This is a genomic window from Methylobacterium sp. Leaf113 (genome assembly GCF_001423325.1).
Classification (GTDB): Bacteria; Pseudomonadota; Alphaproteobacteria; order Rhizobiales; family Beijerinckiaceae; genus Methylobacterium.
Genome location: NZ_LMNJ01000051.1, coordinates 228440 through 272795, shown reverse-complemented (window position 1 = coordinate 272795; position 44356 = coordinate 228440). Strand labels below are relative to the sequence as shown.

General features: G+C 65.7%; 36 protein-coding genes and 1 pseudogene (1 of these 37 only partly in view). 24 read left to right on the top strand and 13 right to left on the bottom strand.

Features of this window, described 5'->3' with window-relative positions; all coding sequences use genetic code 11:
- The 5 genes and pseudogenes from ASF60_RS24825 to dxr form a co-directional block, all read left to right on the top strand.
- Positions 1 to 98, top strand: a pseudogene (locus ASF60_RS24825) (IS5/IS1182 family transposase); the annotation flags it as partial.
- A 554-nt stretch (positions 99 to 652) separates the two neighbouring features.
- Complete coding sequence (gene frr / locus ASF60_RS20775) at positions 653 to 1219, top strand: ribosome recycling factor (RefSeq protein WP_056189640.1); 567 nt, start codon at positions 653 to 655, stop codon at positions 1217 to 1219.
- 65 nt (positions 1220 to 1284) lie between these two features.
- Positions 1285 to 2127, top strand: coding sequence for an isoprenyl transferase (locus tag ASF60_RS20770; RefSeq protein ID WP_082508110.1), 843 nt, complete (start codon positions 1285 to 1287; stop codon positions 2125 to 2127).
- Between the two features lie 5 nt (positions 2128 to 2132).
- On the top strand, positions 2133 to 2993 hold the full coding sequence (locus ASF60_RS20765) for a phosphatidate cytidylyltransferase (protein WP_443136785.1): 861 nt from the start codon (positions 2133 to 2135) through the stop codon (positions 2991 to 2993).
- Positions 2994 to 3005: 12 nt separating this feature from the next.
- Positions 3006 to 4169, top strand: a complete 1164-nt coding sequence (gene dxr, locus ASF60_RS20760; protein WP_056189631.1) for a 1-deoxy-D-xylulose-5-phosphate reductoisomerase — start codon at positions 3006 to 3008, stop codon at positions 4167 to 4169.
- A gap of 9 nt (positions 4170 to 4178) precedes the next feature.
- Here dxr and ASF60_RS20755 read toward each other — a convergent pair whose 3' ends face one another.
- Entirely contained in the window at positions 4179 to 4823 is a 645-nt protein-coding gene (locus ASF60_RS20755) for a TetR/AcrR family transcriptional regulator (RefSeq protein WP_056189628.1), read from the bottom strand.
- 146 nt (positions 4824 to 4969) lie between these two features.
- On the opposite strand from ASF60_RS20755, the gene ASF60_RS20750 reads away from it, so the two are divergent.
- The 9 genes from ASF60_RS20750 to lpxB all read left to right on the top strand — a co-directional run bounded on the left by ASF60_RS20750 (position 4970) and on the right by lpxB (position 16879).
- Positions 4970 to 6190 carry an HlyD family secretion protein gene (locus tag ASF60_RS20750; protein ID WP_056189625.1) on the top strand — a complete coding sequence of 407 codons (1221 nt, stop codon included), beginning with the start codon at positions 4970 to 4972 and terminating at the stop codon, positions 6188 to 6190.
- An 8-nt stretch (positions 6191 to 6198) separates the two neighbouring features.
- Positions 6199 to 7779: a DHA2 family efflux MFS transporter permease subunit gene (locus tag ASF60_RS20745; protein WP_056189622.1), complete on the top strand. Its 1581-nt coding sequence runs from the start codon at positions 6199 to 6201 to the stop codon at positions 7777 to 7779.
- Between the two features lie 161 nt (positions 7780 to 7940).
- On the top strand, positions 7941 to 9101 hold the full coding sequence (gene rseP / locus ASF60_RS20740) for an RIP metalloprotease RseP (RefSeq protein ID WP_056189620.1): 1161 nt from the start codon (positions 7941 to 7943) through the stop codon (positions 9099 to 9101).
- Between the two features lie 342 nt (positions 9102 to 9443).
- On the top strand, positions 9444 to 12032 hold the full coding sequence (bamA, locus tag ASF60_RS20735) for an outer membrane protein assembly factor BamA (protein ID WP_056189616.1): 2589 nt from the start codon (positions 9444 to 9446) through the stop codon (positions 12030 to 12032).
- Between the two features lie 45 nt (positions 12033 to 12077).
- Entirely contained in the window at positions 12078 to 13136 is a 1059-nt protein-coding gene (gene lpxD, locus ASF60_RS24085; RefSeq protein WP_082508108.1) for a UDP-3-O-(3-hydroxymyristoyl)glucosamine N-acyltransferase, read from the top strand.
- 416 nt (positions 13137 to 13552) lie between these two features.
- Positions 13553 to 14008 carry a 3-hydroxyacyl-ACP dehydratase FabZ gene (gene fabZ / locus ASF60_RS20725; RefSeq protein ID WP_443136787.1) on the top strand — a complete coding sequence of 152 codons (456 nt, stop codon included), beginning with the start codon at positions 13553 to 13555 and terminating at the stop codon, positions 14006 to 14008.
- Positions 14005 to 14817 carry an acyl-ACP--UDP-N-acetylglucosamine O-acyltransferase gene (gene lpxA / locus ASF60_RS20720; RefSeq protein ID WP_056189606.1) on the top strand — a complete coding sequence of 271 codons (813 nt, stop codon included), beginning with the start codon at positions 14005 to 14007 and terminating at the stop codon, positions 14815 to 14817. Before fabZ ends, lpxA begins: the two co-directional genes overlap by 4 nt.
- Positions 14814 to 15710 (top strand): LpxI family protein, encoded by an 897-nt coding sequence (locus ASF60_RS20715; RefSeq protein ID WP_244478526.1) that lies wholly within the window; start codon positions 14814 to 14816, stop codon positions 15708 to 15710. Before lpxA ends, ASF60_RS20715 begins: the two co-directional genes overlap by 4 nt.
- Positions 15707 to 16879: a lipid-A-disaccharide synthase gene (lpxB, locus tag ASF60_RS20710; protein WP_056189603.1), complete on the top strand. Its 1173-nt coding sequence runs from the start codon at positions 15707 to 15709 to the stop codon at positions 16877 to 16879. The genes ASF60_RS20715 and lpxB overlap by 4 nt, the downstream gene beginning before the upstream one ends.
- On the opposite strand, the gene ASF60_RS20705 is transcribed toward lpxB, so the two are convergent.
- Positions 16857 to 17327, bottom strand: coding sequence for a DUF805 domain-containing protein (locus tag ASF60_RS20705; RefSeq protein ID WP_056189600.1), 471 nt, complete (start codon positions 17325 to 17327; stop codon positions 16857 to 16859). The genes lpxB and ASF60_RS20705 overlap by 23 nt on opposite strands.
- Positions 17324 to 19828: an ATP-dependent helicase HrpB gene (gene hrpB / locus ASF60_RS20700; RefSeq protein ID WP_056189713.1), complete on the bottom strand. Its 2505-nt coding sequence runs from the start codon at positions 19826 to 19828 to the stop codon at positions 17324 to 17326. The genes ASF60_RS20705 and hrpB overlap by 4 nt, the downstream gene beginning before the upstream one ends.
- Before the next feature lie 190 nt (positions 19829 to 20018).
- Between hrpB and ASF60_RS20695 the strand changes: the two genes are divergently transcribed.
- The 7 genes from ASF60_RS20695 to ASF60_RS20665 all read left to right on the top strand — a co-directional run bounded on the left by ASF60_RS20695 (position 20019) and on the right by ASF60_RS20665 (position 28103).
- Positions 20019 to 20312 (top strand): hypothetical protein, encoded by a 294-nt coding sequence (locus tag ASF60_RS20695; RefSeq protein WP_082503657.1) that lies wholly within the window; start codon positions 20019 to 20021, stop codon positions 20310 to 20312.
- A 181-nt stretch (positions 20313 to 20493) separates the two neighbouring features.
- On the top strand, positions 20494 to 23247 hold the full coding sequence (gene mutS / locus ASF60_RS20690; RefSeq protein WP_056189592.1) for a DNA mismatch repair protein MutS: 2754 nt from the start codon (positions 20494 to 20496) through the stop codon (positions 23245 to 23247).
- A gap of 493 nt (positions 23248 to 23740) precedes the next feature.
- The gene (locus ASF60_RS20685) at positions 23741 to 23968 is read left to right on the top strand and encodes a hypothetical protein (protein ID WP_056189589.1); all 228 of its coding nucleotides are present in this window, start codon (positions 23741 to 23743) and stop codon (positions 23966 to 23968) included.
- Positions 23969 to 24395: 427 nt separating this feature from the next.
- Positions 24396 to 25082 carry a 50S ribosomal protein L25/general stress protein Ctc gene (locus ASF60_RS20680; RefSeq protein ID WP_056189586.1) on the top strand — a complete coding sequence of 229 codons (687 nt, stop codon included), beginning with the start codon at positions 24396 to 24398 and terminating at the stop codon, positions 25080 to 25082.
- Positions 25083 to 25229: 147 nt separating this feature from the next.
- Positions 25230 to 25838: an aminoacyl-tRNA hydrolase gene (gene pth, locus ASF60_RS20675; RefSeq protein ID WP_056189582.1), complete on the top strand. Its 609-nt coding sequence runs from the start codon at positions 25230 to 25232 to the stop codon at positions 25836 to 25838.
- Between the two features lie 67 nt (positions 25839 to 25905).
- A complete protein-coding gene (ychF, locus tag ASF60_RS20670; RefSeq protein ID WP_056189579.1) occupies positions 25906 to 27003 on the top strand; it encodes a redox-regulated ATPase YchF in 1098 nt (365 codons plus the stop codon).
- A gap of 104 nt (positions 27004 to 27107) precedes the next feature.
- Positions 27108 to 28103, top strand: a complete 996-nt coding sequence (locus ASF60_RS20665) for a MaoC family dehydratase (protein ID WP_056189576.1) — start codon at positions 27108 to 27110, stop codon at positions 28101 to 28103.
- A 4-nt stretch (positions 28104 to 28107) separates the two neighbouring features.
- On the opposite strand, the gene mtnA is transcribed toward ASF60_RS20665, so the two are convergent.
- The 4 genes from mtnA to ASF60_RS24820 form a co-directional block, all read right to left on the bottom strand.
- Entirely contained in the window at positions 28108 to 29205 is a 1098-nt protein-coding gene (gene mtnA / locus ASF60_RS20660; protein WP_056189574.1) for an S-methyl-5-thioribose-1-phosphate isomerase, read from the bottom strand.
- Between the two features lie 145 nt (positions 29206 to 29350).
- The gene (locus ASF60_RS20655) at positions 29351 to 30532 is read right to left on the bottom strand and encodes a phosphoserine transaminase (protein ID WP_056189571.1); all 1182 of its coding nucleotides are present in this window, start codon (positions 30530 to 30532) and stop codon (positions 29351 to 29353) included.
- A gap of 192 nt (positions 30533 to 30724) precedes the next feature.
- Entirely contained in the window at positions 30725 to 32098 is a 1374-nt protein-coding gene (locus tag ASF60_RS20650) for an MFS transporter (RefSeq protein WP_056189568.1), read from the bottom strand.
- Between the two features lie 380 nt (positions 32099 to 32478).
- Entirely contained in the window at positions 32479 to 32733 is a 255-nt protein-coding gene (locus ASF60_RS24820; protein ID WP_156634334.1) for a hypothetical protein, read from the bottom strand.
- 417 nt (positions 32734 to 33150) lie between these two features.
- On the opposite strand from ASF60_RS24820, the gene ASF60_RS20645 reads away from it, so the two are divergent.
- Entirely contained in the window at positions 33151 to 36186 is a 3036-nt protein-coding gene (locus ASF60_RS20645; RefSeq protein WP_244478525.1) for an autotransporter domain-containing protein, read from the top strand.
- A 67-nt stretch (positions 36187 to 36253) separates the two neighbouring features.
- Here ASF60_RS20645 and trmD read toward each other — a convergent pair whose 3' ends face one another.
- On the bottom strand, positions 36254 to 36979 hold the full coding sequence (trmD, locus tag ASF60_RS20640) for a tRNA (guanosine(37)-N1)-methyltransferase TrmD (protein WP_056189562.1): 726 nt from the start codon (positions 36977 to 36979) through the stop codon (positions 36254 to 36256).
- Between the two features lie 71 nt (positions 36980 to 37050).
- Between trmD and ASF60_RS20635 the strand changes: the two genes are divergently transcribed.
- Together ASF60_RS20635 and ASF60_RS20630 are read left to right on the top strand one after the other, a co-directional pair.
- A complete protein-coding gene (locus ASF60_RS20635; protein ID WP_082508106.1) occupies positions 37051 to 37842 on the top strand; it encodes a class I SAM-dependent methyltransferase in 792 nt (263 codons plus the stop codon).
- A gap of 192 nt (positions 37843 to 38034) precedes the next feature.
- The gene (locus ASF60_RS20630) at positions 38035 to 39726 is read left to right on the top strand and encodes a sensor domain-containing diguanylate cyclase (RefSeq protein WP_156634332.1); all 1692 of its coding nucleotides are present in this window, start codon (positions 38035 to 38037) and stop codon (positions 39724 to 39726) included.
- 264 nt (positions 39727 to 39990) lie between these two features.
- Here ASF60_RS20630 and rimM read toward each other — a convergent pair whose 3' ends face one another.
- From rimM to ASF60_RS20605, 5 genes are all read right to left on the bottom strand, one after another.
- Positions 39991 to 40677 (bottom strand): ribosome maturation factor RimM, encoded by a 687-nt coding sequence (gene rimM / locus ASF60_RS20625; RefSeq protein WP_056189560.1) that lies wholly within the window; start codon positions 40675 to 40677, stop codon positions 39991 to 39993.
- Positions 40678 to 40687: 10 nt separating this feature from the next.
- Entirely contained in the window at positions 40688 to 41050 is a 363-nt protein-coding gene (gene rpsP, locus ASF60_RS20620; RefSeq protein ID WP_055957770.1) for a 30S ribosomal protein S16, read from the bottom strand.
- Positions 41051 to 41164: 114 nt separating this feature from the next.
- Complete coding sequence (gene ffh, locus ASF60_RS20615; protein ID WP_056189557.1) at positions 41165 to 42718, bottom strand: signal recognition particle protein; 1554 nt, start codon at positions 42716 to 42718, stop codon at positions 41165 to 41167.
- Positions 42719 to 42762: 44 nt separating this feature from the next.
- Positions 42763 to 42987 carry a hypothetical protein gene (locus ASF60_RS20610; RefSeq protein ID WP_056189555.1) on the bottom strand — a complete coding sequence of 75 codons (225 nt, stop codon included), beginning with the start codon at positions 42985 to 42987 and terminating at the stop codon, positions 42763 to 42765.
- 399 nt (positions 42988 to 43386) lie between these two features.
- Positions 43387 to 44356 carry the 3' portion of a class I SAM-dependent methyltransferase gene (locus ASF60_RS20605; protein ID WP_056189552.1) on the bottom strand. 113 nt of this gene lie beyond the right edge of the window, so only the last 970 of its 1083 coding nucleotides appear in the window; its start codon lies off the right edge, out of view; its stop codon occupies positions 43387 to 43389.

Genomic DNA, 44356 nt, shown 5'->3' with positions numbered 1-44356 from the left:
TGAAAGACCTCCGTCGCATCGCCACCCGCTACGACAAGCTGGCCCGAAACTACGCCTCGGCCGTCGCACTCGCTGCCGTCATCGCCTTCTGGTGCTGATCGAGTTCAGACCCTAGACCACGACTGACATGGCGCGAGGGTAGACACGCAGCGACGGCAATCAGAAATCTTGTCGATCATTTCAGCGCTGATGCCTCGCAGCACTCTTTTCGATCAATGCCATCAAGGTCGCTGATTTTATCGAACAATTTTTCCTCAAATGACGGGGTGCGTTTGCTTGGTTGACGGCGCTATCTGCATGAGTCCGACGGAATGACATGTTCAAAATTCGACGCTCTTGCCTGGAGCTGGAAGGGTATCTCTAGCCGAGAAGCCGCTGAATTCATGAGCTGAGTGCCTATGATGAATGTCGCAAGCTGTTCCGGATCACGACAGCTTTCGCGACCGCAATTCTTGCAGTCGCCGCGGATTGATCGGTCTGGGTCTTATGACGAGGTGGGACGGCTCCGATGGATTCTGCTTCGGGCTGACCCCGACGCATAAGCGCCGTAGCCCCATTTGCGGCCTCTCTGATTTTGGTTCATTGAGGCGCACGAACGAGCCTTCGCGGCTCGGCCCCCAATTTCCCCTAGTTCGCGTCGGGATAGTCCAGCATGGCAGCCATTCCAGAATTCGACCTGAATGACATCAAGCGCCGTATGCAGGGTGCCGTAGCCTCGCTGAAGGGCGATCTCGGGTCGCTCCGTACCGGCCGCGCCACGCCGAGCATCCTCGATCCGATCCAGGTCGATGCCTACGGTGCCATGATGCCGATGGCCCAGGTCGCAACCGTGAGCGTTCCCGAGCCCCGCCTTCTCAGCATCTCGGTCTGGGATCGCGGCATGATCGGTGCTGTCGAGAAGGCCATACGGGAATCTGACTTGGGCATGAATCCGCAAACCGAAGGTCAGACCATCCGCCTGCGTGTTCCTGAGATGAACGAGCAGCGCCGCAAGGAAATGGTCAAGGTCGCGCACAAGTACACGGAGGAGGCTCGCGTTGCGGTCCGCCATGTCCGGCGTGATGGGCTCGACCATCTGAAGAAGCTGGAGAAGGACGGCGCCATCAGCGAGGATGATGAGAAGCGTCAGGCCGGCGAAGTCCAGAAGGCCACCGATCAGTTCATTGCTGAGATCGACGGTGTGCTCGCCGCCAAGGAGAAGGAGATCATGCAGGTCTAGGATTCGCTGGGCCGGGTTCGAGATCACGTGTGATCGACACGAAAGACGGTTGGGGGAGAAGCGCGTTGGGTCGCTCAGAAGGCGCGCGTCAGATCGAGGCGGCAAGGGTGCACGGCGTTGAATCGTCTAGTCGTGATCCCGCGGATGGTGCCGCGACGGTCTATGCAGGCTCTCATCAATCCAAGACGGGTCTGCAAACCGCGCCGGCTCATGTCGCCATCATCATGGACGGGAATGGTCGCTGGGCGGCAAGTCGTGGCCTACCGCGCGTCGAAGGTCATCGCCGTGGTGTCGACGCGGTCCGGCGCGCGGTGCGTTCGGCCATCGAACTCGGCGTGCACTACCTGACCATCTACAGCTTCTCATCCGAGAACTGGCGCCGGCCGCCGGCCGAGGTCGCCGACCTCATGGGCTTACTGAAGCTTTTCGTCCGCCGCGATCTCGCCGACCTGCACGGGAACAACGTTCGGGTCCGCATCATCGGCGAGCGTGAGGGACTCAGTTCCGACATTGCTGGGCTCCTGGACGAAGCGGAGTGCCGCACGCAGGCTAATACCGGGCTCACGTTGATCGTGGCCTTCAACTATGGCGGTCGTCAGGAAATCCTTCGGGCGGTTCGAAATCTTGCACGGTCCGTGGCCGAAGGCGCCCTTGCGCCGGACGCCATCGATCTGGATGTCCTGACCGGCGCCCTCGACACCACCGGGATACCGGATCCGGATCTCGTCATCCGCACCTCGGGGGAGCAGCGGTTGTCGAATTTCTTGACCTGGCAGACAGCTTATGCGGAATACGTGATCGTCCCTGAATTCTGGCCAGACTTCGATCATGCGGCGTTCCAAGCTGCAATCGAGGAATATCATCGCCGTGACCGCCGCTTCGGCGGCCTGAGCGGCAAGGTCGGGTAATCGTGGTGCCTGAAGAGGCGGCTCCCGCCTCCCGGCGTGGACTTTTTGCCAGCCGAGAGTTCCGCGCTCGTCTCGTCTCGGCAATTCTGCTCGGCGCTATCGTCGTATCGGCGCTGATCCTTGGCGGCTGGCCCTTCGCAATGATCTGGCTCGCCGCAGGCATCGTGTTTGCCGCCGAGTGGATCGGCATGAGCGCGATCGCGCCGCGGCGCTTCGTTCTCTCGGTGACGGCCGCAACCCTATTCGGCCTCGTTCTCTGTCTTCACGGCGACGTTGCTCCGCTGCCAATGACCTTGGTGGGACTCGTTGGGGCCAGTCTCCTGACGGCCATCGCGAAGGAACCTGCCGGACGCCTTCGTGCCTTGGGCGGTCTCGCCAGCGCCGCTGTGATCGCTCTGGTGCCGACAGCTCTGCGCGATGATCCCGGGATCGGGATTCTGGGTCCCGCCTGGATGTTCGCCGTGGTCTGGTCCACCGATATCATCGCCTACTTCACGGGGCGGACATTCGGCGGCCCGAAGCTGATGCCGCGGGTCAGCCCGAAGAAGACGTGGTCCGGTGCCATCGGTGGGCTGGCCGCAGGAACGCTCGCTGGAGTAGCGCTCGTGCTGATCGCCCGAGACCATGGCTGGAGCAGTCTTTCGACGACATCGCTTGCCGTCGTCGCCCTCCTAAGCGCCACAGCCTCGGTTCTCAGCCAAGGCGGTGACCTCGTTGAGTCCGCCCTCAAACGCCGGTACGGCGTGAAGGATTCGGGCCGTGCGATTCCCGGACACGGTGGTGTCATGGACCGTCTCGACGGGTTCTTCGCCGTCGCCATCCTCGCTGGTTTCTATCTTATCGTACGCCGCTTTGTCGCGCCCTGAAGGACCCTCCCGTTGCTGACCGTCACCATTCTCGGCGCCACAGGCTCCATCGGCCAATCGACCATCGACTTGTTGCTTCAGCATCCGGACCGCTTTCGCATCGGCAGCCTTGTAGCCGGGCGCGATATCGACGCCATTGTTCGGCTCGCAGGTAACCTGCAGCCGGATTTTGTGGCACTCGCCGATGAAGCCGCCGGTCCGGCCCTACGCGACGCGCTCGGTCACACTGGGATCCGCAACGGAGCCGGGGAGGGTGCCGTGCTAGAGGCGGTGGCACGGGATGCCGATATCGTCGTGGCAGCGGTAAGCGGAGCTGCGGGCCTGCGGCCCACGCATGAGGCGCTGAAGCTCGGCCGTACGGTGGCACTTGCCAACAAGGAAAGCCTCGTCTGCGCCGGCGACGCCTTCATGCGGGACGCCAAGCGCTACGGAGCTACTCTGCTGCCAGTGGATTCCGAGCACAACGCTTTGGCTCAAGCTCTCGGTGACGGCCGCCTCGACGATGTGGCTAAGATGACGATCACGGCCTCCGGCGGCCCGTTCCGAACCTGGACCCGTGAGCGTATTGCGAATGCTTCCCCAACGGAGGCGGCTGCCCATCCGACGTGGTCGATGGGCATGAAGATCAACATCGATTCCGCCTCCCTGATGAACAAGGGGCTGGAGTTGATCGAGGCGCACCATCTCTTCGCCCTCGAGCCCGATCGTCTGGACGTGATCGTTCACCCGCAATCCATCGTGCACGGTCTCGTCTACTGGCGGGACGGCGCGGTGACGGCGGGCTTGGCCATGCCAGACATGCGCGTGCCGATCGCCCATTGCCTCGGGCTCGGCGAGCGCTTGTCGATCGCACGCGGACGTCATCTCGACCTCGCGGCCGCCGGCAGCCTGACCTTCGAAGCAGCCGATGAGGTGCGCTTCCCCTGCCTGCGCATTGCCCGTGCGGCCCTTGCCGCCGGCGGCGCGGCGCCGACCGTGATGAACGCTGCCAACGAAATTGCGGTGTCGGCGTTCATCCAGGGTGCCATCGGTTTCTACGGCATCGCCGATCTTGTTGAACGCGCCTGTGAACACTTCGCCGGCCAATACAGGACCGCACCCGAGAATGTCGACGCGGCCCTGGCCATCGACGCCGAGGTTCGGCGTTGGAGCAGCCAGGCCCTCGCGGCGGCCTGAGCGAGGCTGTCAGCTTTCTGGGCCGTAGCCCTCCAGAAACACGCGCACCGCCTCTCGAACATTGTGTTCGATCTCTGCTGGGACGACCCTGTCGCCGGCGTTGAACAGGAGCCGGGTCAGCAAACCGGCCTGACAGATCTGAAGGAATTGGCGCGCGGCGAGGTTGGTGTCCGCTGGGCGGAGGCGCGTTGCCGCCACCTGCGCATCAAGGTAAGCGGCGAGCCGGGTCGTACCCTGCACAGGGCCAGCCTCGAAGAAAGCTTGGCCAAGGCGCGGGAATTTCTCGCAGGCACCGATGACCATCCGAATTACGGTGATGTGCTCCGGCCTGACCATTTCGGTGAGATAACTCAGTCCCAGCCGCGTGAGCACGCCTCGTACATCGGGATCGTCGGCATCGAGGCGAAACAGCACCTCGGCAAGCCCGCGCTTTTCGGCCAGCGCCAGCGCCTCGAATAGAGCTTCCTTGCTGTCGAAGTAGACGTAGAGCGTTCCCTTTGAGACGCCAGCCGCTTTGGCGATCTCGCCCATGCTTGCTCCGTCGAAGCCGGAGGCCATGAAGACCGCACGGGCGCCGTCGAGGATCTGCCGACGCTTGTCGGTTTCCGGCAAGGCGCGCTCACGCCCATCCATGGGGGCTTCTACGGTCGTCATGAAGCTGATCCTGATTGACCGAACGGTTCAGTCAGAATATCTAAATTTCTTGGAAAGCGCCAGCATGTGCAGTCTCAGCTCAGCATGCGCAGTCTCAGAAATGACCGAACGGTTCGGTCATTTCCGCGGAGGTCAGGATTTTCGCCATGAGCTTGCGCGAAGACGACGCATATTCGCCCAAGCCGCCTGAGCTCGATGCCGGCGGGATGACTGGGAAGTTCTCAGCGGCCGTCCCGCTTGTGCCAAAGACGCCAGCACTGATCGCGACGGAGCCGACAGACAGGCTGCGGCGCGCGCGCAAGCTGGTATTTGCCACCCTGTTGCTCGCCGGCCTCGGTGGCGCAGCCTACAAGGCGCATCATTGGTGGACGGTGGGACGCTTCTTTGTGACGACCGACGACGCCTACGTGCAGGCCGACATTTCGGTGCTTGCCGCCAAGGTCCCCGGCTATCTTGCGGCAGTGCCGGTCGTGAATGGGCAGATGATGCACAAGGGTGATGTGATCGCGCGGATCGACGACGGCGACTACCGCCTTGCCGCCCAGGCGGCGCATGACAAGCTGGTAACCCAGCAAGCAGCCATCGTCCGCATCGGCCGGCAGGTCGAAGCCGCGCAGGCGCAAATGCTCCAGGCCTCGGCTCAAATCGACGCGTGCAAGGCCGATGCGGTACGAGCAGCGGCCGATTACGCCCGCCAGCAACAGCTCGAGAAGGTCGACTTCGTCGCTAAGGCACGCATCGAACAGGCGCGAGCCGACCGCGACCGGACCGACGCCGCGGTGAAGGGGGCCGAAGCCTCGCTGGTTGCGATGCGCGCCAATGTCGAGGTGCTTCGGGCGCAGGCCCAGGAGGCTGAGGGGCTGGCCGCCGAACTGCACACGGCCGAGGCGGGGGCGGCTCGCGATCTCGCATTCACGACGATTCGAGCGCCCTTCGACGGCGTCGTCGGCAACAAGGCCGTGGAGGCTGGCGCCTATGTCGCGCCAGGCTCTCGCATCGCTGCCCTGGTCCCCCTCGAGAGCGTTCGCATCGACGCCAATTTCAAGGAGACGCAGGTCGAGCGTATGCACCCAGGCCAGCGCGTCCATATCGCAGTGGATGCCTATCCCGATCGCGACATTCTGGGCGAGGTCGAGTCGCTTTCGCCCGCTTCCGGTTCGGTTTTCAGCCTGCTGCCTCCCGACAACGCCACCGGCAATTTTACGAAGATCGTCCAGCGCCTGCCGGTGCGGGTGCACGTACCGGCGGAGGTCGCGAGCGAGGGAATTCTGCGTCCCGGCCTGTCGGTCACCGTTCGGGTGGATACTCGAGAGGGTAGTGGATCGGCTGGCGGGGACAATCCCGTGCGCACGGCTTCACGGCGCTAGAGACGCCCATGACCGCTGATGCCGTCCCGGGGCCATCCGCGATGGCCACCGAGCCGCCGCTCGATCGCCGCCGAATGGTGGCATTCGTATGCATGGTGTTCGGGATGTTCATGGCGATCCTGGACATTCAGATCGTCTCGGCTTCCCTGGCTGAGATCCAGGCTGGTCTCTCGGCCTCGGGTGATGAAATTCCCTGGGTCCAGACCAGTTACCTCATCGCCGAGGTGATTTCGATCCCACTCTCCGGCTTCTTGTCGCGGGTGGTGTCCACGCGGTGGATGTTCGTGATCTCGGCCGGTGGCTTCACGCTGATGAGCCTGATGTGCGCGACATCGACCTCGATCAATGAGATGATCATTTGGCGCGCCGCTCAAGGCTTCATTGGCGGCGGTATGATTCCGACGGTCTTCGCGTCGGCCTTTACGATCTTTCCGCCCTCGAAGCGCTCCATCGTCTCCCCGATGATCGGACTGGTTGCGACGCTTGCTCCCACGATCGGGCCGACAGTCGGCGGCTACCTCACCGATCTGTTCGACTGGCACTGGCTTTTCCTCGTCAACGTCGTGCCAGGCATCTTTGTGACGGTCTCGACCTATCTACTGGTCGATTTCGATGAACCGAACCTTGCCTTGTTTAAGCGCTTCGACTGGTTCGGCCTTGTCTTTATGGCGCTGATGCTCGGCTGCCTCGAATACGTACTGGAAGAAGGGCCGAACCACGACTGGTTGGCCGACGAGGCAGTGTTCGCGAGCGCCGTGGTCTGTCTCATCGCAGGGCCGGCCTTCTTCTGGCGCGCCTTCACGGCCGCCGAGCCGATTGTCGATCTGCGCGCTTTCTCCGACCGCAATTTTACCGCCGGCTGCATCTTCAGCTTCGTCCTCGGCATCGGCCTCTACGGTCTGACCTACCTCTACCCGGTCTATCTCGGACGAGTGCGCGGCTACTCTGCACTGCAGATCGGCGAGACGATGTTCGTCTCAGGGCTGTGCATGTTTGCGACAGCTCCCATCGCGGGCCGTTTCTCGGGGAAGGTCGATCCCCGCATCATGATGGGGCTCGGCTTCCTCGGCTTCGCCACCGGGACCTGGACGGTCACCGGCTTGACCAAGGACTGGGACTTCTGGGAATTGCTGGTGCCGCAGGTCCTGCGCGGTTGCTCGCTGATGCTGTGCATGATTCCGATCAACAACATCGCTCTTGGAACGCTGCCGCCGGCGCGGATGAAGAACGCGTCCGGGCTCTACAATCTCACCCGCAACCTCGGTGGCGCCGTTGGCCTCGCGCTGATCAACACCGTGTTGAACGACCGCTGGGACCTCCACCTCGCCCGGCTGCACGAACGCTTCACCTGGACGAACACCGCTGTCCTTGAACGACTTGAGATGACGCGCCGGCAATTCGAGGGGTTCGGTGGCAGTGCGGACGCGATGGCTCTGAAAGCGATGATGAACACGGTTCGTCTCCAGGGATTGGTGATGGGCTTCGCCGACGTGTTCCTGGTGCTGACCTTCCTGTTCGTGGCGATGGCTTGTGCCGTACCGTTTATTCGGCGGCCGCGTGCGGCAGCGGGGGCAGGGGGCGGCCATTGAGGCAGATGCCCTTTACCAACGGGCTGGGAATGCGGGGATAGACCGACGAAAGTGTTCTGCTGCGACCTCGAATCACGTCCGCCGGGTTTGCGTTCGCGTTCGACGCATCCGATCTGCTACAGCGGGACGACGGCCCCGCGAGAGGCCGAGAGGATCGACGTATGGATTTCCTGAATGCCATGGGCGGCACGGCAACCGGTTTCTTAGGTGCGGTGATTCCCTTCCTGATCGTGCTGAGCATCGTCGTGTTCGTCCACGAGATGGGGCATTTCCTGGTCGGCCGCTGGTGCGGGGTCGGCGTTCACGCGTTCTCCCTCGGCTTCGGACCGGAACTGTTCGGCTTTAACGATCGCCATGGGACGCGATGGAAACTCTCAGCCATTCCCCTCGGCGGTTACGTCAAGTTTCACGGTGATGCCAACGGCGCCAGCGTTCCCGACCCGGAAGCGGTGGCACGGATGACGGCACGGGAGCGTGCCATCAGCTTTCCGACCCAACCGTTGCCGAAGCGGGCCGCGATCGTAGCGGCTGGGCCCATCGCTAATTTCATCCTCGCCATCGTCCTGTTCTCCGGCGCGATCTATTTCGGTGGCCGTTACGAGACCCCTGCCCGTGTCGAGGCCGTGATCCCAGACAGTGCCGCGGCCCGCGCCGGATTCGAACCCGGCGACGTGATCCGGGCCATCGGCGGATCGAAGATCGTTAGCTTCACCGACATGCAGCGCACGGTTTCGGGTGCCGCAGGTTCCAGCCTGACCTTCACGGTCGAACGTGGCGGTGAGACCAGGGAACTGGTCGCCGTGCCGGAGAGCAAGGAGGACGTGACCCCGTTCGGGCGTCATCGTTTCGGGCGGCTCGGCATCCAGGGGCCGAAGGGGACAGAGGCGAAACTTGTGCACTACGGCCCTCTGCAGTCGGTGGGCCTGGGCGTCTACGAGACCTATTTCGTCGTTGACCGCACCATAGACTATATCGGCAAGCTCGTGACCGGACGAGAATCCCCCGACCAGCTATCGGGCCCCATCGGGATCGCGCGGGTCTCGGGCGAAGTCGCAAAGGTCGGTGGTATCGGCGGTCTGATCGGCCTGATCGCGCTGCTCTCTGTCTCGATCGGGCTGCTGAACCTGTTCCCCGTACCCTTGCTGGATGGGGGGCATCTGTTGTTTTACGCCTTCGAAGCGATTCGCGGCCGGCCCTTGAGCGAGAGGGCACAGGAAATCGGTTTCCGGATCGGCCTGGCTCTGGTTTTGTTCCTCATGCTGTTCGCTGCGTGGAACGATATCCTCAACCTCGGTGCATCCTGGGGCGCACGTGGGACCTGAGCTTGTCCACCTGATCTTGCGCCTGACCTGAGGACTGTGACGGCGGTCCCGTTGCGAGACACGCAAACGCCTCGATCTTAACCACAATCCCCATTGCGCGCGGAACCTTGCGTTTCGCGTGCAACCGTTTGTTGACCCTATTCGATGATCGGTCCGGGGCGTTAAGTGACCGGAAGGCCACGTCTCCCCAAAATCCCCAGAGTGCGGGACCTGCCGGCGTTTCCTTAACGCAGGAATCCCGATAGAAGCTGAGCTTGGGACCAGGTGTCAGGACGTCCGGAAAACGGACGCCTGACTGCGGGTGCAAACTCGCGCTGAAGATATAAAGAGACGGGCGATTACATGATGTCGATGACGGGGAAGCGCCGGCGTAAGTCGGTGGAACAGACCATCGTCCTAGTCGCCGCGGCGGCCGCTGGCCTCGTTCTCGGTGGAACCGCCCAGGCGCAGCAGATCGTCGTTCAGGGAAACAAGCGTGTCGATGCCGACACCATCCGGTCCTATGTGACCGGCACCGCCTCCGGCTCCCCCGAGGAAGCCCGCCGCAACCTGCTGGCGAGCGGCATGTTCTCCGATGTGAAGGTCTCTCGCAGCGGCGCCAGCACCGTCGTCAGCGTCCGTGAGAACAACCTCATCAATCGGGTTGTGTTCGAGGGTAATAAGAAGATCGAGAAAGCGACCCTTGAGGGCGAGGTCGAGGCCAAAGCGCGCGGCGCTTTCAGCGAGGCTGTTGTTCAGGCCGATATTCAGCGCATCAAGGAAGTCTATCGTCGCGCCGGTCGCGGTACGGCCAAGGTGACCTATCGGACCGTCGACCTGCCGAATGGTCGGCTCGACGTGATCTACGTCATCGAGGAAGGTGACAAGACGGGTATCAAGGCGATCAATTTCGTTGGGAATAGTGCCTACTCGGAATCCAAGCTCCGGGAGCTGATGTCGTCGTCCGAGATGAACTTCCTCAGCTTCATCAAGACATCTGACGTTTACGATCCGGACCGTATCACGAACGACCTCGACATTGTCCGGCGCTACTACCTAAAGAATGGCTACGCCGATTTCCGGGTCGTCAACGCCGATGCGCGCTATGTCGAGGGCGAGGGAGATGCCGGTTGGGTCATCACCGTCACTGTCGACGAAGGCGAACAGTATCGCGTCGGTGCGGTAGCGATCGATTCCCGTCTGCCGGGTCTGGATACGCAGACATTGGACGGCGAGATTCGGTCCCAGGTCGGCGACGTCTACAATGCCGAGGACGTGGAGCGGACTCTTAACGGCGTGACCAATCAGGTCGGCCGCCAGGGCTATCCCTTCGCGCAGGTGCGCCCCACCGGCCAGCGCGACCGTGCAACCCACACCGTGGCTCTTGGCTTCGTGGTGGAGGATGGTCCGCGCGTCTATGTCGAGCGCATCAACATCCGCGGTAACACTCGGACCCGCGACTACGTCATTCGCCGCGAGCTCGATATCACCGAAGGTGACGCCTATAACCGGGTGCTCACCGATCGCGCCGAGCGCCGCCTGAACGGTCTGGGCTTCTTCAAGAAGGTTCGCTTCTCGAACGAGCCGGGTTCCTCTGCCGACCGCGTGATCATCAACATTGATGTCGAGGATCAGCCCACGGGTTCGTTCTCGGTGGCTGGCGGCTACTCCACCCAGGACGGTATCATCGGCGAGGTCTCGGTCTCCGAATCGAACTTCCTGGGTCGTGGTCAGTACGTCCGTGTCGCTGGTACCGGTGGTCAGTACTCGCGCGGTTTCGACTTCTCGTTCACGGAACCGTACTTCCTCGGCTACCGTCTCGCTGCGGGTTTCGATGCCTTCTACAAGTACAGCGACCAGACCCGTTACTCGCGTTACGAGACCACGGTTTACGGTGGTCAGCTTCGTGTCGGCCTGCCGATTACCGAGGAGTTCGGCATTACGCTCCGCTACTCGGTCTACAATACGGAACTCAAGGTTCCGAATACCGTCAAGCGGCCGTATAACGACTGCTCTAACCCCATCGCGGGCTACACGGCGACTTACGCCGCAAATGCAACGCTGCCTGGTCTTAACCCGGGGGATCCGACGCGGAATGTCGGCGGACAGTCGATCTATCCGGCTTGCGCCCTCGACGGTGAAGCCTCGATCGCGTTGAAGGGATCGCAGGGCAACACCCTGACCTCCCTTGCTGGACTTACGCTCGCCTACTCGACCCTCGACAACCTCGGTTCGCCGCGGAACGGCCTCTACGCCGAACTGAAGCCTGATCTCGCGGGTCTCGGTGGCGACTCGAAGTTCTTCCGCGTGACGGGCGATGCCCGCTATTACAAGGAGTTCTACGAGGACGTGGTCGGCTTCGTCCGGTTCCAGGGCGGTCACATCTCAGCTCTGAACGACCAGCCGCTGCGGATCACCGACCAGTTCTTCCTTGGACCGTCGCTCGTCCGCGGCTTCGCGCCGAACGGCATCGGGCCGCGTGACGTCGGCATCAGCGACAGCCGCTCCAACGCGATCGGTGGTTCGACCTACTTCGGCGGAACCGTCGAAGTTCAGTTCCCGCTTCCCGGAGTGCCGCGTGATCTCGGCTTAAAGGGCGCGGTCTTTGCTGATGCTGGTACGCTGTTCGGCTATAACGGTCGGACGCAGTTCAATGTGAACGGCGACAGCTTCATCAACGGTATCGCTCCGGGTGGTGCCTGTAACTTCAACCAGCTTACCATCGGCGTTGAGCCCGAGTGCGTAAACGTTCGTGACAAGATGACGATCCGCTCATCCGTCGGTGCTTCGATTCTGTGGAATTCGCCACTCGGACCGATCCGCTTCGATTATGCTTATGCGCTCTCGAAGGATGAAGGCGTGAAGGCCTACGACGCGAACGGCAGCTATCTGGGACGGGTCGGAAAAGATCAGCTCCAGGCCTTCCGCTTCTCCGGCGGCTCACGCTTCTAAGTCAGAGCGCCGTCTCCTTTTCGGGAGGCGGCGCGTTGTGACCGAATGTCAGATCCGATCTTCTTCTCCGCGACCTCCACCCTCAGCCTCGGCGCCATCGCCGAGGCTGCTGGCGTTTCATTGCCAGCGACGGCTGACTCCAATGCCCTGATTACCGGCGCCGCACCGCTCGAATCCGCGTCGCCGTCTGATGTCGCCTATATGGACAATGCCCGTTACGGCGATGCGCTCGCGAAGACACGTGCAGGGCTCTGCCTCGTTTCCCCACGTTTTGCGCCGCGTGTTCCTTCCGGCACGATCAGTTTGGTTCTTAAAGATCCCTATCGGGTCTATGCAGGGTTATTGGCGCGGCTCCACCCGGATGCGATGCGTCCCGGCTCACTCTTCGGTGCTGCCGGTGTCGCCCCCGGCGCTCACATCCACCCCGAGGCACGCCTCGAGCCCGGCGTACAAATCGATCCCGGTGCGGTCATTGGCCCGGGTGCGGAGATTGGCTCGGGCACGATCATCGGCGCCAATGCGAGCATCGGACAGTCCGTTCGCATTGGACGGGACTGCGCCATCGGGGCCGGTGCGACGTTGACCCATGCGCTGATCGGAAATCGGGTGATTATCCATCCCGGCGCACGTTTGGGCCAGGACGGATTTGGATTCGCGATGGGCCCAGGGGGACACCTGAAGGTGCCGCAGATCGGCCGGGTCATTGTCCAGGATGATGTCGAAATCGGTGCCAATACGACGATCGACCGGGGGGCCAGCCGGGATACAATCATCGGGGAGGGGACGAAGATCGATAACCTTGTACAGATCGCCCACAACGTCGTCATCGGTCGGCACTGCGTCATCGTCTCGGGCGTGGGGATCTCCGGTTCGACCACCCTTGAGGATTATGTTGTCCTTGGCGGACAGGTGGGCGTCGTCGGCCACCTTCGCATCGGAATGGGATCGCAGATCGCCGGTTCGTCCAATGTGAACCGGGACGTTCCTCCTGGAAGTCGATGGGGGGGGACACCCGCGAAGCCGGTCCGAGCGTGGTTCCGTGAACTCACGACCCTGGCACGTCTCGCCGAGCGTTCGACGCCCGGCGACGAACCGAAGAGCTGACGGCGTCTGTTCGGCGGGTACAAACTGGACCAAGAGCGCGTAGCGAGAGCGGGTTCGAGCGCTCTGGGAGAAGCCCAACAATAGGGCTCTCCTCCATAGCGTTCGCGCGCCATGCGAGCGGCCTGATCACAGCCGATTTGCGTCGACAAAGCTGAATGATCGCAGCCTGAGCCGGTGCACGAACCTGTCCAAATCGGGGATCTTTTGATCGCTACGCGCCTGATGGAGGCTGTAGAGGATTACCACCTCGATCCGAAGGCCGGCGATCCTTCACTGTATCCCATTCGATCCGCAGGGCTTGCATCCCGTCCGCTTCTGCCGAATGAAGGCGCATCCTCCAAGTTGGCGGCTGATAGGAACGAGGCGGGGCGGCGGGGGCGTCGACGCGCAGTGAGGTAATCGAATCGATGAACGACATGCCGCGTGAGCTCGGCTCGGCTGACATCCAGAAGGTCCTGGAACTGCTGCCGCACCGCTATCCCTTCCTGATGATCGACCGGATCGTGGAGATCGACGGAGACCGCAGCTGCGTCGGCATCAAGAATGTCACGATTAACGAGCCGCAATTCACAGGACACTTCCCCGGGCTGCCAGTGTTCCCCGGGGTCCTTCTTATCGAAGGTATGGCTCAGACCGCAGGGGCCATCTGCTGCCGCCACATCATGAGCGACGAACTGCGTGCTAAGCAGGTCTTCTTCATGACCATCGACAAATGCAAGTTTCGCAAACCCGTCGTTCCGGGCGACACCGTTCGCTATCACATGACGAAGATCAATCACCGAAAGACCATGTGGTGGTTCCGGGGCGAGGCGCGGGTGGATGGTACCCTGGTGGCCGAGGCCGAGATCGGCGCCATGCTGGTGACCGAGTGAGCACTGTCGGCGAGATCCATCCGAGCGCTGTGATCGAGGACGGCGCGATCCTCGGGGAAGGCGTCCGGGTCGGGCCGTTCTGCCATGTCGGGCCGTCCGTCGCTCTCGGTGATGGGTGCGAACTCGTGAGCCACGTCGTGGTGGCCGGCCGGACAACGATCGGCCCACGGACACAGCTCTATCCCTTCGCCTCGATCGGACATCCACCCCAGGACCTCAAGTTCAGGGGTGAGGCCTCCGTTCTGACCATCGGCGCCGATTGCGTGATCCGCGAAGGCGTGACCATGAACCCCGGAACCGCCGGGGGGGGGCTGGAGACGACGGTGGGCGACAAGTGCACGTTTCTCGCCAACTCCCATGTCGGCCATGATTGCCGCGTCGGTGACGGAGTCGTGTTCTCCAACAACGTCATGCTGGCCGGGCATTGCAGCGTTGGCGATTACGCGATCCTCGGCGGTGGTGCAGCCGTGATCCAATTCGCCCGCGTTGGGGCCCATGCCTTCGTCGGCGGGCTTTCCGGGTTGGAGAATGACTGCATTCCTTATGGCATGGCGCTCGGGAACCGCGCCTACCTCTCCGGCCTGAACATCATTGGATTGCAGCGGCGCGGTTTCGCCCGTGAGGATATTCACACGTTGCGGCGAGCCTATCGCCTTCTCTTTGCCAATGAGGGGACGCTGATGGAGCGTCTGGAAGACGTGGCCGCGGAGTTCGAGAGTCACCGCGCCGTCGCCGAAATCGTTGCTTTCATTCGCGCTGGCGGCAAGCGTTCCCTCTGTACCCCGCGCGAGACGCCGAGCACCTCTTGAACGCGAACCCAGCGCCCGCTGCGCAGATCACCGGGGCACCGTTATTGGTCCTGGTGGCGGGCGCCGGTCACCTGCCAGAATTGGTGGCGGCCTCGCTCGACCGCGCCGGGCGCCCATTTCGCGTTCTGGCAATTCGCGGGTTCGCCGAGCGGGCGATGCGAAGACGGGCCGAAGCGACGGTCGATCTCCTCGACATCGCCGGTATCCTGTCCGTCCTCGAGGCATGGGGACCCGCTTGTGTCATCCCGGCCGGCGGCGTGTCTCGGCCGAACCCCGCCGCGATTCTGAATGCCGCGGCGGCGTTACGGAACCGCGACGCCCTGAGGGCGATCTCTGCCGGCGGCGACGACCGGCTGCTGCGCAGCGCTCTTCTGCTTCTGGAGGAGCACGGCCATGGTGTGATGGGCGTCCACGAAGTCGCGCCCGATCTTCTCAGCCCCGAAGGAGTACTCGGCCTGCATGCGCCCGACGCTGCTTCACGCGAGTCGATCGAAACCGGCCAGGCTCTGCTGTCTACGCTTTCTCGATACGATGTCGGGCAGGCAACGGTTGTGGTGGGTCAACGGGCGCTCGCCATCGAGGGACCTGAAGGCACCGACCGAATGCTGTCCCGCGCCCGGGGACTCGGCCGCCGCCCCTTCGGTTACGGCAACGCGCAGCCCGGCACCGTGCTGGTGAAGTGCGCCAAGATCGGACAGGATCTTCGCGTCGACCTGCCGGCAATTGGACCCCGTACCGTGGTGAATGCCGCTGCGGCCGGTTGCGCAGGTGTGGCCGTCCAGGCTGGCCACACGCTGATCATCGATCGCCAAGCGACGATTGCGGCGGCGGATCGGATAGGCCTCTTCGTCGTCGGATTGAATCTCGATGCCAGAACGGGACCGGACGCATGAACGAGCCCCATCCTGAGCGAGTCATCTGGCTGGTGGCAGGCGAAGACTCGGGGGATCAACTCGGATCGAAGCTGATGCGCGGACTGCGTGAGTTGTCGGATCGCCCGATTCGTTTCGGAGGGGTCGGCGGCGAGGCGATGGCGGCAGAAGGCTTCCGGTCCCTCTTCCCCATCGATGACGTGGCGGTCATGGGCTACCTGCCCGTCGCCGCGCGGCTGCGGACCCTCCTGCGCCGTATTCGCCAGACGGTGCGTGACGTCATCGAAGCCCGGCCCGATGTGCTTGTCATCATCGACAGTCCCGGTTTCACGCATGCCGTGGCTGCACGCGTCCGTAAGAGAATGCCAGACCTTCCCATCGTCGACTATGTGTCGCCGAGCGTCTGGGCTTGGCGCCCCTGGCGGGCCGCGAAGATGCGCCCCTTCATCGATCACGTCCTCGCCCTTCTGCCCTTCGAACCAGAGGCACACCGACGCCTGAATGGCCCTGCCTGTACCTATGTCGGTCATCCGCTGATCGAGCGACTCTCGGAATTGCGCCCGTCCCGCACCGAAGCCGAGGCACGCCTCGTAGGATCACCGGTCCTGGCGATCCTGCCTGGCTCCCGCCGATCGGAAATCGAGCGTCTGATGCCGGTCTTCGGGGCCACGCTGGCGCGTCTCACGGCGCGCTTCGGACCGATCGAGGCGGTGCTGCCGGCGGTGACGCGGCACCGAGCCTTGATCGAGCGGTCGGTGCTCGCCTGGGATAATCCCGTCACGCTCGTTCACGGCGAAGCGGCCAAGCATACCGCGTTTCGCCGGGCCCGGGCAGCGCTGGCCGCGTCCGGTACGGTCACGCTCGAACTGGCCTTGGCCGGTGTTCCGATGGTGGTTGCCTACAAGGTCTCGCGGATCGAGGAGGCCGTCGCGCGACGCCTGATCCAGGTCCCGACCATCGTGCTTCCGAATCTGATCCTGGGCCACAACGCGATGCCGGAGTTCATTCAGGGCGACTGTACTGCGCCACGGCTCGCCGCAGCCCTCGAGCCCTTGCTGGCCGGCGCTTCGGAGCGCGATGCGCAGGTGGCGGCTCTGGCGCAGATCGACAGCCTCATGCGCTTGCCGGACGATGATCTGCCGAGCCGAAGCGCAGCGCGCATTGTCCTCAAAGCGAAGCGTGCAGCGTGAGCCGTTTGCAATCCAATGGGACTGCGCCGTAGCGGTTGGCCTCCGGGCTTCCGGATCGAAAGACCGTCTCGAGAAAGAACCAAACGAAGAAGCCTAGCATTGCCAGGACGAGCCCAATGACCGGGATGGGATAGCTGTCGACCACCCCCTCGAGCGGCAGAAGGCTGGTTGCCTCCGCGAGAATGTATGCCCCCAACCACCAGCCACTGCGGTTGCGGTCATGTAGCCGTCGGACTGTCTGGATCGAGGTTGCCAGGATGACGGGGAGCGTGCCGGCGGCCACGAGAATACCCGACCAGCGGAGGCCAAGGGCTGCGAGCCAGATCCCCAGGCAGAGCAGGCTAAACCCGAGGACGATCATACGCATCAGAAGGCCGCGATAGGCCGGGGCCGAGAGGCGACCGCTTGGATCGAACAGAGCCCAGGCGCGACAAAGTTCCTTGCTCATGTCCCCCTCGGCTTGACACGCCGCGTCGGAGGCTCGGCCACAGGATCTTCCGGCCAGGGATGGCGTGGGTAGCGCCCGCGCATCTCCGAGCGTACGGCGCTCCACGATCCACGCCAGAAGCCTGGAAGGTCGCGGGTGATCTGGATGGGTCGCGAGGCTGGTGAGAGCAGATGCAACACGAGGGCGATTCTTCCACCGGCAATACTCGGATGGCGTTCCAGACCGAAAAGCTCCTGCACTCGGACGGCCAGCACCGGCCCGGTCTCGGACTCATAGTCGAGTGCGATGCGCGATCCGGTTGGCACTTCGAAATGGGTGGGCGCATCCGCGTCGAGGCGGGCGCGCCGATCCCAGGGCAGCAACGCTTGAAGGGCGCGCGCGAGATCGTCGGCGGTGATGGCGTCGAGGCTCGTGCGCCCGATGATTTCCGGTGCCAACCAATGCTGGATGTCTGCCAGCAGCTGAGTGTCTGACACGTCGGGCCAGTTCGCGGGGTCAGCCTCTCGCAGGAAGCGTAGGCGTGCGCGCCATTGGGTTAGTTGCGGCGTCCATGGCAGGGCGTGTAGCCCGATCTCGACGACGCCATTGGCGAGTATCTCGGCCGCGGCAATCTCCACCGGCACAGGCAGCGGGTGGTCGCCCAGCGTCACTGATCCGAGTCGTCGCATCGACCGCGCGCGTAGGGCACGTGCCGTCCGGTCGAAGGTGATCTCTGTCTTCGCCTCGATTGCAGTCCCGAACAGCGCTTCGATCGCCCCCAGGGAGATCGGAGCCGCAGCAAGAATGCGAGCCTGGGCCGCTGTCCCGGTGATTTCCGCTACGACGAGGAACGGCTCGCGGGCCAGCGCAGAGCTCGGATCGACCCGTCCAGCTCGTCCGTTGGCCATGACGAATTCGCCATCGCGGCCACGGGCTCGGGCAACCCGATCGGGATAGGCCAGGGCGAGCAGCGTTCCGGCCTCGCTCATGTCGAGGCCAACCGAAGCATGGTCACGGGTTCCCGCGAACGCATTGGCTTGTCGTACCCAGCTCTGTGCGAGCCGGCGCATGTCGCTCGCCCTTTGCCCACGGTCCCGCGTGTAGCGGTCGAGCCGGGACCTAACGTCGGTGTCGTCGCCACCGAGCCCCCGCTCGACCAGCACGGCTGCAAGGCCTGCTGCCTCCCGAGCCCTGTCGTAGCCTGCTGCCTCGACAACCATACGGGCGAGTCGTGGAGGCAGAGGAAGTGCGCGCAGTGCCCGCCCGGTTTTGGTCAGGCGACCATCCGAGTCGATCGCTTCGAGGTGGCTCAGCATCGCTCGGGCTTCGGCGAGGGCTGGGGCAGGAGGCGTGTCGAGAAATGCAAGGGTCGTCGGGTCCGTGACACCCCAGGCTGCGCAATCCAGAAGTAGGGCCGAGAGATCGGCCGCCAGAATCTCGGGACTGGTAAAGGGCTCCAGGGCGTTTGTTGCAGCTTCGGACCACAGTCGGTGACAGATGCCCGGCTCGGTTCGGCCAGCACGGCCTCGGCGCTGATCGACCGAGGCGCGTGAGGCACGGGCGGTGACCAGACGAGTCAGGCCAAGGCCAGGCTCGTAGATCGGCACCCGCGACAAACCGGAATCCACGACGATCCGCACGCCCTGAATGGTCAGCGAAGTCTCGGCGATACTGGTGGCGAGCACCACTTTGCGCCGGCCGGGCGGCGCGGGGCCGATGGCACGGTCCTGTTCGACAGGCGTAAGAGCGCCATACAGGGGAGCCACCTCGATAGATGCATCGACCCGGTCGGCCAGAAGAGATGCCACGCGACGGATCTCGCCTTGACCCGGCAAGAAGGCGAGCACCGAACCCGGGTCTGCCCGCAGCGCCCGTAAGATCGCCTCCGCCACGACGTCCTCGATCCGTCGGCTCGGGTCTCGATCCGAGTATCGGGTCTCGACCGGGTAGGCGCGCCCCTCGGATTCGATCACCGGCGCTCCGCCGAGAAGCGTGGCGACACGGGCGCCATCAAGCGTCGCCGACATGACGAGGATGCGAAGATTCTCCCGCAAAGCACCTTGGCTGTCGAGGGCCAAGGCCAAACCGAAATCCGCATCCAGCGAGCGCTCGTGGAACTCGTCGAACAGGACGGCGCCGATGCCGGTGAGTTCCGGATCCTCCAGGATCATTCGGGTGAAGACGCCCTCGGTGACGACCTCGATTCGGGTGCGGCTCGAAACCTTCGAGCCGAGGCGGACACGCAGTCCGATGGTTTCACCGACGTTCTCACCGAGCGTCGCGGCCATACGCTCGGCAGCGCCGCGGGCTGCAAGACGGCGAGGCTCCAGCAGGATGATCTTGTCCGCCGGCCGTAACCAGGGTGCTTCGAGGAGGGCGAGCGGCACCCGGGTGGTTTTACCGGCGCCGGGCGGTGCCACGAGAACAACCGACGGACGGACCGCAAGAGCGTCACGAAGTGCTGGAAGGACGACCTCGATAGGCAGGGTGGAGACGAGAGGCGCGGGTGCAGAGTGGACCATTCCAATGCTGGTGACGCGATCGCGGACGATCCGCAACCCGCTGCGGTTCAGGTCGAGTCACGGATGTTCCACCATACTTGCCATGACCGGGGCCAATTCCATCATTCTGTTGGATCACCTGGGAACGGATTCACTTCGAAGGACTTGATCGCTCGCAGCGCAAGTGGCGCTTTGACGGAAGATGGAATTCATGAACAAGCTTGCGATCGCTTTGGCTGCCAGCACTCTGCTCGGTGCATTCGGGCTCACGTCCGCATCGGCCGCCCCCGTTATGCCGGCTCCGGCCGTTGCTGTCGCAGGTGATCAGGCGCTCGATCAGGTCGCCTATCGGCGCCATCACCATGGGATGCGCCATCATCGTCATCACCGCCGGATGCATCGCATGCCGCGTTCGCGGATGATGAGCGATCCGAATTCACGCAACCCCTCGCAGCCCGGCTACCAGCAGCAGAAGGGCAGCACCACGGGCGGTCCGCGCTACTGAGTTCCCTTTCAGTCCCTTCAATCGGCTTCGACGAGGGTCGGTCTGCGCAGGCAGGCCGACCCTTTTCATGTGGCGATGCGTGGCTCTGCGTTCTCACTGGTCGTAGACGTATCAGCTTTCTCCCCAGGCCAGACGGGCTACCGCGCTGATTCTTGCCAGCTAGGTCTGCTATGCTGGGACCATGTCACAGCGCCCCGCTCGATCCGTCGCCAAGACCGGCTCCGCCCCCTCGGACTACACGACGAGCGCTGCCGTTCTCGACACGACCGGTGCCACGCCGATGATGGCGCAGTATATCGAGATCAAGGCGGCCAATACCGATTGCCTCCTGTTCTACCGTATGGGCGACTTCTACGAGTTGTTCTTCGAAGATGCCGAGATCGCCTCGCGCGCGCTCGGCATCGTTCTGACAAAGCGCGGCAAGCATGGCGGTGCCGACATTCCGATGTGCGGCGTTCCGGTGGACCGCGCCGACGACTATCTTAGCCGCCTGATCGCGCTCGGCCACCGCGTGGCTGTCTGCGCACAGACGGAAGATCCCGCCGAAGCGAAGAAGCGCGGCCCGAAATCCGTGGTTCGGCGGGAAGTTGTTCGCCTGGTCACGCCCGGTACCATCACCGAGGATCGTCTCCTTGACCCCGCCCGTGCCAACGTTCTGTTGGCGATCGGCCGACGCAAGGCTGGTGAGACTGCTTTGGTTTACGGGTTGGCTGCAGTCGATATCTCGACCGGGCGGTTTTCCCTCAGTGAAGTCCCGGCTGCCGAGCTTGCCTCCGCAATTGCCCGACACGATCCGCGCGAGATCGTCATGTCGGAAGCGATCCATGCCGATCCGGCTCTGACCCGGTTCTGGCGCGAATGCTCCGCTCCCGTCACTCCGCTCGCACAAGCTGAACTCGAGCCCTCTTCGGCGGAGCGGCGGATCAAGGCACAATTCGGAGTCTCGACGCTCGAGGGCTTCGGGCAGTTCGGCCGCGCCGAGATCGCAGCGGCAGGAGCGGTCCTGCTTTACATCGAGCGTACGCAGATCGGCGCTCGCCCGACCTTGTCGCCGCCATCGCGCGAAAGCGCTGGCGCGACCCTGTCCATCGATGCCTCGACCCGGGCCAATCTCGAACTCACCCGGACCCTGTCGGGCGAGCGCAAGGGCAGCCTCCTCGACGCCATCGATCGAACCGTCTCCGCGGGCGGCGCCCGGATGCTCGCCGAGCATCTGGCGGGTCCGTTGACCGATCTTGAGGCGATCCGGCATCGTCACGCCGCTGTCGAGTTTCTGGCTGAGGACGGGCCGACCCGGTCCGCCTTCCGCGCTAGCCTCGCCCGTGCCCCTGACCTTGCCCGCGCCTTGTCGCGCCTCGGGCTTGGCCGGGGTGGCCCGCGGGATTTGGCAGCCTTGCGTGATGGTCTGGACGCTGCCCAGGAGCTCGCGACCCGCTGCGACGGCTTGGAGAGGCTTCCCGAGGATTTGAAGGCCCTAGCCACCTGTCTTGCTTCCGTCGATGGCGAGCTTGTGCAGACATTGCGTGCGGCCCTCGCCGAGGATCTTCCACTGAAGCGCCAGGACGGCGGCTTCGTCCGCGCCGGCTATGACGCAGAGATCGACGAGAACCGCCTCCTCGGCCAGGATTCGCGCAAAGTCATCGCTGCCTTGCAGACGCGCTACGCCGAAGAAACGGGCTGCCGTACGCTTCGGATCAAGCATAACAACATGCTTGGGTACTACATCGAAGTCCCACAGGGGGTGGGCGAGGCCTGCCTCAAAGGAGTAATGCGCGAGACCTTCATCCATCGCCAGACCATGGTCGACGCCATGCGGTTCACCAGTGTCGAACTCGGGCAGTTGGAGAGCCGCATTTCCGGCGCATCCGACCGCGCGCTGACCCTGGAGAATGCGGTGTTCGATGCCCTGTCAGGGCGCGTCCTGGAGCAGGCGAGCGCTATTGCGGATGTGGCTGAGGCGCTGGCGCGCCTCGATGTGGCGGCCTCGCATGCCGAGTTGGCCGTCGAGCGCGACTGGCGCAGGCCAATTGTCGATGAAAGCTACGCCTTCGTGGTTGAGGGTGGGAGACATCCGGTTGTCGAGGCTGCCCTGCGCGCGTCGGGAGCGCCGTTCATTGCCAACGACTGTGACTTGTCAGGGGAGGGGCGTGGACGCATCCGGTTGATCACTGGTCCGAACATGGGCGGTAAGTCCACCTTCCTGCGCCAGAACGCCCTCATCGCCGTCCTGGCGCAGATCGGAGCCTTCGTGCCGGCGGCCCGCGTCCGGCTCGGGCTTGTCGACCGCCTGTTTTCGCGTGTCGGTGCCGCCGACGATCTTGCCCGTGGTCAATCGACGTTCATGGTCGAGATGGTCGAGACCGCTGCGATCCTGAATCAGGCGACCCGTCGCTCCCTCGTCATCCTGGACGAAATCGGTCGTGGTACGGCGACCTTCGACGGGCTTTCGATCGCGTGGGCCTGTCTCGAGCACCTGCACGAACAGAATGGTTGCCGGGCCCTGTTTGCCACCCACTTCCATGAACTGACCGCTCTTGGGCAACGCCTCTCGCACCTCGACAATGCGACCCTTCGGGTTGCCGAACACAAGGGCGAGGTCGTCTTCCTGCACGAGGTGGTGTCGGGTGTGGCCGAACGCTCCTATGGGTTGCAGGTTGCCCGCCTCGCTGGCCTTCCGGCCGGGGTGATCGCGCGGGCAGGGTCGATCCTGAAGCACTTGGAGAAGGCGGAGCGGGACCGGCCGTCCCGCCCCCGGATCGACGACTTGCCGCTCTTCGCCAACCTTGCTCCTCCGCCGATGCCGGAGCCCGTTCCGGAGGTTTCGGATGATGCCTTGCGTTCAGCCCTCGATGCGATCGACCCGGACACGCTGACGCCACGCGAAGCTTTGGAGGCCTTGTACCGCCTCAAGGCCGTCGGCAGCGGACCGCATTGACGCCGCTCCCGTTCGCGCATGGGGATCGGGATAGGCGGCCCGAGCGGGAGTTCGTCAGATTGAGAAAGCGACGTCGGAGGTTTTGCAAAAAGTATCGGCGACCTGCAGGGACCTGTTCAAACGGCGCCCATTGTTCCGTGCCTCGTGGCGAAGCGAGTTCCAGAGATCCCACGCGTTTCGGCTATTCGGCCTCTTGTGATCGGGGCACGAAACGCCGGCATACGGCGCTGGGATAGCTTTCAACCCAGTCGTGAGGGGCGAGCGTTCGTGACTGCGGCAATCGTGTACGATCGACAGCCAGCATCGCCCTTTTGGTATTCCCACCCCGGTTTCGGAGGGTTTGCCTATACCGAGGCGGGTCCAACACCAAAATTGAAATCGATAGAATCAATATGCGATATTGAATCCATTTGTTTGAATCATGATGCGGTGCAAAATATCTTCGGATCATCGAACGGGGCTGTCGCCCCGGAAATTCCGAAGGAAGCTCACGATGACCACCCGTACCATCGTCCTCAGCGCACTCGCATCTCTGACCCTGATCACCACTGCGTTGGCGGATGACCGGACCTACCTCACCCCTCCCCTGTATCGTGAGCAGGCGCGCGCCACGGCAACCGTGCGTCCGGCTTCTGAACTGATCACCACGCCGTTCATCACACCGCGTGCACCGGCAACTCGGCAGCTCGTTGCGAAGACGGCCGAGGCATCGGTTCGCTAATCTCGATCTCGCTCGAATATGCCGTCAATCGAGAAGGGCTGCGCTCCGGCGGACGATGCTTCGCCGGAGCGCCTATTCACAGTCGGCGGTCACGATCTTATCGGCTGATCCTCTGACCATAATCCTGGTCAGCGATCTCTCCCGGCGCCGAATTATGTCGCGCTTTCCTCGAACGAGCGCGGCCACGCTCTTGCGAGCGGTTTGCTACCCGATGGATCAACGGAAGCGCGACCGGCGCTTGCCTTCAGGATGGAATGACCTGTGTTGCTCCTGCGGTTGCGCCGGGAAGCACTTGCGGGTATAGGCCGCGCCAGCGCTCGCCAGACACCCTTGGAGGCACGGGCGCTTCGGGATTCGGGGCTTGGCCGTCCGTTTCGGGCGGCCTTTCGCGTTTTCCGTTCATTCTCATACGCAAAAGGATCACGCCATGAGCGCAGTCAAGACGCTTGAGGCCGTGGCACGCGACCGGGTCGGCAAGGGGGCCGCCCGGGCCGTTCGTCGCCAGGGTCACGTTCCCGCCGTCATCTACGGAGGCGGCCAGGCCCCGCAATCCATCGCGGTCGACCTCATCCGCATCCGCACGCTGATCTACGCTGGTGGCTTCAAGACCACCCTGTTCGAGATCAACGCCGGCGGAAAGAAGACCCGTGCGATCCCGCGCGATTTCCACCTCGATCCCGTGACCGGCGTGCCGATCCATGTCGACTTCCTACGCGTCGTCGCCGGTCAGTCGATCACGGTCGAGGTCCCGGTGCACTTCGCCAACGAAGATGCGGCGCCCGGCATCAAGCAGAAGGGTGGTACGCTCAACGTCGTCCTCCACACCCTGGCCCTCGAAGTCGCCCCTGACGCGATTCCGGATGCCATCGAAATCGACCTGACGGGTCGGGAGATCGGCGATGCGATCCACATCACCGATGTGAAGCTCCCTGTTGGCGCGACCTTCACGGGTGAGCCCGACGCCACCGTCGCCAACATCGTACCGCCGACCGTCCTCGGCGCCGAGGTCGAGGCCGAGGAGGCTGCAATCGCCGAAGCGCAGTCCGCCGAAGCTGCCGACGAGAAGGCCGAGGAAGAGGCCGCCGAGGCCGTTGCCGAAGACGAGAAGAAGTAAGACTGAAATCTGGGCTCGCGCCCGGCTTCACGTCATCCATGACAGTGCCCCGGCCAGCAGGCTGGGGCATCTCTATTTCGAGGCCTACGCCGGCATCCGCTCACTCTCGCGGGTCCGGCCGCAAACTCGCAGGGATCCATTCGCGCCATGCGCCTGATCGTCGGTCTCGGCAATCCCGGCCCTCGCTACGCGAAGAACCGACACAACATCGGCTTCCTGGCCCTCGACGAAGTGGCCCGTATCCACCGGGCCGGTCCGTGGCGGCGCAAATTCCAGGGTGAGATCGCCGAGGTAGCGCTCGGGCCGGAGCGTGCGATCCTCCTCAAACCGCTGACGTTCATGAACGAGTCCGGTCGCGCGGTTCAGGAGGCTCAGCGCTTCTACAAGATCGCGCTCTCCGACGTGATCGTGCTCCATGACGAACTCGACCTCGCTCCGGCCAAGCTGCGGGTGAAGACCGGCGGCGGCAATGCGGGTCATAACGGCTTGCGCTCGATCACCGCGCAATGCGGCAACGATTACCGGCGTGTCCGCCTCGGCATCGGTCACCCAGGAGACAAGGCCCTCGTACACGCCTATGTGCTGAACGACTTCGGTAAGGGCGAGGAAGCCTGGGTCGACGACCTCTGCCGGGCGGTGGCAGACCAGGCGCCGCTCCTGGCGGCCGGCGAGGATGCGAGCTTCCAGAACAAGGTCCACCTCGCCATGGCGGGACGGGGCTGGGACGACGTCAAGCAGGTCAACGCCCGCGATTGACCGCGGCAGCGACATCGGATTTCACGCAGGCCGACTGCGGTCGGCTTCGCGAACGGACAGGTGACCCATGGGCTTTAAATGCGGCATCGTCGGCCTGCCGAACGTCGGCAAGTCGACCCTCTTCAACGCGCTGACGCAGACGGCCGCCGCTCAGGCGGCGAATTACCCGTTCTGCACCATCGAGCCGAATGTCGGCGAGGTGGCGGTGCCGGACGCGCGCCTTGATGATCTGGCCAAGATCGCCGCCTCGAAGGAGATCATCCCGACGCGTCTCACCTTCGTGGACATCGCCGGCCTCGTGCGCGGCGCATCGAAGGGCGAGGGCCTCGGCAACCAGTTCCTAGCCAATATCCGCGAGGTCGATGCCATCGCCCATGTCGTTCGCTGCTTCACCGACGGCGACGTGACCCATGTCGAGGGCAAGGTCGATCCGGCTGCCGATATCGAGACCATCGAGACCGAGTTGATGCTTGCCGACCTCGATAGCCTGGAAAAGCGCGTCATCGCTCTGGAGAAGAAGGCCAAGGGTGCCGACAAGGAGGCCAAGGAAACACTCGACCTCGTCCAGCGCGCCCTGCCGCTGCTGCGCGAGGGCAAGCCGGCCCGTCTGGTCCAGCGCAAGCCCGACGAGGAGAAACTCTTCCAGAGCCTCGGCCTGATGACAGCGAAGCCTGTCCTCTACGTCTGCAATGTCGACGAGGGCGATGCCGACAAGGGCAATGCCTATTCTGAAGCGGTGATGGCCCGCGCGAAGGCGGAGGGCGCCAAGGCGGTGGTGGTTTCGGCCAAGATCGAGAGTGAGATCGCGGTGATGCCGCTGGCCGACCAGGGAGATTTTCTGGAGGCGGTCGGCCTCGCGGAGCCCGGGCTGAATCGCGTGATCCGCGCCGGCTACGAACTTCTCGGACTCATCACCTACTTCACGGTGGGTCCGAAGGAAGCGCGCGCCTGGACCATCGAAAAGGGCACCCGTGCGCCCGCGGCTGCCGGCGTGATCCACACGGATTTTGAGAAGGGCTTCATCCGGGCCGAGACCATCGCCTTCAACGATTACACCACCCTGAAGGGTGAGAGCGGTGCGAAGGAAGCCGGTAAGTTCCGCCTCGAGGGCAAGGAGTACGTGGTCCAGGACGGTGACGTCCTGCACTTCCGCTTCGCCAACTGAGCCAATCCGGGCCGGATCGCGCGCGAAACGGGTGCCACTCTGCGGGGCGGCATCGGTTTCGCGTCGTCCAGGTGCGAAGACGTTCAACGCCAGAGAGGCCCCGCATGCCCGGCATCACCTTCGAAGACTTCACCCCCGGGATGGCGATCGACGGTGGCCCTTTGACGGTCACCGAGGCCGAGATCGTCGCTTTCGCGGCGGAATTCGATCCGCAGCCGTTCCATCTCGATGCCGAGGCGGCCCAGGCGACGTTCGTGGGTCGGCTGATCGGCTCTGGATGGCAGACCGCCGGGTTCGGCATGCGACTCCTTCAGCGGCATGCGTTCCGCGGAGCGACCTCGATGGGCTCGCCTGGGATCGCCGAACTTCGCTGGATCCGGCCTGTCCTGCCGGGGGATGCCGTCAGCATATCGGTTCACGTCGAGTCGTGCCGGGCATCCAACACCAAGCCGGATCGCGGCTTCGTCGTCTTTGCGATGACCATCCTGAACCAGGATGGCGAGCCGGTGATGACCCAGAACTTCACGGTGATGTTTGCCCGTCGCGGAGCGACACCACTGCCGCCACGCAGGGTCGAAGCGCCGGACGACGCACCTCTCATCGAGTCCGCTGACGCCGAACCCTTGTGCTTCCTGGAAACGGCGCCCCTTGGCGCGGCCCGGGAACTTGGGGCGCATCGGTTCACGCCGGAGGCCGTCATGGCCTTTGCCCGGACCTACGACCCGCAAGCCTTCCACCTCGACCCCGAGGCGGCCCGGCAGACGCATTTCGGGGGGCTCTGCGCCTCGGGTTGGCATACGGCGGCCGCCTGGATGAAGCGTCTCCACATCACCCGTGGCCGCGACGTCGTCCATACCGCCCGCACCGGTCCGGTGCCGCAACTCGGGCCGTCACCGGGGTTTCGCGATATGCGCTGGCTCGCGCCGGTCTATGCCGGCGACACGATCCGCTACACCTGCACCCTGGTGGACAAGCGGGCCACCGCCTCACGACCGGGCTGGGGGCTCGCGACCCACCAGAACGTCGGCGTAAACCAGCGCGGTGAAACGGTTTTTTCCTTCACCGGCTCGGTTTTCTGGCAGTGGGCGCCCGGGGCGTGACGCCTCAGGCGGCCTTGCGGCGCTCCGGATAGAGCGACAGCAGGCCCTCGGAATCGGCCGACGCGACGCCGCGCTCGGTGATGATCCCGGTGACGAGGCGGCCCGGCGTCACGTCGAAGGCCGGATTGGCGACCGGGCTTCCGGGCGAGACCACTTCGATGGTGGCGAAGCCGCCATCGGACAGACGGCCCGTCAGGTGGGTGACCTCGCGACCATCGCGTTCCTCGATCGGAATCTCCCGCACGCCGTCATCGAGGGTCCAGTCGATCGTCGAGAAGGGCAGAGCCGCGTAGAACGGCACGTGATTGTCGCTGGCGGCGAGCGCCTTCAAGTACGTGCCGATCTTGTTGCAGACGTCGCCCGATGAGGTCGTGCGATCCGAACCGACGATGCAGATGTCGATCGCGCCGTGCTGCATCAGATGCCCGCCGGCATTGTCGGCGATGACGGTATGCGGGACGCCGTGGCCGTTGAGTTCGAAGGCGGTGAGCGCCGCACCTTGGTTGCGGGGGCGGGTTTCATCGACGAAGACATGGATCGGCACGCCGGCATCGTGCGCCACATAGATCGGCGCCAGGGCGGTGCCCCAATCCACCGTCGCGAGCCAGCCCGCGTTGCAATGGGTCAACACGTTGATCGGCCTGCCTTTTTCGCGATGCAGAGCGCTCAGGATCGCGGCGCCGTGCACCCCGATGGCGTGGCAGCTCGCGACATCTTCCTCCGCGATGCGCCCGGCTTCGGCATAGGCGAAGGCGGCGCGGTCGGCTTCCGGCACGGTGCGGAGCTTGGCGGCGACCCGGTCGAGGGCCCAGCGCAGGTTGATCGCGGTGGGGCGGGTCGCGGCGAGACGGTCGACCGCATGGTCGAGGCCTGCCTCGGTGGCGTCGGCCCGCAAGCCGAGGGCGAGACCGTAGGCGGCGGTGACGCCGATCAGCGGCGCACCGCGCACCACCATGGTGCGGATCGCCACGGCGGCGTCGTCCAGGGTCGCTAAGGTCTTGAGCTCAAAAGCGAAAGGCAGGCGGGTCTGATCGATCACCGCCACGGAGACGGCGTCCTCGGCGGGGAAGATGGTGCGGTAGGGCTTGCCGTCGATCTTCATGCAGCGTGTCCGGGTGCGGGTGGGCCGGGCCGAGCCGCCCTATCGAGAGAGGCGGGCGACGGAGGGTCCCGAGGAATCCGTCGCCTGTATACCAGCGCCTTTCAGGGGCGTGGTATACACGAGCGTCGCGTCGCGGTCGCGGGGCCTACGCCGCCCGCGCGAGCAGCTTCGCTTTCTCCTGGGCAAAGGCCCAATCGAGCCACGGCGTCAGGGCCTCGAGATCCGAGCGCTCGACCGTGCCGCCGCACCAGATCCGCAAGCCGGCGGGGGCGTCGCGATAGGCGCCGATGTCGTACGCGATGCCGTCCCGGTCGAGGGTGTCGGCGATGCCCTTGGCGACGGCGCCGACGGCGGCATCACCGAGCGCCAGCACGTCGGGATCGGCGATGACGAGGCAGACGCCCGTGTTGCTGTAGGTGCCGGCATCGGCCGCGAGGTGGTCGATCCAGGGCGTGCGTGCCACCCAGTCGTGGATGATTCGGGCGTTGGCGTCGGCCCGGGCATGCAGCGCCGGGAGGCCGCCGATTCGCTCGGCCCATTTCAGGGTGTCGAGATAATCCTCGACCGCCAGCATCGAGGGCGTGTTGATGGTGTCGCCCTTGAAGATCCCCTCGATGAGCTTGCCGTCCTTGGCCAGGCGGAACACCTTCGGCACGGGCCAGGCCGGGACGTTGCCCTCGATGCGGGCGACGGCGCGGGGGGAGAGCACGATCATGCCGTGCGCGGCCTCGCCGCCCATGACCTTCTGCCAGGAGAAGGTGACGACATCGAGCTTGGCCCAGTCGAGCGGCATCGCGAAGGCCGCCGAGGTGGCGTCGCAGATGATGATGCCCTCGCGGTCGGCGGCGATCCAGTCGCCGTTCGGCACGCGAACGCCGGCGGCGGTGCCGTTCCAGGTGAAGATGACGTCGTTGTGCCGCGTATCCACCGCCGACAGGTCGGGCAGGATTCCGTAGGCGCCGACATGGACGCGCGGCGCGATCTTGAGTTCCTTCAGGGCGTCGGTGACCCATTCCAGGCCGAACGCCTCCCAGGCCACGACCTCGACGGTCTTCGGACCGAGCATCGACCACATCGCCATCTCGACGGCGCCGGTGTCGGAGGCCGGCACGATGCCGATCCGGTAATCGGCCGGCACCTGCAGCACGGTGCGGGTCAGGTCGATCGCCTCGGCGAGCTTGGCCTTGCCGACGGCCGAACGATGCGAGCGGCCGAGAGGCGCGTCCGAGAGGGCGTCGAGGCTCCAGCCGGGACGTTTGGTGCAGGGGCCGGAGGAGAAGTTCGGCACGCGGGGGCGCGTGGCGGGTCGGTTGGTCACGGACGTCATCCTTCCAGATGAGAGCTCCTAGGCGGGGAGGAGTGGCCCGGAGACGCCAATGGACCCGCGTCGCACCGGACGCAAGCGCTCGCCGGACCGCCGATGGGCGAACCTACACTCGACCAGGGCCGGGCGGCACCGCAGAGCCGGGGAGTGCCGGCGGCCCGGGCCGAGACGAGGCCGCCCGACATCGCGCCCGCCTCAAGGCTGTGCAGCCCGGTTGGGCAAGGTCGCGAAAATGCCGCCCGCCAGAAACGTGACAATTCCCAGAATGATGACGGTCTCGCGAAAGGCATGAACGTAACCCAGTGGCGTTTCGTCGAGCAGGAAGGCATTCATCAGCAGCGTTGCGATGGCGATTCCAAAGCTCATCGAAAAATACTGCATCGTCGATGCCATGGAGGACGCCATGGCGATATCATGCTCACGAATATCGGTATAAATCAGCGTGTTCATCACGGTGTATTGAAGCCCCGTGAGGCAGCCATAGAGAAACATGTAAACGGTGAGAACCAGGGCGCCCGTGCTTGGGCTCAATGCTGCGAATCCGCCGACCGATAAGGCCACGAGCGTCGTGTTCACCAGCAGGAACGGTTTGTATCCGTAGCGGACCAGCAGTCGATCAACCAACCGTTTGGCAACGATCGATCCGATCGCTTGCGGAACAAGCATCAGGCCGGCTTCCGCGGGCGACCATGCGCAACCGACCTGAAGGAAGATCACCTGTATCAAGAACAGGCCGGAGATTCCGAGCCGTGCGAGCAGGTTTCCCGCCATCGCGACGGCGACGCTGCGCACCCGGAACAGTGCGAGGTCGACGAGAGGATGCCGACAGTGTCGGCTCCAGGCGATGTAGATCGCGAACAGGACGATCGCGCCGGCCAAGCCGGTCACCCCTTGCCACCGGGACGCCACGACGTTCTCGGAACTGTCGAGGAGCAGGACCGATCCCGCTCCGAAGAGCGCGAAGCCAAGGGTGTCGAACCGTTTCCACGCGACCGCCCGGACGTCGATCATGTGCCGATTGTTGACGATCAGCGCGAAAATCCCGATCGGGACATTGATGAAGAAGACCATGCGCCAGGAGATGTACTGCGCCAGAACCCCGCCCGCGAACGGTCCGATCGTGGCTCCGACCAGTCCCACCGTCGCGACGGTGCTGATCGTGGCGACCAGCCTCTTCGGATCGATGCTGCGGACCATGACATATCGGCCGACGGGAAGGAGGGCGGCGCCACCGATCCCTTGCAGGACCCGAGCGGCGACCAACTGTGACACGCTCGTGGCGAGCCCGCAGAGAAGGGAGGCGGCGGTGAAGACGACGATCGCGCCGCCGAAGATGCGCTTCGTTCCGTAGCGCTCGCACAGCCACGGTGTCGCCGGAATACAGACGGCCAGCGTCAGAACGTAGGCCGTGAGGACCGGATGCAGTTCCAGCGGGACGGTCGAAAGCGCGGACGCGATGATCGGAATCGCGGCATTGACGATCGTGGCATCGACGGCCTGCATGAACGCGCCGGTCGATACGAGCAGGAGCAGCCAGAAACGGCGCTCGCTTTCCGGTCCTTCAGGCATCCCCACCTTGTCCTGCTCGATATGCGGAACCGACGGATGCGATGTCGTCCCGATTGGCGCGCCGTTGGGGTGGGAAACCCATCATGGAATCGGGGCCGCACAGTCGGTGAGGGCTGTCCGACATCGAGAATCCGCGAGATCGGATTGCGCAGAGCGGTCCGGAGGCATCGCCGTTCCGGCCATGCCTATAGGCTGAACTGTCATGTGTATAGCAGGTTTGCACGTGAGAAATAGCCCGCTCGAAGGGGGCGAGGATTGTCGTGTTCTCGACTCGGCCGCGTTCTATTGATCCTGGTTCAGCAATTCCGCGCGTATCCGTCCTGTTGTGCGCTCTGCCGCTCTCGGGTTCGTCCGGGTCGAGTCACAAACCAGACGCCTGATCAAAGATCGTCGACAATCGATCGTCGAACCAAATGTCGGGTTTGTCTTTCGATGTTCTGCTCGATCATTTCTGGTGACAGCGTCACCGAAGGAAAGATCACGGCGTTAGGAATGCCTGCGCCGTTCGACAGGCGTGTGGAGATTGTGGCGATCGGGCCTGCGCCAAACCTTCGTTCGATCCCGCTTGATCGCATGATCGATGCGCGCTCGGCATGGCTCGGATGCCGGACCCGCGCGGCAATTCCTGCGTGCATTCTCCAGCCGCGACGTTTGCCGCGCCCGCGAGGCGATACGGGCGCCGAAGCCCACGGTTCAAGCGGCCACAAACGCCAGACTATCGCCCAGACGGTACTTTCGGCGCCCGAGCCTCCACGGTCTTTTGTCGACCGTCACCAGCGTTTCACAAATGTTCGCTAGACAAATTCCATACCAGGATTTTCTTATAGCCAAATCTATATAAGTATAAAATATTTTACGATCAGAAAATATCTCCAAACGCTGCACGCCATCCCCGGAAACAGAATAAAACTCGATCTGAGAAAGAGACTACAATGCTTCTTCGTATGTCTGGCGTGTCCGCACTTGTGCTGGCTGCTTCCTTCAGTCCGGCGCAAGCGCAAAGCTTGAACACGCTACCGCAGCGGGAGGGGGCCCAGGTGCTGAACGGCATCTTGAGCCTTCCGCGGAAGACCTATCTGGAGAGCTTGCAGCGCACGATCGAGTTCAATCGTAGCGCCAGCCCGGCGCGATTCGACAAGGCGGTGATCGATGCCAACAGCTACGATCTCCGCTTCTTCGGGACGAAGGCCGCCAATTTCCTGCAGGCGGTCCCGAGCGGCAGCCCGACCCCGGTCGGCAACGCGCTCGACTTCATCTCGAAGACCGCCAACGGCCGCGTCGGCGGTGACAGCGGCGTGCTCAAATTGTACTATGGAGCCATCAACACCTACGGCACGGTCTTCGGCCTGACTCAGCCGGGCGTTCCCAATTCCCAGGGCAATCCGAGGCCGTTCCAGGTCAGCAGCGAGATCAAGCTCGACCCGCGCTACGGCCTGGTTCAGAGCAGCAATTCGGCGGCCTTTCCCAGCGGACACTCGACCGCCGCCAACACCAACGCCCTCCTCTACGCGGTGATGGTACCGGAACTCTACCAGCGTTCGTTGACGAAAGCGGCCGAGTTCCAGAACAGCCGCCTCGTGCTCGGCGTGCACTATGCCCTCGACGTCATCGGCGGCCGGATTCTCGCCTTCCAGGAAACCACGAAGCTCCTGAACAATACGCCCGGCTATCTGCAGCCCGGCGAAGATTTTGCGGCAACCGTCGCGCAATCTGCCCAGGCGCTGAACAGCTATATCCGGGCGCAATGCGGCCTCGGCGCCGGGGAGTGCGCCGCGCAGAGCCCGAACGAGTACAGCGACAAGGCGAAGAACAAGGCTTTCTACGAAAACACGCTGACCTATGGCCTGAGTCCGGTCGGCCCCACCGACCTCGCGCCGGTGGTCCCGGTGGGCGCCGAGGTCCTCCTGGCCACCCGTTTTCCCTATCTCAGCGCCGAACAGCGCCGCGACGTGCTCGCGACCACCGAACTCGCCTCGGGTCAACCCCTCGATGACGGCAGCGGCTGGGCCCGGCTGAACCTGTTTGCGGCCGCCGACGGATACGGTGCGTTCAACGGCCCGATCCGGGTCGTCATGGATGCGGCCAAGGGCGGGTTCTCGGCTTATGACAACTGGGGCAATGATATCGGCGGGTCCGGCTCATTGACCAAGGACGGCACCGGCACGCTCGCGCTGAGCGGCAACAACACCTACGCGGGCGGGACGACCGTCCTCGGGGGTACGCTCATCGGACAGGCCCGCGCCTTCGGTACGGGGACGATCACCGACAACGCCGTCGTCATCCTCGATCAGGCCGCGGATGCCACCATGGCCAACACCATCAACGGCACCGGCCGCCTGACCAAGATCAATGCCGGCCGGCTGACCCTCACCGGAAGCGGCACCCTTTCCGGTCCCCTCTCGGTGCTGGAAGGTGGTCTCGCGGTCAACGGATCGTTCGCGAACGCGCCCGTCATGGTCGGGTCCGGGGCGAGCCTCGGAGGCACGGGGACGATCGGGACCGTGACGGCGCTGTCGGGCGGTACCGTCGCGCCGGGCAATTCCATCGGGACTCTGTCCGTGGCCGGAAACGTCGCCTTCGCGGCCGGCGCCACCTATCAGGTCGAGGCCAATGCCGCCGGGCAGGCGGACCGGATCGCTGCCGGAGGTCAGGCGACGCTGTCGGGCGGCACCGTTCAGGTGCTGGCCGCCTCCGGTGCCTACAACCCCCGCACCACCTACACGATCCTCACTGCCACGGGCGGCGTCTCGGGCCAGTTCGCCGGGGTGACTTCCAACCTCGCCTTCCTGACCCCGACCCTTCGTTACAGCCTGTCCGACGTCGACCTGACGCTCACCCGCAACGACGTGCCGTTCGCCGCGAGCGCCACCTCCCGCAACGGCATGGCGGTCGCCAACGCGATCCAGGCGGCCGGGACGGGCCGGATCTACGACGCTGCCGTAGGGTTCACCGCCTCGGAGGCCGCGGGCGGCTTCCGTGCCCTCGCGGGCGGCATCCATGCCAGCACCGTCTCCACCGCCTACGAGACCGCCTTCTTCGTGCGTGAAGCGGTCCTCGACCGCCTGCGCTGGGGCAACCCCGGCACCGGCCTGGATTACGGCACCCTGCCGTCCGCCTACACGGCCGATCTGCCGGGCCGCTCGCCGGCGGTGGCGAGCGTGCCCATGCGGATCCTGGACCCGCAGGTGGTCGGGCTCTGGGGCCAGGGCTTCGGCGCGTTTGGCAGCGCGAAGGGCGGCGGCAACGCCTTCGATATGAACCGGCAGATCGCCGGCTTCGCCACCGGTGCGGACCTGCAACTGCCGAGCGGCCTGCGCCTGGGCGTGGTTGGCGGCTACACCGAGGCCTACCTGGACAGCGCCGGACGAGCCGGCGGCACCAGGGACGCGGAGAGCGCCGCGCTCAAGAGCGGGTTCGGCGGCGTCTATGGCGGCTACGCGGTCGGCCCGCTCTCGCTGCGGTTGGGCGCGATCTATGCCGGCACGGACACGCGCACCCGACGGGCGGTGCCGTACGGGCTGTCGAGCACGCTGGGCGGCCACGGCGGCGGCTACACGGTCCAGGGCTTCGGTGAGATCGGGTGGAAGATCGCGCTGGGAGCGCCGATCGCGGCGGTGCTGGTGTCGAAGGATGGCGGGACCGGTGCGGGCGTGCCGCTGGTGGCGACCTATGTCGAGCCCTTCGTGGGCGGAGCCTATGTGGGCGTCCGGCGCGATGCCTTCACGGAGACGGGCGGCGCGGCCGCACTGGCGAGCGCGGCGGCGGATTACGGCGTCGGCGCCACCACGGTGGGCGTGCGGGGACAGACGGGCCTGGATCTCGGGCTGGGCTTGCCGGTGACGGTGCGGGGTCTCGCGGGCTACCGGTGGGCGTTCGGGGACGTGGTGCCGAAGGCGCTGCTGACCTTCGCCACGGGTCCGGCCTTCCTCAGCGCGGGCGTGCCGATCGACCGGGACGCGTTCGTGGCCGAAGTCGGCCTGGACGTCGCGGTGGCACCGAATGCCAGCCTGGGCGTAGCCTATACCGGCCAGACCGGCAGCCGGGCGCAGGACCAGGCCGTCAAGGGGAACTTCGTCTGGCGCTTCTGATCCCCCGGCCCGACGCGGTTCGATCCGCGTCGGGTCCCGCCGCGGGCGGACGGGTCCGAGCGGGACGTCAGCCCTTCGCCGGCCGGAGCAGATCCGGCCGGCGCTCGCGGGTGAGGCGCAGGGCCTCGGCCTGACGCCAGCGGGCGATGGCACCGTGGTTGCCCCCGGTCAGCACGTCGGGAATGGCCCGGCCCTCCCAGTCGCGGGGGCGGGTGTAGTGCGGATATTCGAGCTGCCCGGTCTCGAAGCTCTCCTCGACCCCCGAGGCGTGCTTGCCCATCACGCCGGGGAGCAGGCGCACGCAGGCATCGAGCACCACCAGGGCGGCGATCTCCCCGCCGGAGAGGATGTAGTCGCCGATCGACACCTCCTCCAGGCCGCGACCGGCGATGACCCGCTCATCGACGCCCTCGAACCGGCCGCAGACGACGACGAGGCCGGGGCCTTCGCTCAAGGCCCGGACCCGTGCCTGGGTCAGCGGTCGGCCACGGGGACTCATGAGCAGGCGCGGGCGCGGATCGTCCGGCGGAGCGGCGGCGTCGATGGCGGCGGCGAGCACATCGCAGCGGAGCACCATGCCGGCGCCACCCCCGGCCGGGGTATCGTCCACCGCCCGGTGGCGTCCCAGGCCGTGCTCGCGGATGTCGCGCGCCTCCAGGCTCCAGGTGCCCCGCGCAAGCGCCTCGCCGGACAGGGACAGCCCGAGCGGCCCGGGAAACATCTCCGGGTAGAGGGTGAGGATCGTGGCGGTCCAGGGTCGGCTGGACCCGGCGTCGGGCGAGGGGACGGTCATGCCGCTTGATGGCGCGCGGAGATGCGCCGGGTCAACGTGGCACCGAACCGTTCGGGGTGGGTTGTCCCGCCATGGTCCTGTCCGGCATCGCCCATCTCCGCTCTCCCCTCGTCCGATCGCTCGCCCTGGCGGCGGCGCTCTCCGGGGCCGGCGTGATCACACCGGATACGACGCAGGCGGCCGAACCGCTGGCGCCGCCCGGCGCGCCCGCGACCGCGTTTCCCAAGCCCGACCGGCCCGTCGCCGAGATCGTGGCGCCGCTCTGGGCCTCCGAATCGCAGCGCGATTCGGTCGACGAGGTCGGGCAGGTGATGCGGCTGATGGGCATCGCCCCGGGCCAGAGCGTCGGCGATATCGGGGCGGGCAGCGGCTATTACACGGTGCGGATGGCCGAGCGGGTCGGCCCCCAGGGGCAGGTCTATGCCGAGGATGTCACGCCACGCTACCTGGCGGGGCTCGAGACCCGGATCGCCAAGAGCGCCCTGACCAACGTGACGGTTGTGCGCGGCGAGCCGCACGATCCGCGCCTGCCGGCGGGCTCCCTCGATGCCGCCGTGCTGGTCCACATGTATCACGAGATCGCCCAGCCCTTCGGCCTGTTGCACAACCTCGCGCCCATGATGAAGCCGGGTGGCAAGGTCGGAATCGTCGATGCGGACGACGTGCCCGCGCGCCATGGAACGCCGCCGAAACTGCTGGCCTGCGAACTGGCCGCCGCCAGCTACCGCCAGACCGGATTTTCCGTGCTCGAGGGCGGCGTCGGCTACCTCGCGATCTTCGCGGCGCCGCGACCCGAGGACAGGCCGGACCCGGCTTCGATCCGGCCCTGCCGGGATGACACCACGCGCGCGGGCCGGCGATAGCCCGGGGCCTGGAGCGCGGTTCGGGCGATCCCCGGGCGACGATCCCCCGGACGCTGGCACGGCGCGACGCGGGGGAAGGTCGTCGTGAGACACGCTGAGGTTGTCGTTACCAAAAGGGGTGGTGGGCCGGCCTGAGCGCAGGCTGGAATCATTCTGTGCGTGGTATCGCCTTGTGGGCTTTACAACCAGGGGATGATTCCGACGATGCGCCTGGTGGCCGGCTTTTGGCGTCGTCTCGATGCGACCAGCGCCTGGATCGGCCTCGGCATTCTCGCGCCCCTCGGCATGCTCGTCGTTTCCGGGACGATGCTGCTCAACCTGCGCGACGACGCGTGGGAGAAGGCGCAGCAGACGTCGCGCAACCTGCTTCAGGTGATCGAGCGCGACATTGCCCGCAACATCGAGGTGATCGACCTGGCCCTGCGCGGCGCGGTCGAGAACCTGTCGGCGCCGGGCTTTGCCGCCCTCGGCCCGGAGCTGCGCCAGCTCATCCTGTTCGACCGCGCGGTCACCACCCGCGACATGGGCGTGATCCTGGTGATCGACGAGGCGGGCAATACCCTCTACGACGCCAATGCTGTGCCGGCGCGCCAACTCAACAACGCCGATCGCTCCTATTTCCGCATCCATCGCGACCATCCCGATATCGGGCTCGACATCAGCGAGCCGGTGATCTCCCGGTTCCTCGGCGTTCCGGTGGTGGTGCTGAGTCGACGGATCGCCAAGCCGGACGGCAGCTTCGGCGGCGTGGTGCAGGCCTCCCTGAAGCTCACCTATTTCAGCAGCCTGTTCGAAAACCTCGCGCTCGGGACCAAGGGGGCGATCAACCTCTACCGGGCGGACGGCACGCGCCTGGTGCGGTATCCCCCCTGGGACGGAACGCTGGGGAAGAGCGTCGCCGACTCGCCCGTCTTCCAGCACCTCGTCCGGGTGGGGCACGGCAGCTTCGTCGGCCCCACGATCCAGAACATGGGGTCGCGGCTCCACACCTTCATGCGGATCGGCGACCTGCCCCTCATCCTCGACGTGACCCTGGCGCCGGAGGAGATCGAGGCCGAGTGGCGCGGGCGGGCGGCGGTGCTGGGCGGCGTGCTGCTGATCCTGTGTGGGCTCACCGCCGGTCTGTCGCTGCTGTTCGGGCGCGAATTGCGGCGGCGCGCCCGGATGCAGGAGGAACTGGTCCGCCTGTCGCGCACCGACGCCCTGACTGGATTGCCGAACCGACGCCGGTTCGAAGAGGCCTTGGCGGGGATCGGTGGGGTGGGCATCGGTGGGGTGGGCATCGGTGAAGCCGGGGCGGTGGAATCGATGTCGCCGTTCCCCCTGTCGCTCCTGGTCATCGATGCCGACCACTTCAAGGCGCTCAACGACCGCTATGGCCACGCCGTCGGCGACGAGGTGCTGAAAGGCCTCGCGCGCTGCCTCGAAGCCAGCGTCGCCCGCGCCGGCGACCTCGTGTGCCGGGTCGGCGGCGAGGAATTCGTGGTGCTGCTTCCCGGAAGCGACGGTCTGGGCGCCGCCCGTGTCGCGGCCCGCATCCACGCGGCGGTCGGCCGCCTCGATCTCGCCGTCTCGGGCATCGCGGCGGGCACGCTGACGGTCAGCATCGGCGTGGCGAGCAGCGACGACGTCGAACCGGGGATGTGGTCGCTGAGCGACCTCTATCGTGCCGCGGATGCCGCCCTCTACGCCGCCAAGGCGGACGGGCGGAACCAGACCCGCCATGCCGACCCTTCGGGCGGGTCCGCTGCTTCGGATGACGCGGCATTTTTCGAGCGGCGCACTTCGACGATGCTGTCCGACCCGGACGGAGCGCCGGCGTCCGGGTCCGTCGCCCGCGACCGGTCGAGGGAGGAGGGTCCGTTCTCCGGTGGTTCGGGCTGAGGTGACGCTGTCGCGGCGCTGCCCACGGCCTCCCGCGCCTCCGGGACCGATGTGCTTACGCACGGTGCTCGCGAGACCGACCAAGCCGCGCTTCGACTTCGACATCTACGATAGGGACGGCGAACGTCGGGCCTTCACCGTTTCGGTGACGAACGCGGCGTGTCACCCGGTCCGTTCGGCCTCCCTGTCGTATGGGGGACGCTGGCCGATCCGATGATCCTCCCCGAGCGTCACCGGATCGGCAGTTCCCGCTAAACGGGTTCCTCAGACGGGTTCCTCGGGCGGGCGCGGCTGGGCCGGAGCGAACAGGTCCTCCGGCGGATCGATCACCACGCGGCCCCCGGCGATGTCGAGGTCCGGCACGAAGGCCTTGGTGAAGGGCAGGAGGGCGGTGGCGCCGCCCTGGGCCGGCTTGATTTCGAGAAGGTCGCCGCCGCCGTAATTCGGCACGTCCGCGACGGTGCCCAGCACCGTGCCCTGCGTGTCGACCACGTCGAGGCCGACGAGATCGGCGGTGAAGAACTCGTCCTCCTCCGCCACGGTGCCGAGGCGTTCGCGCGGCAGATACAGGGCGAGGCGGTTGAGACCCTCCGCGCCGGTGCGGTCGCCGACGCCCTTGACGCGCGCGACCAGGAGGTCGGGGGAGGCACCGCCGGCCTGCCGGACATCGGTGAGTTCGATGCGGCGGCCATCGGCGCCGATCAGCGGCCCGTAGGACGCGATGGCCTGCGGGTCGCCGGTGTAGGATTTCAGCCGGACCTCGCCGTTGAGCCCGTGCGCCCGCCCGAACTCGCCCATCTGGACGAGACTCGGGTCGGTCGGCGGCAGAGGCGCGTCGACCTCCGCCTTGGGCCGGTGGGGCGAGGTGGCCGCCTCGCTGCCGATGCGGCCGGGCCGCGCACGGCGGCCGCCGTCACCGTGGGTCGATAGGCCTCCGGGACGACGCGCCATGCGGGGGACCTCAGGCCGCGGCGTCTTCGGCCGGGGCAGCGGCCTTCTCGGCGCGCTTGGCGGCGCGCTCCTTGGCCTTCTCGCCCGGCTCGGCCTTCTGCGGGTTGTTGCGCGCGGGGCGCTTGGCGAGGCCGGCGGCGTCGAGGAAGCGCAGGACGCGGTCCGTCGGCTGCGCGCCCTTGGCGAGCCAGGCCTGGATCTTGTCGGCTTCGAGCACGATGCGGGCCGGATCGTCCTTGGCCTTCATCGGGTCGTAGACGCCGACCTTGTCGATGAAGCGGCCGTCGCGCGGGGCGCGGGCGTCGGCGACGACGATGCGGTAGTACGGGCGCTTCTTGGCGCCGCCACGGGTCAGGCGGATCTTGAGGGACATTTATTTCTCCTGATGAGGGGGTGTTGCGTGTGTCGGATGAGGCGTCCGGTGGGCAGAGAGGAGCGGAGAAGACGCAGGTCCCTTCGCTCGTCGCTGCGCACCGGCGCCCCGGTGCTACTTCTTCTTCCCGAACGGGAAGCCGCCGAGGCCCGGAAGCCCCTTCGGCCCGCCGAGGCCTGGCAGGCCCGGCATCTTGCCCCCGAGGCCCGGAGGCGTGGGGGGGAGCTTGCCGCCGAGCTGCTTCTGCATGTCGGCGATCATCTCCGGCGTGGGCTCCGCCATGCCGGGGGGCAGGCCGGGCATACCGCCCATTCCACCGCCGCCGCCCATGCCGAACATCGAGCCCAGCGCCTGGCCGATGCCGCGCTTGCCCGAGCCCATCGCCTTCATCATGTCGGCCATGGTCCGGTGCATCTTGAGGAGCTTGTTCAGCTCCTCCACCTTCGTCCCCGAACCCGCCGCGATGCGCTTCTTGCGGGAATTCTTGAGCAGGTCGGGATTCTTGCGCTCCTGGGCGGTCATCGACGAGATGATGGCCCGCTGGCGCTTGAACATGTTCTCGTCGAGGTTGGCGCTCTCGACCTGCTTCTTCATCTGGCCCATGCCCGGAAGCATGCCCATCAGGCCGCCGATGCCGCCCATCTTCTCCATCTGGGCGAGCTGCATCGACAGGTCGTCGAGGTCGAACTTGCCCTTGCGCATCTTCTCCGCGGTGCGGAGCGCCTGCTCGTGGTCGATGGTCTCGGCCGCCTTCTCGACCAGTGAGACGATGTCGCCCATGCCGAGGATGCGGTTGGCGACGCGGGAGGGATGGAATTCCTCCAGGGCGTCGACCTTCTCGCCGGTGCCGACGAGCTTGATCGGCTTGCCGGTGACGGCGCGCATCGACAGGGCCGCGCCGCCGCGCGAATCGCCGTCCATGCGGGTCAGCACGATGCCGGTGACGCCGAGGCGCTCGTCGAAGGCGCGGGCGGTGTTGACCGCGTCCTGGCCGGTGAGCGCGTCGGCGACCAGCAGCACCTCGTGCGGGTTGGTGGCGGCCTTGACCTCGGCCGCCTCCGCCATCAGCGCCTCGTCGAGGGTGATGCGGCCGGCGGTGTCGAGCATCACCACGTCGAAGCCGCCAAGGCGGGCGGCGTCCATGGCGCGCTTGGCGATCTGCACGGCCGACTGGCCGGCAACGATCGGCAGGCTCTCGACCTCGACCTGCTTGGCCAGGATCGCCAGCTGCTCCATGGCAGCCGGGCGACGGGTGTCGAGGGAGGCGAGCAGAACCTTGCGCTTGTCGCGGGCGACGAGGCGGCGGGCGATCTTGGCCGTGGTGGTGGTCTTGCCCGAGCCCTGCAGGCCGACCATCAGGATGGCGACGGGGGCGGGGGCGTTGAGATCGATGATGCCGGCTTCCGAGCCCAGCATCGCCACCAGCTCGTCGTTGACGATCTTGACGACCATCTGGCCGGGCGTGACCGACTTCAGCACGACGGCGCCGACGGCCTTCTCGCGCACCTTCTCGGTGAAGCCGCGCACCACCTCGAGGGCGACGTCGGCCTCCAGCAAGGCGCGGCGGACCTCTCGCAAAGCCGCGGTGACGTCGGCTTCGGTGAGGGCGCCGCGGCGCGTCAGGCCGGAGAGAATTCCGGAGAGGCGATCGGACAGGCCTTCGAACATGCGTCAGGCTCCCTGAACCGGCATCGTCTGCATCGTCGGAGCGATCACTGGTTGACGCCCGCGCTCTCGGCCCGCCGCGCCTGCAGCGCATCCTCGAAGCCGCGGATCGCCTTGGCGAACTTGTCGCGGCATTCCGGATTGCAGAAGCCCACCACGGCGCCGTTGTAGAGGGTGAGCGAATCCGCCGCGATCGGCTTGCCCGACCACGGGCAGGTATCGTTCACCGCATCCTCGATGCGCAGGGGCGTCTTCGCGGGGGCGTTGGGCATCGGGACTCGACGACGACGTGTGAACCGGAACCGACGCCCTGTTCTCCAACGCGAAACCCGCCCGAGGGCGCATCGCGCTGTCGGGCGTTGACCTCCGGCCTCACAGGGCCGGTCGGCGTTCGTGTTGACGATCAAACCGTCGCATGAATGCGATGGCGGTTAATCCGATGAGGGGGTGAAGTCAAGTTTTGCGCCTGCTCGGCGATCCGCCGCCCGCCAAGCCTCATACTCAGTTGTTCGGGACGACCCGGCTATGCGTTTGCCTTGAGCCATCAGGACGAAGGGAGCGTCGATGGACGCCCACACCCTGACCCTGCTGCTGTTCCTCTGCGGCGCTCGCGCACTGGGTCTGTGCCCCTGTGGCTGGCCCGTCGCGTGCCTTGAGCCGGGCCGAGCCGCCTACGACGGCGCCGTCGGGAGACCCGGGAGGGCGGTGAGCGACGGGTCCGAAAACGCCATCGCCTTGAACAGGCTGCCCATGCCGCGCCGGGAGGGGTCGGTCAGGCGGGCCACCGCTGCCGTGATCGCATCGCGCTGGGCCGGGCTGGCGTCGCGGCCGAGGCGTTCGGCGCGCTCGCGCAGGCCCAGGGCGGCCAGAACGTCGCGCTGGTCGGCCGGGCCGTGCAGGGTCGCGCCCTCGACGCGGGCGGCGCGGCCCAGGGCGGAAAAGTCCACATGGGTGGTCAGGTCGGCCTCGCCGGGCGTGGCGAGGGGCGGCACGAAACCGTGGCCGCGCATCGCCTGCAGCGAATCGCCGAACCCGGGCCGGACATGGCCGTAATCGATGATCAGGGCCGCGCCCCGGTCGGCGACGAGGCGACGGGCGAGGCTGCGCACGATCTCGAGGGCGGCGCTCGGCAGGGTCATCAGCACCCCGTCCGGACCGGTGGCGGTGATGCGGGTGTCGGGCTCGGCGGCGAGGCCGAAGACGAGGGCGGTCCCGTCCGGGGCGAGGCCCACGAGGCGCTCGAACCAGCCGCGCGCGGTGCGCTGGAACTGGCGCACGGGGAGCGCGTCGAAGAACTCGTTGGCGATGACGAGGGTCGGCGCGCGCGGGAGGGTATCGATGCTGTCGTGCCAGGTCGGCGCGGCGGCCGCGAGGCGTGTCGCCTGCACTTCGCGCAGGACCGGGCTGGTCTCGACGAGGTGCAGGGCGGGGCGGAGTGTCGGGGCGGCGCGTGACAAGGCCCGGAGCGCGTCCTGCATCAGGGTGCCGCGCCCGGGGCCGAGTTCCACCAAAGCGAGATCGGGCGGCGCGCCCATCGCGCCCCAGGTCGCCGCGATCCAGATGCCGATCAGCTCGCCGAACATCTGGCTGATCTCGGGGGCGGTGATGAAGTCGCCACTCGCGCCGAGCGGGTCGCGGGTG

Coding starts and splice junctions, on each gene's coding strand:
- frr (WP_056189640.1), top strand. CDS start 653: ATGGCAGCCATTCCAGAATTCGACCTGAATGACATCAAGCGCCGTATG.
- ASF60_RS20755 (WP_056189628.1), bottom strand. CDS start 4,823: ATGACGACCGTAGAAGCCCCCATGGATGGGCGTGAGCGCGCCTTGCCG.
- ASF60_RS20750 (WP_056189625.1), top strand. CDS start 4,970: ATGAGCTTGCGCGAAGACGACGCATATTCGCCCAAGCCGCCTGAGCTC.
- ASF60_RS20745 (WP_056189622.1), top strand. CDS start 6,199: ATGACCGCTGATGCCGTCCCGGGGCCATCCGCGATGGCCACCGAGCCG.
- rseP (WP_056189620.1), top strand. CDS start 7,941: ATGGATTTCCTGAATGCCATGGGCGGCACGGCAACCGGTTTCTTAGGT.
- bamA (WP_056189616.1), top strand. CDS start 9,444: ATGATGTCGATGACGGGGAAGCGCCGGCGTAAGTCGGTGGAACAGACC.
- lpxD (WP_082508108.1), top strand. CDS start 12,078: ATGTCAGATCCGATCTTCTTCTCCGCGACCTCCACCCTCAGCCTCGGC.
- fabZ (WP_443136787.1), top strand. CDS start 13,553: ATGCCGCGTGAGCTCGGCTCGGCTGACATCCAGAAGGTCCTGGAACTG.
- lpxB (WP_056189603.1), top strand. CDS start 15,707: ATGAACGAGCCCCATCCTGAGCGAGTCATCTGGCTGGTGGCAGGCGAA.
- ASF60_RS20705 (WP_056189600.1), bottom strand. CDS start 17,327: ATGAGCAAGGAACTTTGTCGCGCCTGGGCTCTGTTCGATCCAAGCGGT.
- hrpB (WP_056189713.1), bottom strand. CDS start 19,828: ATGGTCCACTCTGCACCCGCGCCTCTCGTCTCCACCCTGCCTATCGAG.
- ASF60_RS20695 (WP_082503657.1), top strand. CDS start 20,019: ATGAACAAGCTTGCGATCGCTTTGGCTGCCAGCACTCTGCTCGGTGCA.
- mutS (WP_056189592.1), top strand. CDS start 20,494: ATGTCACAGCGCCCCGCTCGATCCGTCGCCAAGACCGGCTCCGCCCCC.
- ASF60_RS20685 (WP_056189589.1), top strand. CDS start 23,741: ATGACCACCCGTACCATCGTCCTCAGCGCACTCGCATCTCTGACCCTG.
- ASF60_RS20680 (WP_056189586.1), top strand. CDS start 24,396: ATGAGCGCAGTCAAGACGCTTGAGGCCGTGGCACGCGACCGGGTCGGC.
- pth (WP_056189582.1), top strand. CDS start 25,230: ATGCGCCTGATCGTCGGTCTCGGCAATCCCGGCCCTCGCTACGCGAAG.
- ychF (WP_056189579.1), top strand. CDS start 25,906: ATGGGCTTTAAATGCGGCATCGTCGGCCTGCCGAACGTCGGCAAGTCG.
- ASF60_RS20665 (WP_056189576.1), top strand. CDS start 27,108: ATGCCCGGCATCACCTTCGAAGACTTCACCCCCGGGATGGCGATCGAC.
- mtnA (WP_056189574.1), bottom strand. CDS start 29,205: ATGAAGATCGACGGCAAGCCCTACCGCACCATCTTCCCCGCCGAGGAC.
- ASF60_RS20655 (WP_056189571.1), bottom strand. CDS start 30,532: ATGACGTCCGTGACCAACCGACCCGCCACGCGCCCCCGCGTGCCGAAC.
- ASF60_RS20650 (WP_056189568.1), bottom strand. CDS start 32,098: ATGCCTGAAGGACCGGAAAGCGAGCGCCGTTTCTGGCTGCTCCTGCTC.
- ASF60_RS24820 (WP_156634334.1), bottom strand. CDS start 32,733: ATGCACGCAGGAATTGCCGCGCGGGTCCGGCATCCGAGCCATGCCGAG.
- trmD (WP_056189562.1), bottom strand. CDS start 36,979: ATGACCGTCCCCTCGCCCGACGCCGGGTCCAGCCGACCCTGGACCGCC.
- ASF60_RS20635 (WP_082508106.1), top strand. CDS start 37,051: ATGGTCCTGTCCGGCATCGCCCATCTCCGCTCTCCCCTCGTCCGATCG.
- ASF60_RS20630 (WP_156634332.1), top strand. CDS start 38,035: ATGATTCCGACGATGCGCCTGGTGGCCGGCTTTTGGCGTCGTCTCGAT.
- rimM (WP_056189560.1), bottom strand. CDS start 40,677: ATGGCGCGTCGTCCCGGAGGCCTATCGACCCACGGTGACGGCGGCCGC.
- rpsP (WP_055957770.1), bottom strand. CDS start 41,050: ATGTCCCTCAAGATCCGCCTGACCCGTGGCGGCGCCAAGAAGCGCCCG.
- ffh (WP_056189557.1), bottom strand. CDS start 42,718: ATGTTCGAAGGCCTGTCCGATCGCCTCTCCGGAATTCTCTCCGGCCTG.
- ASF60_RS20610 (WP_056189555.1), bottom strand. CDS start 42,987: ATGCCCAACGCCCCCGCGAAGACGCCCCTGCGCATCGAGGATGCGGTG.